Annotated in this window: 51 protein-coding genes, 2 tRNA genes and 3 pseudogenes (2 of these 56 cut by a window edge); 24 read left to right on the top strand and 32 right to left on the bottom strand. The window is 68.4% G+C overall.

From position 1 onward, the window contains the following. From IM25_RS14805 to IM25_RS14785, 5 genes are all read left to right on the top strand, one after another. A protein-coding gene (locus IM25_RS14805; RefSeq protein WP_033096478.1) for a RecQ family ATP-dependent DNA helicase crosses the window boundary here: on the top strand, nt 1–1,495 show its 3' portion. Its footprint begins 638 nt before the window's first position; only the last 1,495 of its 2,133 coding nucleotides appear in the window; its start codon lies off the left edge, out of view; it ends in the stop codon at nt 1,493–1,495. A gap of 216 nt (nt 1,496–1,711) precedes the next feature. Further along, nucleotides 1,712–2,218: a diaminobutyrate acetyltransferase gene (gene ectA, locus IM25_RS14800; RefSeq protein ID WP_033096477.1), complete on the top strand. Its 507-nt coding sequence runs from the start codon at nt 1,712–1,714 to the stop codon at nt 2,216–2,218. 61 nt (nt 2,219–2,279) lie between these two features. Next, the gene (ectB, locus tag IM25_RS14795; RefSeq protein ID WP_006551192.1) at nt 2,280–3,569 is read left to right on the top strand and encodes a diaminobutyrate--2-oxoglutarate transaminase; all 1,290 of its coding nucleotides are present in this window, start codon (nt 2,280–2,282) and stop codon (nt 3,567–3,569) included. 58 nt (nt 3,570–3,627) lie between these two features. After that, on the top strand, nt 3,628–4,026 hold the full coding sequence (locus tag IM25_RS14790; RefSeq protein WP_006551191.1) for an ectoine synthase: 399 nt from the start codon (nt 3,628–3,630) through the stop codon (nt 4,024–4,026). A gap of 49 nt (nt 4,027–4,075) precedes the next feature. Then, nucleotides 4,076–5,011 carry a D-isomer specific 2-hydroxyacid dehydrogenase family protein gene (locus IM25_RS14785; RefSeq protein ID WP_024100603.1) on the top strand — a complete coding sequence of 312 codons (936 nt, stop codon included), beginning with the start codon at nt 4,076–4,078 and terminating at the stop codon, nt 5,009–5,011. Between the two features lie 38 nt (nt 5,012–5,049). Here the strand turns inward: IM25_RS14785 and ligD are convergent, their stop codons facing one another. Beyond that, a complete protein-coding gene (ligD, locus tag IM25_RS14780; RefSeq protein ID WP_033096476.1) occupies nt 5,050–5,988 on the bottom strand; it encodes a non-homologous end-joining DNA ligase in 939 nt (312 codons plus the stop codon). Between the two features lie 134 nt (nt 5,989–6,122). On the opposite strand from ligD, the gene IM25_RS14775 reads away from it, so the two are divergent. Together IM25_RS14775 and IM25_RS14770 are read left to right on the top strand one after the other, a co-directional pair. Next, nucleotides 6,123–7,661: an ATP-dependent DNA ligase gene (locus IM25_RS14775; protein WP_033096701.1), complete on the top strand. Its 1,539-nt coding sequence runs from the start codon at nt 6,123–6,125 to the stop codon at nt 7,659–7,661. Nucleotides 7,662–7,666: 5 nt separating this feature from the next. Then, the gene (locus tag IM25_RS14770) at nt 7,667–8,512 is read left to right on the top strand and encodes an NAD-dependent protein deacetylase (protein ID WP_006551187.1); all 846 of its coding nucleotides are present in this window, start codon (nt 7,667–7,669) and stop codon (nt 8,510–8,512) included. 5 nt (nt 8,513–8,517) lie between these two features. Here the strand turns inward: IM25_RS14770 and proB are convergent, their stop codons facing one another. The 9 genes from proB to IM25_RS14725 form a co-directional block, all read right to left on the bottom strand. After that, nucleotides 8,518–9,621 (bottom strand): glutamate 5-kinase, encoded by a 1,104-nt coding sequence (gene proB, locus IM25_RS14765; RefSeq protein WP_006551186.1) that lies wholly within the window; start codon nt 9,619–9,621, stop codon nt 8,518–8,520. A gap of 51 nt (nt 9,622–9,672) precedes the next feature. Then, nucleotides 9,673–11,130, bottom strand: a complete 1,458-nt coding sequence (obgE, locus tag IM25_RS14760; RefSeq protein WP_019289071.1) for a GTPase ObgE — start codon at nt 11,128–11,130, stop codon at nt 9,673–9,675. A 140-nt stretch (nt 11,131–11,270) separates the two neighbouring features. After that, entirely contained in the window at nt 11,271–11,534 is a 264-nt protein-coding gene (gene rpmA / locus IM25_RS14755) for a 50S ribosomal protein L27 (RefSeq protein WP_006551184.1), read from the bottom strand. Nucleotides 11,535–11,570: 36 nt separating this feature from the next. Then, nucleotides 11,571–11,882: a 50S ribosomal protein L21 gene (rplU, locus tag IM25_RS14750; RefSeq protein WP_006551183.1), complete on the bottom strand. Its 312-nt coding sequence runs from the start codon at nt 11,880–11,882 to the stop codon at nt 11,571–11,573. Between the two features lie 147 nt (nt 11,883–12,029). Then, nucleotides 12,030–15,437 (bottom strand): translation initiation factor IF-2 N-terminal domain-containing protein, encoded by a 3,408-nt coding sequence (locus IM25_RS14745; protein ID WP_442971904.1) that lies wholly within the window; start codon nt 15,435–15,437, stop codon nt 12,030–12,032. 445 nt (nt 15,438–15,882) lie between these two features. Further along, nucleotides 15,883–16,302 carry a nucleoside-diphosphate kinase gene (ndk, locus tag IM25_RS14740; protein WP_006551181.1) on the bottom strand — a complete coding sequence of 140 codons (420 nt, stop codon included), beginning with the start codon at nt 16,300–16,302 and terminating at the stop codon, nt 15,883–15,885. 9 nt (nt 16,303–16,311) lie between these two features. Then, nucleotides 16,312–16,722 carry a DUF4233 domain-containing protein gene (locus IM25_RS14735; RefSeq protein WP_006551180.1) on the bottom strand — a complete coding sequence of 137 codons (411 nt, stop codon included), beginning with the start codon at nt 16,720–16,722 and terminating at the stop codon, nt 16,312–16,314. Then, the gene (folC, locus tag IM25_RS14730) at nt 16,719–18,140 is read right to left on the bottom strand and encodes a bifunctional tetrahydrofolate synthase/dihydrofolate synthase (protein WP_033096474.1); all 1,422 of its coding nucleotides are present in this window, start codon (nt 18,138–18,140) and stop codon (nt 16,719–16,721) included. The genes IM25_RS14735 and folC overlap by 4 nt, the downstream gene beginning before the upstream one ends. Further along, nucleotides 18,137–20,797, bottom strand: a complete 2,661-nt coding sequence (locus IM25_RS14725; RefSeq protein ID WP_065996144.1) for a valine--tRNA ligase — start codon at nt 20,795–20,797, stop codon at nt 18,137–18,139. The genes folC and IM25_RS14725 overlap by 4 nt, the downstream gene beginning before the upstream one ends. Before the next feature lie 182 nt (nt 20,798–20,979). Between IM25_RS14725 and IM25_RS14720 the strand changes: the two genes are divergently transcribed. After that, the gene (locus tag IM25_RS14720; RefSeq protein ID WP_033096699.1) at nt 20,980–21,345 is read left to right on the top strand and encodes a hypothetical protein; all 366 of its coding nucleotides are present in this window, start codon (nt 20,980–20,982) and stop codon (nt 21,343–21,345) included. Between the two features lie 32 nt (nt 21,346–21,377). Here the strand turns inward: IM25_RS14720 and IM25_RS14715 are convergent, their stop codons facing one another. After that, nucleotides 21,378–23,372, bottom strand: coding sequence for a S9 family peptidase (locus tag IM25_RS14715; RefSeq protein ID WP_065996532.1), 1,995 nt, complete (start codon nt 23,370–23,372; stop codon nt 21,378–21,380). Between the two features lie 125 nt (nt 23,373–23,497). Here IM25_RS14715 and thiD point away from each other — a divergent pair, with 125 nt between their 5' ends. Further along, complete coding sequence (gene thiD, locus IM25_RS14710; protein ID WP_006551175.1) at nt 23,498–24,289, top strand: bifunctional hydroxymethylpyrimidine kinase/phosphomethylpyrimidine kinase; 792 nt, start codon at nt 23,498–23,500, stop codon at nt 24,287–24,289. 22 nt (nt 24,290–24,311) lie between these two features. Here thiD and IM25_RS14705 read toward each other — a convergent pair whose 3' ends face one another. From IM25_RS14705 to IM25_RS14670, 8 genes are read right to left on the bottom strand one after another with little or no spacing between them, the layout of a single operon-like run. Beyond that, nucleotides 24,312–24,917 carry a GNAT family N-acetyltransferase gene (locus tag IM25_RS14705; RefSeq protein WP_033096472.1) on the bottom strand — a complete coding sequence of 202 codons (606 nt, stop codon included), beginning with the start codon at nt 24,915–24,917 and terminating at the stop codon, nt 24,312–24,314. A 9-nt stretch (nt 24,918–24,926) separates the two neighbouring features. Continuing rightward, complete coding sequence (locus tag IM25_RS14700) at nt 24,927–26,138, bottom strand: winged helix DNA-binding domain-containing protein (RefSeq protein ID WP_065996143.1); 1,212 nt, start codon at nt 26,136–26,138, stop codon at nt 24,927–24,929. Nucleotides 26,139–26,197: 59 nt separating this feature from the next. After that, on the bottom strand, nt 26,198–27,178 hold the full coding sequence (locus tag IM25_RS14695) for a heme-dependent oxidative N-demethylase family protein (RefSeq protein ID WP_033096470.1): 981 nt from the start codon (nt 27,176–27,178) through the stop codon (nt 26,198–26,200). A 24-nt stretch (nt 27,179–27,202) separates the two neighbouring features. Next, nucleotides 27,203–27,679: a dimethylamine monooxygenase subunit DmmA family protein gene (locus IM25_RS14690; RefSeq protein ID WP_033096469.1), complete on the bottom strand. Its 477-nt coding sequence runs from the start codon at nt 27,677–27,679 to the stop codon at nt 27,203–27,205. Continuing rightward, nucleotides 27,676–28,701, bottom strand: coding sequence for a heme-dependent oxidative N-demethylase family protein (locus tag IM25_RS14685; protein WP_084295019.1), 1,026 nt, complete (start codon nt 28,699–28,701; stop codon nt 27,676–27,678). The genes IM25_RS14690 and IM25_RS14685 overlap by 4 nt, the downstream gene beginning before the upstream one ends. Then, nucleotides 28,698–29,693: a PDR/VanB family oxidoreductase gene (locus IM25_RS14680; RefSeq protein WP_006551169.1), complete on the bottom strand. Its 996-nt coding sequence runs from the start codon at nt 29,691–29,693 to the stop codon at nt 28,698–28,700. The genes IM25_RS14685 and IM25_RS14680 overlap by 4 nt, the downstream gene beginning before the upstream one ends. Further along, nucleotides 29,693–30,205, bottom strand: a complete 513-nt coding sequence (locus IM25_RS14675) for a dimethylamine monooxygenase subunit DmmA family protein (RefSeq protein ID WP_230809554.1) — start codon at nt 30,203–30,205, stop codon at nt 29,693–29,695. The genes IM25_RS14680 and IM25_RS14675 overlap by 1 nt, the downstream gene beginning before the upstream one ends. Before the next feature lie 8 nt (nt 30,206–30,213). Then, nucleotides 30,214–30,591 (bottom strand): cupin domain-containing protein, encoded by a 378-nt coding sequence (locus IM25_RS14670; protein ID WP_006551167.1) that lies wholly within the window; start codon nt 30,589–30,591, stop codon nt 30,214–30,216. A gap of 410 nt (nt 30,592–31,001) precedes the next feature. On the opposite strand from IM25_RS14670, the pseudogene IM25_RS27630 reads away from it, so the two are divergent. The 10 genes and pseudogenes from IM25_RS27630 to IM25_RS14615 form a co-directional block, all read left to right on the top strand. Then, nucleotides 31,002–31,556: pseudogene (locus tag IM25_RS27630) on the top strand (amidase); the annotation flags it as partial. After that, nucleotides 31,468–31,869: pseudogene (locus IM25_RS26910) on the top strand (acyl-CoA dehydrogenase family protein); the annotation flags it as partial. The pseudogenes IM25_RS27630 and IM25_RS26910, both read left to right, overlap by 89 nt. Nucleotides 31,870–32,071: 202 nt before the next feature. After that, nucleotides 32,072–33,448, top strand: a complete 1,377-nt coding sequence (gene glnT / locus IM25_RS14650; protein WP_006551161.1) for a type III glutamate--ammonia ligase — start codon at nt 32,072–32,074, stop codon at nt 33,446–33,448. Between the two features lie 41 nt (nt 33,449–33,489). Then, nucleotides 33,490–34,377: a glutamine amidotransferase gene (locus tag IM25_RS14645; protein ID WP_033096465.1), complete on the top strand. Its 888-nt coding sequence runs from the start codon at nt 33,490–33,492 to the stop codon at nt 34,375–34,377. 53 nt (nt 34,378–34,430) lie between these two features. Next, entirely contained in the window at nt 34,431–35,129 is a 699-nt protein-coding gene (locus IM25_RS14640) for a protein glxC (protein ID WP_050993466.1), read from the top strand. 46 nt (nt 35,130–35,175) lie between these two features. Continuing rightward, complete coding sequence (locus tag IM25_RS14635) at nt 35,176–36,504, top strand: FMN-binding glutamate synthase family protein (RefSeq protein ID WP_065996140.1); 1,329 nt, start codon at nt 35,176–35,178, stop codon at nt 36,502–36,504. 46 nt (nt 36,505–36,550) lie between these two features. Beyond that, nucleotides 36,551–37,780 (top strand): allantoate amidohydrolase, encoded by a 1,230-nt coding sequence (locus tag IM25_RS14630; protein WP_006551157.1) that lies wholly within the window; start codon nt 36,551–36,553, stop codon nt 37,778–37,780. Then, entirely contained in the window at nt 37,781–38,341 is a 561-nt protein-coding gene (locus tag IM25_RS14625) for a HutD family protein (protein WP_065996139.1), read from the top strand. Nucleotides 38,342–38,398: 57 nt separating this feature from the next. Beyond that, the gene (locus IM25_RS14620) at nt 38,399–39,589 is read left to right on the top strand and encodes an NAD(P)/FAD-dependent oxidoreductase (RefSeq protein ID WP_006551155.1); all 1,191 of its coding nucleotides are present in this window, start codon (nt 38,399–38,401) and stop codon (nt 39,587–39,589) included. Nucleotides 39,590–39,717: 128 nt separating this feature from the next. Beyond that, on the top strand, nt 39,718–40,365 hold the full coding sequence (locus tag IM25_RS14615) for a helix-turn-helix domain-containing protein (RefSeq protein ID WP_024100581.1): 648 nt from the start codon (nt 39,718–39,720) through the stop codon (nt 40,363–40,365). Nucleotides 40,366–40,449: 84 nt separating this feature from the next. Here the strand turns inward: IM25_RS14615 and IM25_RS14610 are convergent, their stop codons facing one another. Then, entirely contained in the window at nt 40,450–41,787 is a 1,338-nt protein-coding gene (locus IM25_RS14610; protein WP_006551153.1) for an ammonium transporter, read from the bottom strand. A gap of 300 nt (nt 41,788–42,087) precedes the next feature. Between IM25_RS14610 and fdhD the strand changes: the two genes are divergently transcribed. Further along, entirely contained in the window at nt 42,088–42,918 is an 831-nt protein-coding gene (gene fdhD, locus IM25_RS14605) for a formate dehydrogenase accessory sulfurtransferase FdhD (RefSeq protein WP_033096463.1), read from the top strand. Between the two features lie 9 nt (nt 42,919–42,927). Here the strand turns inward: fdhD and IM25_RS14600 are convergent, their stop codons facing one another. From IM25_RS14600 to IM25_RS14570, 7 genes and pseudogenes are all read right to left on the bottom strand, one after another. Further along, complete coding sequence (locus IM25_RS14600) at nt 42,928–44,109, bottom strand: alpha/beta hydrolase family protein (protein ID WP_033096462.1); 1,182 nt, start codon at nt 44,107–44,109, stop codon at nt 42,928–42,930. A 36-nt stretch (nt 44,110–44,145) separates the two neighbouring features. Beyond that, nucleotides 44,146–44,563, bottom strand: a pseudogene (locus IM25_RS14595) (SDR family oxidoreductase). Nucleotides 44,564–44,604: 41 nt separating this feature from the next. Continuing rightward, a complete protein-coding gene (locus IM25_RS14590) occupies nt 44,605–45,261 on the bottom strand; it encodes a PaaI family thioesterase (RefSeq protein WP_065996138.1) in 657 nt (218 codons plus the stop codon). After that, nucleotides 45,258–46,127, bottom strand: coding sequence for a MaoC/PaaZ C-terminal domain-containing protein (locus tag IM25_RS14585; RefSeq protein ID WP_033096460.1), 870 nt, complete (start codon nt 46,125–46,127; stop codon nt 45,258–45,260). The genes IM25_RS14590 and IM25_RS14585 overlap by 4 nt, the downstream gene beginning before the upstream one ends. Nucleotides 46,128–46,133: 6 nt before the next feature. After that, complete coding sequence (locus IM25_RS14580) at nt 46,134–48,323, bottom strand: acyl-CoA dehydrogenase (protein WP_033096459.1); 2,190 nt, start codon at nt 48,321–48,323, stop codon at nt 46,134–46,136. A gap of 34 nt (nt 48,324–48,357) precedes the next feature. After that, nucleotides 48,358–49,521 (bottom strand): steroid 3-ketoacyl-CoA thiolase, encoded by a 1,164-nt coding sequence (locus tag IM25_RS14575; protein ID WP_033096458.1) that lies wholly within the window; start codon nt 49,519–49,521, stop codon nt 48,358–48,360. A 118-nt stretch (nt 49,522–49,639) separates the two neighbouring features. Next, entirely contained in the window at nt 49,640–50,257 is a 618-nt protein-coding gene (locus IM25_RS14570) for a TetR family transcriptional regulator (RefSeq protein WP_033096457.1), read from the bottom strand. Nucleotides 50,258–50,459: 202 nt separating this feature from the next. On the opposite strand from IM25_RS14570, the gene IM25_RS14565 reads away from it, so the two are divergent. Then, nucleotides 50,460–51,380 (top strand): 3-oxoacyl-ACP reductase, encoded by a 921-nt coding sequence (locus tag IM25_RS14565; RefSeq protein ID WP_033096456.1) that lies wholly within the window; start codon nt 50,460–50,462, stop codon nt 51,378–51,380. Nucleotides 51,381–51,413: 33 nt separating this feature from the next. Further along, nucleotides 51,414–52,157 carry an SDR family NAD(P)-dependent oxidoreductase gene (locus tag IM25_RS14560; protein WP_006551143.1) on the top strand — a complete coding sequence of 248 codons (744 nt, stop codon included), beginning with the start codon at nt 51,414–51,416 and terminating at the stop codon, nt 52,155–52,157. A gap of 93 nt (nt 52,158–52,250) precedes the next feature. On the opposite strand, the gene clpX is transcribed toward IM25_RS14560, so the two are convergent. The 5 genes from clpX to IM25_RS14535 all read right to left on the bottom strand — a co-directional run bounded on the left by clpX (nt 52,251) and on the right by IM25_RS14535 (nt 56,772). Next, nucleotides 52,251–53,528 (bottom strand): ATP-dependent Clp protease ATP-binding subunit ClpX, encoded by a 1,278-nt coding sequence (gene clpX / locus IM25_RS14555; RefSeq protein WP_006551142.1) that lies wholly within the window; start codon nt 53,526–53,528, stop codon nt 52,251–52,253. A gap of 230 nt (nt 53,529–53,758) precedes the next feature. After that, a complete protein-coding gene (locus IM25_RS14550) occupies nt 53,759–54,421 on the bottom strand; it encodes an ATP-dependent Clp protease proteolytic subunit (protein ID WP_016691867.1) in 663 nt (220 codons plus the stop codon). A gap of 46 nt (nt 54,422–54,467) precedes the next feature. After that, nucleotides 54,468–55,094, bottom strand: coding sequence for an ATP-dependent Clp protease proteolytic subunit (locus IM25_RS14545; protein WP_016691866.1), 627 nt, complete (start codon nt 55,092–55,094; stop codon nt 54,468–54,470). A 142-nt stretch (nt 55,095–55,236) separates the two neighbouring features. Next, complete coding sequence (gene tig, locus IM25_RS14540; protein ID WP_346772272.1) at nt 55,237–56,622, bottom strand: trigger factor; 1,386 nt, start codon at nt 56,620–56,622, stop codon at nt 55,237–55,239. Nucleotides 56,623–56,695: 73 nt separating this feature from the next. After that, nucleotides 56,696–56,772, bottom strand: a tRNA-Pro gene (locus IM25_RS14535). 139 nt (nt 56,773–56,911) lie between these two features. Here IM25_RS14535 and IM25_RS14530 point away from each other — a divergent pair. Together IM25_RS14530 and IM25_RS14525 are read left to right on the top strand one after the other, a co-directional pair. After that, nucleotides 56,912–56,985 (top strand) — tRNA-Gly (locus IM25_RS14530). 397 nt (nt 56,986–57,382) lie between these two features. After that, nucleotides 57,383–57,470, top strand: the 5' portion of a protein-coding gene (locus tag IM25_RS14525; protein WP_052039960.1) for a carboxylate-amine ligase. 1,016 nt of this gene lie beyond the right edge of the window; only the first 88 of its 1,104 coding nucleotides appear in the window; it begins with the start codon at nt 57,383–57,385; its stop codon lies off the right edge, out of view.

Here is a 57,470-nt window from a genome sequence, read left to right as displayed (position 1 = left end):
TAGAAGCAGCAATGCCGGCTCCGACGGCACGCTCGTGCTGCGCGGCGGCCTCGACCGTCCGTCGCTGCACCTGTCGGTGGTGCGGATCGACGAACCGGCACGACGCGCAGCATGGCTCGCGCAACATCTGAAGGATCTGCCGGGCTCGGGCATCGTGTACGCGCTGACGGTCTCCGCCGCCCGCGACCTCGCCGCGCTGCTCGCCGACCACGGTTACGCGGTGGCCGCGTACACCGGACAGACCGAACCGACCGAGCGCGAACAGCTCGAGGCCGATCTGCTCGACAACAAGGTCAAGGCGCTCGTCGCGACCTCGGCGCTCGGCATGGGCTTCGACAAACCCGACCTCGGCTTCGTGGTGCACCTCGGCGCTCCCTCGTCCCCGATCTCCTACTACCAGCAGGTCGGGCGTGCGGGTCGCTCCACCGAACGCGCCGAGGTGGTTCTGCTCCCCGGCCCGGAGGACCGCCGGATCTGGCAGTGGTTCGCCTCGGTCGCCTTCCCGGACGAGGCACTCGTACGCCGTGTGATCGCAGCGCTCGATACCGAACGGCCGGTATCGACACCCGCGCTCGAACCGCGGGTCGACCTCACGCGCTCCCGCCTGGAGATGGTCCTCAAGGTCCTCGACGTCGACGGAGCGGTGAAGAGGGTCAAGGGCGGCTGGATCGCCACCGGGCAGCCCTGGGTGTACGACGAGGAGCGCTACGGGCGCCTCGAGGAGGCCCGCGCCGCGGAACAGGAGGCGATGCTCGAATACGAGCGCACCACCGAGTGCCGCATGGTCTTCCTCCGCCGGCAGCTCGACGACCCCGATCTCGACGCTGCAGGCACCGGCTGCGGCCGGTGCGACAACTGCATCGGGTCCCGGTGGGAGACGTCCGTCGGCGACGACGAGGTCGCCCGGACCCGCGCCCGCCTCGAACGCCCCGGCGTCGATCTGCCGCCGCGCCGGCAGTGGCCCACGGGGATGTCGACCCTCGGGATCGCGCTGTCGGGCCGGATCACGGACGGTCCGCGCCCGGGGCGCGTACTGGGCCGGTTGTCGGATCTGGGATGGGGACCGCGACTGCGCGAACTGCTCGACGGGCCGGACCGCGAGGTGCCGAAGGCGGTGGTCGACGCGTCGATCGCGGTGCTCGCCGCGTGGGACTGGGAGGAGCGGCCCACCGCCGTCATGGCCATGGACTCCCCCACACATCCCCTGCTCGTCGAGTCACTCGCGTTCCGATTGGCACAAATCGGACGATTACGAGATCTAGGTGTATTGCGACGCCGAAGCGGGAATACGGAGCCGACGGCAGCGAACTCGGCATATCGGGTCGCCGCACTGATCGATGCGTGGGAGCGACCCGACAACCTCGGGTCGAGTGGTCCGATCCTTCTCGTCGATGCGGTGACCGACACCGGCTGGACGTTCACGATGGCGGCGAGAACTCTCGTCGCCGCGGGAGCCGACGCGGTGTTGCCGTACGCACTCGCGAGCCCGAAGTAATCGCCACGAGGAGGACCGACGTAACATGTTTGTGACCGGCATCACAACATGCGCTCGACCTGCACGGACCACAGGGTTCCGATCCCGATTCCGGACACGGGCGTGATCTCGACACCGGAAGTTGTTAGGTTGAAAGGACATATGAGGCCCGTCAAGGAAAGAAGTACCCCGACCCCCGACTCGGCTGAATCGAATACCGCGACCACCTCTTCGGAGGTGGCCGCCACCGAGTCCGGTAGTGAGCCGGCTGCAATCGAATTCCGGCGTCCGCGTATCGCCGACGGTAGACGACTCTGGCAGATCGCGCGTGATTCGCAGGTTCTCGACGTCAATTCCGGTTACGCATATGTGTTGTGGTGTCGCGATTTCACCGACACATCGGTCGTCGCAACGGACGACACCGATCACCCCGTGGGATTCGTGACCGGCTACCGCCGTCCCGACTCCCCGAACACCCTGTTCGTCTGGCAGGTGGCAGTCGACGCAGACCAGCGTGGACGTGGAGTGGCCGGCCGTATGCTCGACGCTCTGCTCGACCGACTCGAGCCGCTCGGCGTGACCCGTCTGGAAACGACGGTGAGTCCCGACAACGAAGCGTCGATCGCAATGTTCACCGCTCTCGCGCGTCGCCGCGGAACGCATATCACTCGCACCGAGTTGTTCGCGCCCGACGATTTCCCCGATTCACATCTGGCCGAGGATCTCTACACCATCGGCGAATGATCGCAGCGCGTGTGCGCACGACATCTTCATAATTTTCGAATAATCACAGGAGGACCACGACATGACCATCCTGGAAAACAAGCCCGAGACCACCAGTAAGCCCGATACTGCGATTTTCTCGCACCTCGAATCCGAGGTCCGGAGTTACAGCCGCGGCTGGCCCGCCGTTTTCGACAAGGCATCGGGATCCTGGCTGCGCAGCGAGGACGGCAAGGACTACCTCGACTTCTTCGCGGGCGCCGGAGCCCTGAACTACGGCCACAACAATCCGGTTCTCAAGTCGGCCCTGGTCGACTACATCATGAGCGACGGCGTCACCCACGGCCTCGACATGTACACCGTCGCCAAGCGCAAGCTGCTCGAGACCTTCGAGTCGCACGTGCTCGCGCCGCGCGGCCTGGACTACAAGGTCCAGTTCCCCGGCCCGACCGGCACGAACGCCGTCGAGGCGGCGCTCAAGCTCGCCCGCAAGGTGACCGGTCGCGAGTCGATCATCAACTTCACCAACGCTTTCCACGGCATGACCCTGGGTGCGCTGTCGGTGACCGGTAACTCGATGAAGCGCGCCGGCGCGGGTATCCCCCTCGTCCACGCCACGCCGATGCCGTTCGACAACTACTTCAACGGCGTCACCGAGGACTTCCAGTGGTTCTCGCGCGTCCTCGACGACGCGGGCAGCGGCCTGAACCGTCCGGCCGCGGTCATCGTCGAGACCGTGCAGGGTGAAGGCGGCGTGAATGTTGCTCGCCCCGAGTGGCTTCGCGCTCTGGCCGACCTGTGCAAGGAACGCGACATCCTGCTGATCGTCGACGACGTGCAGATGGGCTGCGGCCGCACCGGCCCGTTCTTCTCGTTCGAGATCGCCGGCATCACGCCCGACATCGTGACCCTGTCGAAGTCGATCGGCGGATACGGAATGCCGCTGGCGCTCACCCTGTTCAAGCGTGAGCTCGACGTGTGGGGCCCGGGCGAGCACAACGGCACCTTCCGCGGCAACAACCCGGCTTTCGTGACGGCGGCTGCCGCCCTCGAGCACTACTGGGCCGACGACAAGCTCGAGCGCGACACCCTGCGCAAGGGCGAGCGCATCCGTCAGACCTTCATGAACCTGTCGGACATGTTCGACGGCGTCTCGACCCGCGGCCGCGGCCTGGTCCAGGGCCTGGTCTTCGACAAGCCGGAGGACGCCGACAAGGTTTGCGCCCTGGCCTTCGAAGAGGGTCTGCTCGCCGAGACCTCCGGTCCGTCGGACGAGGTCGTCAAGCTGCTGCCGCCGCTGACCATCACCGACGACGAACTCGAGTTCGGGCTGAACATCCTGGCGGAAGCGACCGCCAAGGTCCGTTCCTGAGCGGTCCCCCGCTCCGCCCGTTCCGAACCGACTTGCAGAAGAAGGACTTTCGACACCCATGATCGTTCGTACGACAGAAGAGATCACCGGCACCGAGCGCGACGTCGTCTCGGAGGACGGCCAGTGGCGCAGCAAGCGCATCGTCCTCGCCGGCGACAAGGTGGGCTTCTCGTTCCACGAGACCACCATCGAACCCGGCACCGTCAACGAGTTCCACTACGCCAACCACGTCGAGGCCGTGTGGCTCGTCGAGGGCACCGGCAAGCTCCAGGACCTCGACAACGACGTGGAGTACGACCTCGCTCCGGGCACGATGTACCTGCTCAACGGACACGAGCGTCACCGCGTGCTCCCCGAAACGCGCATGCGCATGCTGTGCGTCTTCAATCCCCCGGTCACCGGCCGTGAGGTGCACGACGAGAACGGTGTGTACCCGTTGATCGTCGAACCCGCCTGAGCGCGGTAACCACGTGACCGATGCGGGGCGGACGCTTAGAGTCGAGACCATGACTCCCGAGCGTGCGCCCCGCATCGCTGTCGGCCCCGAGCGCGACCCCCGTTTCGAACGGGCGGTCACGGGCGGGGGCGGCGTGCCCTGCGGACTCGAGGAGACCCCCGACGCGCTCGTCTGGACGGCCGGGCCGCAGGACTTCCCCGAGGTCCTCCCCGCCTCCGTCCGCTGGGTGCAGCTACCGTCCGCCGGTGTCGAGTACTGGCTGTCGCAGGGCGTCGTCAAGGCCCATCCTCGCGTCACCTGGACGTCGGCGGCCGCGGCCTACTCCACGACCGTCGCCGAGCACGCGCTCCTGCTCCTGCTCGCCGGGGTCCGGGCCCTGCCCGCGCACCTGGCGGCCACCTCGTGGACACCCGAGAGTCTCGCGCCGGTCGTCGGCACCCTCCGCGGCGCGACGGTCGGGATCATCGGCGCCGGGGGTGTCGGCCGGGCGCTGATCCCGATGCTGGCCGCGCTGGGGGCGCGCGCGCTCGCCGTCACCCGCAGCGGTCGTCCCGTGCCGGGAGCCATCGAGACGTTCCCCGTCGAACGTATCGACGAGATATGGCCTCTGGCAGATCATTTCGTCATCTCCGCGACGGCCACTCTCGACGTCGAGCAGCTCGTCGGCGCAACCGAGCTCGCAGCGATGAAGTCCACGGCGTGGGTCGTCAACGTCGCCCGGGGCGATCTCGTCGACACCGACGCCCTCGTCGCCGCTCTCCGATCCGGCGCGATCGGTGGTGCAGGGCTCGACGTCACCGATCCCGAACCGCTCCCCGAGGATCATCCGTTGTGGACGCTCCCCAACGCCGTGATCACTCCCCACGACGCCAATCCACCCCCGCTGCGCATCCCGGCCTATCTCGAGCACGTGATCGAGAACGTCACACGCTTCGCATCCGGCCTCGTGCCGATCGGGGTCGTCGATCCCAGCGCCGGCTACTAGGCCACGTCTACCGGGCCACCGTTACCGGGCCATAGGGCTCACTCCGACGGCTTCTCGTCGCGTTCCGCCCATTCCAGGAGCGGATCGAGGGAGAAGACCGCGTCGTCGATACCCGAGTGCAGGTCGCCGAGTTCCTCGAACCGCTTCGGCACGGTCCGGATCGTGAAGTCCCGCGGTTCGAGGTCGTCGATCTCCTCCCACCGCACCGGAGTGGAGATCGTCGCCTCCGACACACCGCGGACCGAATAGGCACTGGCGATCGTGTGGTCGCGCGAGTTCTGGTTGTAGTCGACGAAGACCGCCGACGGGTCGCGTTCCTTGCGCCACCATGCCGTCGTCACGTCGCCGGGCGCGCGTCGTTCCACCTCCCGCGCGAAAGCCCATGCGGCCCTTCGGACGTCGTCGAACTCCCATTCCGGCGCGATCCGGACGTAGACGTGCAGGCCGTCGCCGCCCGAGGTCTTCGGCCAGCCCACGGCACCGAGTTCGTCGAGCACCTCGTGCGCCACCTTCGCGACACGCCGGACCCGGTCGAAATCGCAGTCGGGCATCGGATCGAGGTCGATCCTCCACTCGTCGGGTCGCTCCACGTCGCTGCGCCGCGAGTTCCACGGATGGAACTCCACGGCGGACATCTGCACGGCCCACACGACGTCGGCGAGATGGGTCACGCACAGTTCGTCGGCATCGCGGTCGTAGCGCGGGAAGTGCACCCGCACGGTCTCGACCCAGTCCGGAGCCCCGCGCGGCAAACGCTTCTGGTGTACCTTCCGCCCTTCGAGCCCGTCGGGGAACCGGTGCAGCATGCAGGGCCGTTCGCGGAGTGCCCGGACGATCCCCTCCCCCACGCTCAGGTAGTAGTTCGCGAGGTCGAGCTTGGTCGCCCCGATCTCGGGGAAGTACACGCGCTCGGGGTGCGAGATGCGCACCGTGCGACCGTCCACGTCGAGTTCGACTGCATCGGCGTCCTTGCTCATCCGCGTCTCCCGTCCCTCCCTGCGTGGAGGCGTCCTGTGCACCATCCTGGCCTCTCGATTCCCACCCCGTGCGGAAATACACCCCGGCGCACGATTTCCTCCGCGTGGCACGTCCGGGCGCTAACGTCGAAGCGATGTTGCTGCACTCGGTTGTCGACACCTCCGTCGCCGTCGCCGCCACACGGTCACGACGCACCAAGATCGATCTGCTGCGGGAATTACTCGGGCGCGCCGAACCTCACGAGGTCGAAGCGGTGGTCTCATGGTTGTCCGGAGAGATGACCCAGGGTCGCCTGGGTGTCGGTTTCCGCACCCTCGCCGGCCTCTCCGCACCGGTCGCCGACGATCCCGTGCTCGACGTCGACGAGGTGTCCGGCTTCCTCGACCGCCTCGCCGGCATCTCCGGTTCCGGATCCACCGCCGCGCGGCAGCAACTGCTCCTGGATCTGTTCGGACGGGCCACCGAGGCCGAGCAGCGTTTCCTCGTCGTGCTCCTCGGCGGTGAGCTGCGGCAGGGCGCGCTCGAAGGGGTGATGACCGATGCGGTCGCAGCGGCAGCCGGTCTCCCCGTCGAACCGGTCCGTCGGGCGGTGATGTTGTCGGGCCGACTCGCGCAGGCCGCAGCGGCGGCCTTCGAGGGTGGTGTCGACGCGCTGGCGGAGTTCGGCCTGGAGCTCGGCCGACCGGTCCGGCCGATGCTAGCCTCCCCCGCCGAGTCGCTCGAGGCGGCACTCATCGAGTTCGACGGGGCGGTGAGCGTGGAGTACAAACTCGACGGTGCACGCATCCAGGTGCACCGCCACGAGGACGCGGTGTGGATCTTCACCCGCACGCTGCGCGACATCACCGCATCGGTCCCCGAACTGGTCGAACTCGTCCGGGCGCTGCCGTGCCGCAGTGTCGTGCTCGACGGCGAGACACTCGCGCTCACCGATGCCGGCCGTCCCCGACCGTTCCAGGAGACCATGAGCCGGTTCGGTGCCCGCTCCGAACGCGAACTGCTTCTCCACCCGTACTTCTTCGACTGCCTGCACCTCGACGGCGCCGACCTGCTCGACGAGCCGCTGTCGGTGCGTCGCGACCATCTCGCCCGCGTCGCGGGTGAGCACCGCATCCCCGCGCTCGTCGCTCCGGACGCCGACAGCGCCGAGGCGCACCTCGGTGACTCGCTCGGCAACGGCCACGAGGGCGTCATGGTGAAGTCGCTCACATCGACCTACACCGCCGGCCGCCGGGGCCGAGCCTGGCAGAAGGTCAAACCCGAGCACACCCTGGATCTCGTGGTGCTCGCCGCCGAATGGGGTTACGGGCGCCGCACCGGCTTCCTGTCCAACCTGCACCTCGGTGCCCGCGACCCCGACGGTGGTCCGCCGATCATGGTCGGGAAGACGTTCAAGGGACTCAGCGACGCGCTGCTGCAGTGGCAGACAGAGGAATTCCCACGCCACGAGACACACCGCGACGAGCACACCGTCCACCTGCGACCCGCGATCGTCGTCGAGATCGAACTCGACGGAGTGCAGACGAGCAGCCGCTATCCGGGCGGGGTGGCGCTGCGCTTCGCACGGGTGCTGCGGTACCGGCCCGACAAGTCGGCCGCCGACGCCGACACCATCGATGCGGTCCGCGCGCTGCTGCCCGCGGCACCGGTTCCCGGAAGCCGCCTACCGTAGAAGGAGTGATCGACGTTCCACTCCGTTCCGACGACCTGCCCACTCTCCTGCACGGCCGTCGGATCGCTGTTCTCACCGGCGCCGGGCTGTCGACGGACTCCGGTATCCCCGACTATCGCGGACCGGACTCGCCGCCCCGCAACCCGATGACCTACCAGCAGTTCGTCGGCGACGCGGAGTTCCGGCAACGCTACTGGGCCCGCAACCACGTCGGCTGGAAGCACATGGACGCCGCCCGCCCGAATCCCGGGCACCGGGCGCTCGCGGCCCTCGAACGCGCCGGTTCCGTCGTCGGCGTGATCACCCAGAACGTCGACCTGCTGCACACGAAGGCCGGCAGCCGGCAGGTCATCGACCTGCACGGCACCTACGCGCAGGTCCGATGCCTGTCGTGCGAACACCGCATCTCGCGGTTCACGCTGCACGAACGGCTGTGCGCGGCCAATCCGGGATTCGACGATCGGATGCGCGCGACGACCGGTCTCGAGGTCGCCCCCGATGCGGACGCGGTGGTCACCGACACCGAGGACTTCGTCGTCGTCGACTGCGAGCGCTGCGACGGGATGCTCAAACCCGACATCGTGTACTTCGGGGAGACGGTGCCGCGCCCGCGCGTCGATCTCGCCTTCTCGGTGGTGGACGGTGCCGACGCCCTGCTGGTCGCCGGGAGTTCACTGACGGTGCAGTCGGGTTTGCGGTTCGTACGTCGCGCCGTGCAGCGGAACATCCCGGTGGTGGTGATCAATCGTGGCCCCACCCGCGGGGATGCGCTGGCGACCCTCAAGCTCGAGGCGGGTACCTCGGAGACCCTCGCCTTCCTGGCCGACGCGGTGACCGCACCGACTTCGTGAGGTTCTCAGACCACCCGGACGAGGTCGTCGGCGTGCACGACGGGTCGCTGGAGATCCGGCGGCAGCTGACCGGTCGAGAAGCCGATCATGAAATCGAGTTCGGACGCGTCGTAGGCCACCACCCCGCGCGCGACCGTGCGGCCGTCGGGCGCGACGATGCCGACGACATCGCCGGCGTGGAAACCGCCACTGGTGCCGGTGATTCCGGCGGCGAGCAACGAGCGTCGCCGCTCCATCACGGCCCGCACGGCACCCTCGTCGAGATACAGCGAACCGTGGACGTCGGCGGCGTGCCGCACCCAGAAACGCCGCGCCGACAGACGCTGTGGGCGGGCCGCGAAGGCCGTGCCGACGTCGGCGGCGCCCAGCGCACGATCGGCCTGGGATGCCGCGGCGAGCAGCACCGGCACGCCGGAGTCCGCCGCGAGACGGGCCGCGGACAGTTTCGACGCCATGCCACCGGTGCCCAGCGCGCCGCCCGACCCGGCGACCACACCGTCGAGATCCTCGGGGGTGCGGACCTCGGGGATGAGGTTCGCGGAGCCCTTGCGGGGATCCCCGTCGTACAAGCCGTCGACGTCGGACAGCAGGATCAGCGCGTCGGCGCCGATGAGATGCGCGACGAGTGCAGCGAGCCGGTCGTTGTCGCCGAAGCGCAGTTCGACGGTCGCGACGGTGTCGTTCTCGTTGACCACCGGCACCGCCCCGAGCGAACGCAGCCGGTCGAGGGTGCGTTGCGCGTTGCGGTGCTGAGTGCGCCGGCCGATGTCGTCGGCGGTGAGGAGCACCTGGCCCACCGTGCGGTCGTAGCGGGCGAAGGAGGTGCCCCAGGCGTGGGCGAGGGTGAGCTGCCCGACGCTGGCCGCGGCCTGCTTCGTCGCGAGATCACGCGGCCGACTCGTGAGACCGAGCGGTGCAAGCCCGGCACCGACCGCACCCGAGGAGACCACGATGACACTCGAACCCGTGCGGATGCGGGCCTCGATGGCATCGACGAGACGATCGAGCCGGCCACGGTCGAGTCCACCCACCAGGCTCGTGATCGCCGACGAGCCGATCTTGACCACTACGCTGCGGGCGTGGGAGACGACCTCCCGGGTGTCGCTCATGTTCTCCTCGGTACGCTTCGGGTTTCCTGAACGGTGGGGGCGCGCGGACGGTTACTCGAACTCGTCGTCGGTGGCCAGGCCGCGGCGCACCTTCTTCGCGTGGCGACGCTCGGCAGCGCCGACGCGGTCGACCTGGTCGAGACGGGCATCGGTGCCGCGACCGGTGGGCACGACGTCCACGCCGGCCTGCGTCTGCGGTTCCCACTCGAAGCCGACCTCGCCGATGGTGACCCAGCATCCGGGTTCCGCGCCGAGCTTGACGAGCTTGTCCTCGACGCCGAGACGGGCGAGTCGGTCGGCGAGGTAACCCACGGCCTCGTCGTTGTCGAAGGCCGTCTGGCGCACCCACCGCTCGGGACGGGTGCCCCGCACGATGAATCCGCCGGGCACCTCGGGATCGCGGACCACGGTGAAGGCCTCCTCGTCGCGGGCGACGGGACGGATCACCGGGCGGGTGGGCGCGGCCGGCGGATGCGCCGCCCGGTACTCGTCGACCATCCTCGCGAGGGCGAACGTCAGCGGACGCAGGCCGTCGCGGCTCACGGCCGAGATCGTGAAGACCGGCCAGCCACGGGCCTCGAGTTCGGGGGTGACGAACTCGGCGAGTTCTTTCGCGTCGGGCACATCGGCCTTGTTGAGGATGACGATGCGGGGGCGCTCGGCGAGGTCGCCGAGTCCGCTGTCGCCCGACAGCGCAGGCTGGTAGGCGGCGAGTTCGGCCTCGAGCGCGTCGATGTCGGAGATCGGGTCGCGGCCGGGTTCGAGGGTCGCGCAGTCGACAACGTGCGCGAGCACGGCGCAGCGCTCGAGATGACGGAGGAAGTCGAGGCCGAGGCCGCGACCCTCACTGGCGCCGGGGATCAGGCCGGGCACGTCGGCGACGGTGAAGGTCGTGTCGCCCGACTGCACCACACCGAGATTCGGCACGAGGGTGGTGAACGGGTAGTCGGCGATCTTCGGCTTGGCGGCCGACAGCACCGACACGAGCGACGACTTGCCGGCCGAGGGGAAGCCCACGAGGCCGACGTCGGCGACGGACTTCAGTTCGAGGACGAGGTCGAGTTCCTCGCCTTCCTCACCGAGGAGCGCGAAGCCGGGGGCCTTGCGTGCCTTAGACGCGAGTGCGGCATTGCCGAGACCACCGCGACCGCCGTGCGCGGCGACGAAACGCGTGCCGGTGCCCACGAGGTCGGCGAGGATGCGGCCGTCGCGGTCGAGTACGACGGTGCCGTCGGGAACCTTCAGGACGAGGTCGCCGCCGTTGGCACCGTTGCGGTGGCCGCCGGCGCCCTGGGCACCGTTGGTCGCCTTGGCGTGCTGGTGGAAGTGGAAGTCGAGCAGGGTGTGGACGTTCCGGTCGACTTCGAGGACGACATCGCCGCCGTTTCCTCCGTTACCGCCGTCGGGGCCGCCGAGCGGCTTGAACTTCTCGCGGTGGACGGAGGCGCAGCCGTTGCCGCCCTTGCCGGCGCTGACGTGCAGCACCACCCGGTCGATGAAGCGGGACATGGGTGGACCTTCTCTCGTCCTAAAAAACAAACCTGGTGATCAACGCAACAAGGGCGGGTCAGGGTGTGCGACCCTGCCCCGCCCCTATTGGGAGTATGTCGCGGGAGCTGGTCCCGCGGTGTCCGTTACCGGACGGCAGATCAGGCGTCTGCCGCAGCCGGAACGATGTTGACGGTCTTGCGACCGCGCTTGGTACCGAACTCGACGGCACCGGCCGCGAGGGCGAACAGCGTGTCGTCGCCGCCGCGTCCCACGTTCACGCCGGGGTGGAAGTGGGTGCCGCGCTGGCGCACGATGATCTCGCCGGCGTTGACGGCCTGGCCACCGAAGCGCTTGACGCCGAGTCGCTGTGCGTTCGAATCGCGACCGTTACGGGAGCTGGATGCGCCCTTCTTGTGTGCCATGACGAACCCTCCTGGGGTTGAAGCTCGAAGCTCGGTTTACTTGATGCCGGTGACCTTGACGACCGTCAGCTTCTGACGGTGGCCCTGGCGCTTGTGGTACCCGGTCTTGTTCTTGAACTTGTGGATGCGGATCTTCGGGCCCTTGGTGTGCTCGACGATCTCGCCGGTGACCGAGACCTTGGCCAGCTTGTCGGCGTCGGTGGTCAGTTCGGATCCGTCGACGACGAGGACCGGGGCAAGCGAGACAGCAGCGCCGGGCTCACCCTCGATCTTCTCGACCTTGACGAGGTCGCCTTCAGCGACCTTGTACTGCTTACCGCCGGTCTTGACGATCGCGTACGTTGCCATCGGACGGCTACCCCTTGCTTCTTCGAACGTGCTCGCGCCACAGTGCTGCGGACGCGACTGGTCTGGTGTGGTTGCTGACTCGGGTCCCGCCGGCATCCTGAATCCGGACGCGGCTGGGCACTATCGCCGAGTAGCGACTGAACAAGATTACGGGAAGGTGACTCCCAGGGTCAAACCGGGTGGCACGGTAGTGCCCGCTTCCGGGCCGGTCGTGACCGGCCCGGAAGCGGAGGGGCACGCTTCGGCGTCCACCGGAGGTCCGGCGGGGCGCCCTGCGGCACGCCGCGAACGCGGCCGCCGCACGATCTCCACCGGCGTCTCGACCGGTGTGCTCGGCCGGGAGTCCGACTCGGCCCCCGTGGACGGCCCGGTCGTCGCGGGGACGACGAACACCTTGGCTGTAGGCCCGCCGTCCCCGGCGGGCGCTGCGGCCGCCCGGGCGACCCTGCGTGCCCGACGGCGACGCGGAGCCGGTCCTGCGGCCTCGACGGAAGCCGCTCCGTCGGTGCTCTCCCCTGCGCCGGAGACGGCCGTCTCGGACACGGCAGCCTCGGGAACAGCGGTCTCCGCGACCGCGGCTTCGGCTGCTGCGACCTCTGCCTCGATCTCGGCGGGCTCGTCGGAGGCGGTCGTCACCGTGGTGGCGTCCTCCCCTGCGACGGGCTCCTTCGTCGGTGCGGCGACCTTCTCGGGCTCGACGGCCCGCAGCGGCTCGGTGACCTTGACCGGGTCGACGTCGGCCGCAGGTGCGGACGCCGCCTCGGATGCGGTCTCGGTCGCTGCCGGCTCTGCGGCCGGAGCGTCCGCGGCCGGTGTCGAGTTGTGCGCGGCCATCGCGAGCGCGACGGGGTGCGCGGCACGCTTGACGACCTCTTCGGGCGACGGCGTCGTGTGCGTCTCGGCGGCGGGCTCCTGCGAACTCTTGTCGCGTCCACGCTTACGCCGCGAACCACCGCCGGACGAACGACCGGAGTCGTCCGAGGACTTCGACTCGATCGGCTCCGAGTGCACGATGAGGCCGCGGCCGCTGCAGTGCTCACAGGTGGTGGAGAACGCCTCGACGAGACCGGTCCCGAGCCGCTTGCGCGTCATCTGGACCAGGCCGAGCGAGGTGACCTCCGAGACCTGGTGGCGGGGGCGGTCCCGGCCGAGGGCCTCGGTCAGGCGACGCAGTACGAGGTCGCGGTTCGACTCGAGGACCATGTCGATGAAGTCGACGACGATCATGCCGCCGATGTCGCGCAGGCGCATCTGGCGGACGATCTCCTCGGCCGCCTCGAGGTTGTTACGGGTGACCGTCTCCTCGAGGTTGCCGCCGGAACCGGTGAACTTGCCGGTGTTGACATCGATGACGGTCATCGCCTCGGTGCGGTCGATGACGAGCGTGCCGCCGGACGGCAGCCACACCTTGCGGTCGAGAGCCTTCGCGAGCTGCTCGTCGATGCGGTGCGCACCGAAGACGTCCACCGAGTTCTCCGAACGGTAGCGCTCGACGCGCGGCAGCAGGTCGGGTGCGACCGTCCGGATGTAGCTCTCGACGGTGTTCCACGCCGAGTCGCCCTCGATGACGAGCTTGGAGAAGTCCTCGTTGAACAGGTCTCGCACGACCTTCACGAGCAGATCCGGCTCCTCGTAGAGCGTCTTCGGCTGGCCCGAGGCGTCGGCCTGCAGCTTCTCGGACTGCTCGCGGATCGACTCCCACTGCGTCTGCAGGCGGGGGACGTCGCGCGAGAGGTCCTCCTCGCTCACGCCCTCGGCGGCGGTACGGATGATCACGCCCGCCTCGGAGGGGACGATCTCGCGGAGGATGTCCTTCAGACGCTTGCGCTCGGTGTCGGGGAGCTTGCGGCTGATGCCCGTGGACGAACCTCCCGGCACGTAGACCAGGAAGCGTCCGGCGAGGCTGATCTGGGTGGTCAGACGCGCGCCCTTGTGACCGACCGGGTCCTTGCTGACCTGCACGACCACCTGGTCGCCGGGCTTGAGGGCCTGCTCGATCTTGCGGGAGTTGCCTCCGAGGCCGGCGGCCTCCCAGTTCACCTCACCCGCGTAGAGCACGCCGTTGCGGCCACGGCCGATGTCGATGAACGCCGCCTCCATGGACGGGAGGACGTTCTGCACGCGACCGAGGTAGATGTTGCCGACCATCGACGCCGAACCGGAGGTCGTGACGAAGTGCTCGACGAGGATGCCGTCCTCGAGCACCGCGACCTGCGTCATGCCCGCGTGGGAACCGCCCGTGCGTTCGCGCACGACCATGACCCGGTCGACAGCCTCGCGGCGGGCGAGGAACTCGGATTCGGTGAGGATCGGGGGCCGGCGGCGACCGGCCTCGCGACCGTCGCGACGACGCTGACGCTTCGCCTCGAGGCGCGTCGAACCGCTGATGCCCTGGACCTCGTCCTTGGCGCGGCTCTTCGGACGCGGCTCCCGCTCGTGGACGACCGTGGGAACCGAGTCGTCGTCGGTGCTCGCGGTGTCGGTGTCGGAACCGCGACGGCGACGGCGACGGCGGCGACGACGGGACGTCCCCCCGCCCTGCTCGTCGTCGGTGTCGTGCTCGTCGCTGCCCTGCTCGTCGCCCGAGGCGGACTCGTCGGAGGTGCTCTCCTCGGTGCCGGCGGTCTCCTCGGCGGGAGTCTCCGCTGCGGTGGACTCCGCTTCGGCGGACTTCTCCGTCTCCGCGGCCGCGGACTTCTCCGTCTCCGCGGCGGCGGACTCGGAGTCCTCGCCGGTCGCGGTCGTCTCGTCCTGCTGGTCGGTGTCGGTGCCGTCCCCGCGTCCACGTCCACGACCGCGACGTCCGCGTCGGCGGCGACGCGGCTGGTCGTCCTGGTCTTCGTCCGCCTGGTGCGACGGCGCTTCCTCGGTGGACTCGGCGGCCGGCTCGGCGGTCTGCTGCTCGTCCTCGGCCGGTGCCTGCTCGGTGTCCTTTCCGCGGCGTGCGCGCCGGCGACGCGGGCGGGTCTCCTCCTCTCCCTCGGCAGGCGAGGGTACCTCGGGCTGGAGGAACAGCGGTGCAGCGACGATCGGCTCGGCCGTGGTGGACGGCTCGGGCATCTCGAACAGCGGCGTGCTCTGCTCCACCGACGTGAACAACCCGGTGGGTCCTCCGACGGAGGGGATCTCGACGGCCTGCGGTGCGGTCTCGTCCGCGGTCTTCTCGGCGGGTCGCAGCTCGTCGCTCTCGACCGGCTCGGCCTCGGCGGTCTCCGCAGCCTCGGCCGCAGGCTCGGGAGTCGTCTCCGCGGCAGGCTCGGGGGCGGTCTCGGCCTCGGGAGCCGTCTCGGCTTCCTGCACGGCGGGCTCGGCCGTGCCCGTGTCGTCGCTCAACGCAGCGTGCAGGTCCTCCGCGACGTCGCGTGGGAGGGTCGAGTGCGCACTGCGCAGCTCGGTGCCGCGCTCGGCGGCTTTCGCGATCACCTGCTTACTGGTCAGCCCCAGCAGCTTGGCGAGGGCATGGACGCGGATCTTGGCAGGCAGACCGAGGAGGTTCCGTCCCCCTGCGTCCGACGCTTCGATCGAGTTGTTCTCCGGCGGCTCTTGATCGGCCACGTAGGTCTCCTAAGGACCCCGGGCGCGTCCACCACCGACAACAGCGATGTGAGCGGCCACGCGGGGGCGCAGCTTGTGTACTCGCGCCGGGTGGGCGCGAGTCCTTCCGGTCTCGCATCGCGCGGTCGTCCGGTGCCCGTTTTCACTGCACGGCCGAGCAATGCCTGGCTTGATCGCGGGTCGAGCGCCGGAACATCCAGCGTGCCGCCGAGCGAGGTGTCTCCTTCGTCCTCGGCCACAGCGATGTCGGGCATCGATCCGTGATGTCGTTCGGCCGCTCCGCACGCGGTGTGTGCGGAGCAACCTCTGCCAGTATCCCACACGGAGATGTACGGATACGCCAACGGCGCCCCGGAGGGCGCCGTCGGCGGTGTCGGGAGGCGCGAAGCGCGACGCCCCGAGAGGTTTCGTGAGCGACACGCCAGGCGCCGCTCGTGCGGGGCTGTTACTTCGCAGCCAGGGCGGGGAACCAGAGAGCGATCTCGCGCTCGGCGGACTCCACCGAGTCGGAGCCGTGGACCAGGTTCTCGCCCGGGTCCAGGCCGAGGTCGCCGCGGATCGAGCCGGGCACGGCCTTCTCGACCGGATCGGTGCCACCGGCGAGTTGACGGAACGCCGCGATCGCGCGCGGGCCTTCGAGGACCGCGGCCACGAGGGGGCCGCCGGTAATGAACTCGATCAGCGAGGGATAGAAGGGTTTGCCCTCGTGCTCGGCGTAGTGCGCTCCGGCGACCTCCTCCGTCGCAGTGCGCAGCTCGAGAGCCACGATGTCCAGCCCCTTGCGCTCGATGCGCGAGAGGATCTCTCCGACGTGACGGCGTGCGACGCCGTCGGGCTTGATCAGTACCAGGGTCCGCTCAGTCACGCGACAAGCCTAGAGGTCGTCCCGCTGGCCCGGCAGCAGACCCCTGGATTCGCGATCCCTGATGTCCTTGCGCAGGTAGAAGATGTACGCCCACACCGCGGCGAAGAGCACACCCACCGCACCGAACGCGAGGTCGACGAAGAAGCCGAGCACGGCGAGCACCTGCAGCGTGATGTTGAACGGGATCGCCCACGACTTCTTCTGCACCCCGGCTCCGAGGAACATGAGAACGGCGAGGCCCACGACGTAGGTCGTCGACCACGCGCTCAGTCCCCCGCCGACGGTCGCGATCACCGGCAGCACCAGCAGCACCACGATCGCCTCGAGCACGAGGGTTCCCGCCATCACGCCGCGGAAGCCCTTCCAGGGGTCCGTCGTCGGCGGCCGGAACTTCTGTTCCTCCGGCTTGTCGTTGCTCACGCGGGATCCTTTCCGAACAGACTGCGGGCCGCACCTGCGGTCACCACCGAACCGGTGACCACGACCCCGGCGCCCGACACCGCTTCACCGGGCTCGCCGACCTCCTCCGCGATCGCGATCGCGGTTTCGATCGCATCCGGGAGCGTCGCCGCGGTGACGACCCGTTCGTCGCCGAATCGGGCGACGGCGATGTTCGCGAGATCGTCGACGTCCATCGCTCGCGGCGACCCGTTGTGGGTGACGACGATCTCGTCGAAGACCGGTTCGAGCGCCTCGATCAGACCTGCGACGTCCTTGTCGGCCATCACGCTCACGACGCCCACGAGCTTGCGGAAGTCGAATTCCTGGGCGAGCGCGGCCGCGAGGGCCTTCGCGCCGTGCGGATTGTGCGCGGCGTCGAGGAAGACGGTGGGCGCATTGCGCACCCGCTCGAGCCGGCCCGGCATGGTCACCGACGCGAACGCGTCGCGCACCGCCTCGACATCGAGCTGCTTGCCGGGGCCCGCCCCGAAGAGCGCCTCGACCGCGGCCAGCGCGACCGACGCGTTGTGCGCCTGGTGCTCGCCGTGGAGCGGCAGGAAGATGTCGGTGTAGAGACCCCCGAGACCCTGCAGGTCGATCTGCTGTCCGCCGACGGCGACCGCACGCCGCACCACCGCGAACTCCGATCCCTGACGGGCCACGGCCGCGTCGGCCTCGACGGCCTGCCGCAGCAGCACGTCCATCGCCTCCGGTTCCTGCTGCGCGATGATCGCCACGGTGTCGCGGGGCACGAGACCGTCGTCGGGTGCCTTCTTGATGATCCCGGCCTTCTCCCCCGCGATCTCCGTGAGGGTGTCGCCGAGATAGCCGGTGTGGTCGATGCCGACGGGCGTGATCACCGCGACCTGCCCGGTGACGACGTTCGTGGCGTCCCACCGTCCGCCGAGACCGACCTCGACGACCGCCACGTCGACGGGTGCATCGGCGAACGCCGCGAACGCCATGGCCGTGGTGACCTCGAATTTGCTCATCTTCGGGCCACCGGCCGCCTCGGACTGCTCGTCGATCATCCGGACGTACGGTTCGATGTCGCGGTAGGTGTCGACGTAGGTCCGCGGCGAGACCGGCGCGCCGTCGATGCTGATCCGCTCGGTGGCGAGCTGCAGGTGCGGGCTCGTCGTCCGGCCGACCCGGTGGTGCATGCGGGTGAGCAGCGCGTCGATCATCCGGGTTGTCGACGTCTTGCCGTTCGTGCCGGCCACGTGGATCGACGGGTAGCTGTTCTGCGGCGAGCCGAGGATGTCCATGAGCGCGGCGATCCGCGCCAGGGACGGCTCGATCTTCGTTTCCGGCCAGCGCTTGTCGAGCTCGGCTTCGACGAGCGTCAGTTCGGCCAGGTCCACCGGGGACGGCGCCCCCGGGGTGTCGGTGCTCACGCCGCGCCCAGCTCCTTCAGTCGTGCGGTGATCCGTGCGATCTCCTCTTCCGCGATCTGCTTGCGACCGCGGATCTTCTCGACCACCTGATCGGGTGCCTTCGCGAGGAAGGCCTCGTTCGACAGCTTCGCGGAGGTGCCCGTCAGTTCCTTCTCCGCGGCGGCGAGATCCTTGCGCAGGCGCGCGATCTCGGCGCCGACGTCGATGCTGCCGGAGGTGTCGAGCTCGACGGTGACCGTCGCGCGGCTCAGCCGGACCTCGATCGACGCGGTGGCCGAGAACGAGTCCTCCGGCGCGGTCAGGCGCGCGAGCGACTGCACGGCCGGCACCTGCGCGACGAGATCGGCGTCCTCGACACCGACGAGCCGGGCCGCGACCTTCTGCGACGGCTTGAGACCCTGGTCGCTGCGAAACCGGCGGATCTCGGTGACGAGCCTCTGCAGGTCGGCGACCCGCTGCGCCGCGGTCTCGTCGGTGGCGATGCCGGACGTCTCGGGCCAGGACGCGATGACGACGGACTCGCCGCCGGTGAGCACCTTCCACAGGGTCTCGGTGACGAACGGGATGACCGGGTGCAGCAGGCGCAGCAGCTGGTCGAGGACGGTGCCGAGCACAACCTTGGTGCCGTCGGCGTGGGCGCTGCCCTCGGCGAGCTGGACCTTGGCGAGCTCGAGATACCAGTCGCAGACCTCGTCCCACGCGAAGTGGTAGAGCGCCTCGCACGCCTTCGAGAACTCGTAATGATCGAAGGCCGCGTCGACCTCGGTCCGCACCTGCTCGAGGCGGTCGAGGATCCACCGGTCGGCGTCGGTGAGCTGCTGGCGGGCCGGGAGCTCGCCGATCACCGCGCCGTTCATCAATGCGAACTTGGTCGCGTTGAACAGCTTGTTCGCGAAGTTGCGCGACGACTGGGCGTGGTCCTCACCGACGGCGAGATCGCCACCCGGGTTCGCGCCGCGCGCCAGCGTGAAGCGCAGGGCGTCGGCGCCGAAACGCTCGACCCAGTCGAGCGGGTCGATGCCGTTGCCGCGCGACTTCGACATCTTCTTGCCGAACTGGTCGCGGACGAGGCCGTGCAGGAACAGATCCCGGAAGGGCACCTGCGCCTGGTGCACCGCGTCGTCACCCGACACGTAGGTGCCGAACATCATCATGCGGGCGACCCAGAAGAACAGGATGTCGTAGCCGGTGACGAGAACGCTGGTGGGATAGAACTTGTCGAGCTCGGGGGTCTTCTCCGGCCAGCCCATCGTGGAGAACGGCCACAGGCCGGACGAGAACCACGTGTCGAGCACGTCCGGGTCCTGCTCCCAGCCCTCGGGGGCGATCTCGTCGGGGCCGAAGCACTCGACCTCGCCGTTCGGGCCGTACCAGATCGGGATGCGGTGACCCCACCACAGCTGACGCGAGATGCACCAGTCGTGCATGTTGTCGACCCAGTCGAACCAGCGCGGTTCCTGGCTCGCCGGGTGGATGACGGTGTGACCGTTGCGCACCGCGTCGCCGGCAGCCTTGGCGAGCTTGTCTACCTTGACCCACCACTGCATCGACAGCCGCGGCTCGATGGTCTCGCCGGACCGCTCGGAGTGGCCGACGCTGTGCAGGTAGGGGCGCTTCTCGGCGACGACGCGGCCCTGCGCGGCGAGTTCCTCGCGGATCGCGATGCGCGCCTCGAAACGGTCCATGCCGTCGAAGCGGGTGCCGGAGTCGGCGATACGACCGGCCTTGTCCATGATCGTGGGCATCGGCAGGGCGTGCCGCAGGCCCATCTCGAAGTCGTTGGGGTCGTGCGCAGGCGTGATCTTCACTGCGCCCGTACCGAATTCGGGGTCGACGTATTCGTCGGCGATGATCGGGATCTGCCGGCCGGTGATCGGGTGCTCGAGCGTCATGCCGATGATGTCCTTGTAGCGCTCGTCTTCGGGGTGCACCGCGACGGCGGTGTCGCCGAGCATCGTCTCCACACGAGTGGTAGCGACGACGACGTGCGGCTCGTCGTCGTTCAGGGAGCCGTAGCGCAGGGAGACGAGTTCGCCCTCGACCTCCTCGAACTTCACCTCGATGTCGGAGATCGCGGTCTGCAGCACGGGCGACCAGTTGACCAGGCGCTCGGCCCGGTAGATCAGCCCCTCGTCGTAGAGGCGCTTGAACATCGTCTGTACCGCGCGGGACAGCCCCTCGTCCATGGTGAAGCGGTCGCGCGACCAGTCCACACCGTCGCCGATGCGACGCATCTGGTCCTGGATCATGCCGCCGGACTCGGCTTTCCACTGCCAGACCTTCTCGATGAAGGCCTCGCGACCGAGGTCCTCCTTCTTCTTGCCGTCGGCGGCGAGCTGCTTCTCGACGACGGTCTGGGTGGCGATGCCGGCGTGGTCCATGCCGGGCAGCCACAGCACCTCGTAGCCCTGCATGCGCTTACGGCGGGAGAGCACGTCCATGAGGGTGTGGTCGAGGGCGTGACCCATGTGCAGGCTGCCGGTGACGTTCGGCGGCGGCAGGACGATCGAGTACCCGGGCTTGTCGCTCGTGGGGTCGGCCTCGAAGTAGCCGGCGTCGACCCACTGCTGGTAGAGCTCCGCTTCGACGGCGCTGGGGTCCCAGCTCTTGGGAAGGGCGTCGGCGGGGTTCTGCGAGTTCTCTGGCGCACTGGTCACCCGTCAATCGTAAGCGTCGCGGCGAACCTCCTGGACACGGGCCACGACAGAGATGGACAAGGGTCGCGACAGAGCCGGACAGGGGTCGCGACAGAAGAGTGTGGCCCGCTCCCCGACCGGGTATCGCAGTGCCGGGCGGCCGAATGCGCGGACGCCGAACGGACAGGACGGAGGACACCGTCATGATGCGGGCATTGATCTTCGCTGCAGGTGCGGCCGCGGGATTCGTCGCGGGGACCCGGGCGGGACGCGAGACCTACGACAAGATGCGGGGGCGTTCGAACGAGCTGTGGCACAACCCGGCGGTGCAGGAAAAGGTCATTCCTGCGGTACAGGACAAGGTGACGGAAGCGGCCGGCGTCGTGAAGGAGAAGGCACCGCACCTCCAGGAGACGGTCGGTGGTCTCGCCGAGAAGGTCACCCATCGCGGCGGATCGGGTCAGCACTCGGCCGGTTCCGGTTCCGCGACGAGCGAGTCGACACCGGCCACCGACGAGCCCCCGCGTCCGCCGGTCTCGCCGGGCGACCGGCCGCGCCCGCCCGAATAGCGAGGCAGTAGACCCCGAGCGGACGTCCTCGGTCAGCCCAGCTCGTCCGGCAGGTCGAGCGGGCGGCCGAGCACGTGCTCGGACAGGAACGCCTCGACGGTCCGGTACCAGATCTTCGAGTGCTGAGGCTTCAGCACCCAGTGGTTCTCGGACGGGAAGTACAGGAAGCGGTGGACGGTGGTGCCGTCGTCCTCGGCGGGTCGACCCGATTCGTTGAGCAGCTCGTACCACAGGCGCAGGGCTTCGCCGATCGGGACGCGATAGTCCTTGTCGCCGTGGATCACGAGCATGGGCGTGACGATGTCGGCGACGAACAGGTGCGGTGAGTTCTCGACCGCCATCTCCGGGGTCATCTCCCGCTGCCAGTACCAGGCAACGTCGGTGGTCGGGGTGAACTGGTCCAGCGCCCACAGACCCGCGTGGGTGACGACCGCGCGGAACCGGTCGGTGTGCCCGGCGATCCAATTGGCGAGATATCCACCGAACGATCCGCCCATCACCGCGGTCCGCTCCTCGTCGATATCCTCACGCGCGACCGCGGCATCCGTGACGGCCATCAGATCGGTGTACGGTTCGTTCCCCCACCGACCCCAGCCACGCCGCACGAAGTCGTCGCCGTAGCCGGTGGACAGTGCGGGATCGGGCAGCAGCACCGCATAGCCGCGGGCGACGAGGAGCCACGGGTTCCAGCGCCACGACCAGGTGTTCCAGCTGCTCAGCGGACCGCCGTGCACCCACAGAAGCATCGGCGCGGGGTCGTCGGCGGACGCCGTGTGCGGAAGCGCGAACCACGCCCGCAGCGGCGTGCCGTCGGCGGCCTCGGTGGTCAGTTCCTCGAGACGTCCCGGCAGTTCCGGGAGCGCAGCGGGAGCACGTAGCGGCGTGACGGTGCCGGCGTCCGGTCCGGTGAGGTCGATGCGCACGGGGTGCGGCGGCGCTTCGTAGGAGGCGCGCAGCGCGTACGCCCTGCTGCCGTCGGGTGCGAGACAGACGTCCGTGTAGGCGGCGTCGTCCGCGGTCAGGCGGTCGGGCTGCGCGGATCCGAGTCTCTGCACGAAGACCGGCGCACGGCCGTGATCGTCGGCGGTGAGCACGAGACCGGAACCGTCGGGCAGCCAGGTGACGGAAGTGGGACGCCTGTCCCATTCAGGGGCCTCGATGGTCGTGGTTCCGCTCGCGATGTCCAGGACGCGGACGGTGATCTGCGGCGGGGTCTCCGCGTCGCCCATCGATTCGTGCAGGTAGGCGAGCTTCGTCCCGTCGCGCGAGATCGACGGGTGCGTCGCGTCGCCGGTCTCGACGTCGACGAGCGGGGTGCGCAGGCCGGTGCCGAGATCGACCCGCACGAGCGTGACCCGGCGCGAGGCGAGCGGACCGGGGACCACCCAGGTCGCGGCGGCGAACGAACCGTCGGCAGCGATGTCGACGGAGCCATCACGCAGCGACCCTCGGATCCCGGGCGTGAGGTCGGTGAACCCGTGGCCGCAGTTGTCCGGGACGAGCAGGTGCGGCTGGTCGGGTCCGAGATCGTGGTCCCAGTAGCGCACCGGATAGCCCGTGTGCAGCACCGCGGTGACGACCTTGTCCTTACGGGCGTCCCGGATCCGTTCGTCGTCGGACTCGCTGTGGCCGAGGACGGACGCGACGAGGACGATCCGGTCGGCCTCGGATGCCGCGTGCACCGATGCGAATCCACCCTTGCGGGATCCGACCTGCTCGGCCTCGCCGCCCGCTGCGGGCAGTCGCCACAGCGACACCGGCGGATCGTCCTTGCCCCGGGCGGCGGTGAACAGCAGGTCGCCGGACGCGGTGAAGGTCGGGTTCGATTCACCCGTCGTGCCGTGAGTGAGGCGTCGCGCCGGGGCGTTGCCTTCGGGATCCACCTCCCACAAAGCCTCGGTGTACGAGGTGGCCTTGTCGTCGAGCGTCGACTGCGTGATCACCAGGCGATTCCCGTCCGGGGACATCGTGAGGGAGGTGACGCGAGGAAGCGCCAGGTAGTCGTCGAGCTCGTGGAAGGCCGTCATGCCTGGACGATATCGGGAGCGGCGGTGGGCGGTCCGCAAGGTGGCACCGAGTTCGTCTGTAACCTGGTCGTTCGGCGGGTACATCCCGTGGCAACGCCGTCACCCAGTCCGAACGGAGCACTCACATGGTCGACCTCGCATACGTCATCGCCGGCTCGGAAGCGACCGGTGGCGCCGGTCTGCAGGTCGACCTCAAGACGTTCCAGCAGCTCGGTGTGTACGGGGTGGGCACCACGACGTGCATCGTCTCGTTCGACCCGAAGAACAACTGGGGCCACCGCTTCTTCCCCGTCCCGGCCGACGTGATCGCCGAGCAGATCGAGGCCGCCACCGCCGCCCACAATCTCGACGTGGTGAAGATCGGCATGCTGGGCACGCCCGCGACGATCGACGTCGTAGCCGAGGGACTCGAGAAGCAGGACTGGCGGCACGTCGTGCTCGACCCGGTCCTGATCTGCAAGGGCCAGGAGGCCGGCGCGGCCCTCGACACCGACAACGCCCTGCGCGCGCAGGTGCTCCCCCACGCCACGGTCGTCACCCCGAACCTGTTCGAGGCACGGACGCTGTCCGGGATGGACGAGATCACCTCGGTCGACCAGCTCATCGAGGCGGCGCGTCGCATCCACGACCTCGGCCCGAAGTACGTCGTCGCGAAGGGCGGCGTCGAACTCGACGGCGAGGACGCCGTGGACGTGCTGTTCGACGGCTCCGAGGTCACCCTCCTGACGGCACCGAAGGTCGGCAACGAGCGTGTCTCCGGCGCCGGCTGCACCCTCGCCGCCGCGATCACCGCCGAACTCGCGAAGGGCGCGTCGGTCGCCGACGCCGCGGCCCGCGCGAAGGATTTCGTCACGACCGGGATCAAGGGCCGCGTGTCCGCCAACACCCCGTTCGACACCGTCTGGCAGGGCGCCTGATCCGAAGGCGGGAAGCATCCCGTCAGCGCGGCTGCCGCCACATCCCCCACAGGGTCGGCCCACCACCGGGGATGACGATGGCGCGGGTGACCTCGAACCCGAACCGCTCGTAGTAGGGAACGTTCGATTCCTTGCTCGACTCGAGGTAGGCGGGGGCGTGTTCGGCGTCGGCGCGGTCGAGGCCGGCCTTCATCAGGGCTTTGCCGAGGCCGGTCCCCCGCGCATCAGGTGAGGTGCCGATCGTCGACAGGTACCAGTGCGGTTCGTCCGGATGCGCCGCGTCGAGGGTGACGTTGACCTGCCCTCCCCGCTTCATGTAGCGGCCGAGCGCGGCGTAGAAGCCGGGCAGGAGGCGGAGGGAGGTCCACGCATCGGTGCGCCATCGTCCGGGCGGCGCCCACATCGCCGCGCCTCCGACGGTCCCATCGGACTCGGCGATGTCGGTGGCTCCCAACGGCACCATGTGGTGGCGGGCGTCGGCGGCGAAGAAAAGGGTCATGCGGCGGATACGGTGCTCCTCGTCCGGGAACATCCACGCGAAGACCGGATCGTCGAAGAACGCCTCGGCGATCACCCGAGCGAAGACCGGAATGTCGCGGCGCGTGGCGGTTCTCGGTTCGACGGCCATGTCGGCAGCCTACGACGAAGACGTGCCCGACGACCTGCCTTCCGTCGCCAGTTCCTTCGCGAGGGGCGTGGGGAACCGCGGCATCACCCGCACCCCACCCAGCCAGTCGTCGAGGCGGGCGGCTTCCTCGCGTAGCACCGCGGTGCCCTCGGCGCCGATGTCCTCGAGCAGATGCAGGCTCACCGCTCCCGTGTCGGTCTGCCACCACGTGCCGACGATCCGTCCGTCCCACCAGGCGGTGGGACCGGCGTTGCCGTTGGAGTCGAACAGCGCCTCCTTGTACGGCCCGAGATACCACTCGCGTTCGGTCCACCCCATGACCGTGGGGTCCAGACCGGGCAGCAGTGCACCCCACGGTTCGACGGGAGCGGGCTCGTCCACGTCGTCGGCCAGGAGGTAGCCGGGACGGCCGTCGAGATCGACCTCCACCACGTCGAGTTCGGCGAGGGCCGCGCGGACGGCAGTGAGGGTGGAGCCGAGCCACCATTTCAGATCCCCCTCGGTGCCGGGACCGAATGCGCGCAGCCACATCCGCACGAGTTCGCGCACACCCGTCGCCTCGTCGACGGGGTCGACGGCCGAGCCCAGCCACGACTCGGTGGTCGTCCAGGTGGGGCGCGAAACCCGCCACGACCCCTTGTTCGACGCCCGGACCACTTTCCCCTCGGCGGAGAGCACCGTGAGCACGCGAGGCGCGAAGGTGACCGGCCCACCCCAGGATTTGCCGGCACCGAACTCCAGCGCGCCGTCGAGGAGCGGGATCTCGGCTTTGAGCTCGCTCGATGTCGCCTCCCGCCCGTCGGCCAGGGCGGCGAGGATGTGGCGGCTCCCCTCGTCGAGCCAGCTCTCGCCGTCGTCGTGCAATCCGGCCTTCACGACGTCCTTGACGACCGTGCGCCGTTGTGCGGCGGCAACCCGGGCGCTCGCCCCGGCCTGCACCACCGGGAGGGTGCCGAGCGGGACGACGAAGACGGTGCGCCGCATGGCCATGTGTTTGACCATGGTGCGGTCGTCGTAGAGCGCCCTGTCGAGGTCGGCCACGGTGAACCCGTCCACACGTGCCCACGCCGACAGGTAGACGGTCGCCGGGTCGGTGCCGTGCAGGCACACCAGGGACGTCGCCGCGTCGACGGCGTCGGGGGCGCGGTGGGCGGGATGCAACCGGTGCCGGACGGCCAGTCGTGCCCGGCGTTCGTCCACGTCGATCCTGGGTGCGGCCATGGCCGTCATCGTAGGACCGGCCACCGACCTCGGGCGCGCGGTGAAGGGGCCCCGCGGCCTCAGGCTGCTCGTTCGCGCAGCCAGGCCATCGCCTCCATCCGGTACTCGTCGATGCCCTTGTACTGCGCGATCTCGCGCGGCAGCTCCTCGACGATGTCGGCGAGCTGGTACGCCCACTGCGGGTAGGCGGCGATCTCGGCGAGGGGTGCCATGTAGGTGCGGATGTTGAACACGATCGCACCGGTCGTCGGCAGCCGGATGAGGTGCTCGAGTTCGATGCGCAGCTGGATCCTCCCCCAGTCCTTCTCGGCCATCAGGCGGGGGATGTCGTCCATCCACTCGGGCATCGTCTCGAGGCTCGTGTCGCGGCGCCGCGAGCCGACGGCCGAGAAGGTCCAGTTCACCCGTCGGTAGGGCTGGTCGGCGGTGAGCCGGCGCAGGAACTGCTCGGCCCGGTCGGTGACCCCGTCGCGCGTGAGACCGGGTACGGGACGGTGGATCTCGTGCATGCTCATGCCGATGTCGAACTTCACCGACCAGTCGGCGGAGGAGGTCACCACGGCGGCGTCGAAGTAGAGGTGGCCGTCGCGTTCGGTGACGAGCAGGACGTCGTCGGGGATCTGGCAGGCGACGAACACCAGCGGGTGTTCGGGCAGCGTCTCCGGATCACCCGGGACGAAGGTGCAGTCGATTCCGAGAGGTTGGTTGCGCCAACGGTATCCGGATCCGAGTCGGTCGAGGGTCATGAGGTCGGGATACGACGCGGCCATCTCGCGGAAGTAGAACATCAGCAGGTCCCACGAGGCCGGGGTCATGTGCGGGAGGTAGCGGACCCGGTGCGGGTCCCGCTCGAGGATCCCCTGTCGCAGGGCCATCATCTCGACGTAGTCAGGTCCGAGGTCGACGATGTGTTCGCCCCAGCCGCCGGCGAACGTGTCGACGCGGCGGCGGGCGGGTTCGACGTTGACCCCGTAGCGGAATCTGTTCTCACCTTCGAGAAAAGGCCACGGGAGATAGGACAGGTCGCTAATAACGGTCACATTCGGTCCTTCCGGTCGGTTCTGTCAGGCGACGGCTCCGAGATAGGTGCCGTGGTGACTCGACAGGTGCGGGCGGATCTCGAGGGAGATCCCGCACCCGGCGCACGAGATCCTGTCGCCGGGTCGCGCGTCGGCCCGCTGTGTCGTCTCGCAGTGGGGGCAGAAAACCGTCAGCGTCACCGTCGACGTGACGTAGGTGATGAGTTCGCAGGGCAGGGCGCCGGCCTGCCGGGCGGCGGCGGTGTAGGCCATGGCCTCGGCGGCCGGACCGGCGACGAGGATGCGTGATCCCGCCCTCAGCGCGGCGACCGCTTCGGCGGCGCGACCGGGTGTCGGGTCGTAGAGGGAGGCGGCGTCGCGTCCAAGTTCGGAGGCGTCGGCCATCCAGTGCCGCACCGCCTTTCGCGCGAGTTCGCAGTCGCTCGCGGCGAGGACGAGGAAGGCGCGACCGGCACGGTCGAGTGCGGGTGGGTCGCCGTGGACGAATCCGGAGGCCTTCACGTCCGCACACCCCCGTAGGTGCGGAGCCAGCGCACCCCCGGTTCGCGGGTGCGGGTGATGCCCTTGTAGTCGGCCATATCCTCGGGCAGCTCCTCGAGGACACGGCACAACCGCTCGGCCCATTCCGGTACGCGGGCGATGTCCTCGAAGGGCAGCAGGTAGGTGCGGATGAGGAACATGATCGCGCCGGAGACACCGAGGCGCACGAGGTGCTGGACCTCGACGCGCAGGTTCAGCCGGCGCCCCACGTCCTCGAGCGGCCCCTCGGCGAGCAGCCGCCGGTCGCGTCCCCACACGGGATAGGTCTCGGTGGACTGGTCGAGGAGGCGGTCGACGCTGAGCGACCAGTTGGTGCGGCGGTACTGCCGGCCGGGCTGCAGGCCCATGAGGAACTGCTGGGCGCGCGGGATGACCCCTTCGGTGTGCACGCGCGGGACGGGCCCGTGGATCTGCAGGAAGCTCATGCCGACGTCGAAGCGCAGCGACCAGTCGGCGGCGAAGGTCACCAGTCCGGCGTCGCCCCAGAGGGCACCCTCACGCTGGTCGAGCAGCACGACGTCCTCCTGGAGGTGCCTGCCGACGAACAGCAGGGGTGGTTCGGGCAGGGTGGACGGATCACCGAACACGAAGGACTGTTCGACGCCGAGTGCCTGGTTGGTGAATCGCCGGGCCGCACCGTCCCCGTCGAGCGAGAACTTCTCGGGGTGGGCGTCGGTGAGCATCCGCATGAGGGTGAGCATCGCGTCCCACTGGGCGATCTCCATGTGCGGCAGAGCCTGGAACCGGGTGGGGTCCTCGGCGAGGATGCGGGTGCGTTCGGCGAGATCCTCCCGGTACCGCCCGTCGACGTCGACGGGGTGGGTCCCCCATCCCCCGACGGGTGTCTCCACGACACTGCCGGCGGGTTCGACGTTGGTGCTGTAGCGGTAGGTGTCGCGGGGGAAGGGGAACGGGAAGCGGGCGATGCGGTCGGGGATCGCCGCGCTGTCGCCGAGGGCCTCGAGGTCGATCGTGGTACTCACAGATCCAGCTCCAATCGGGGTCCGTTCGCGCGGGAGACGCACGGCATGAGGCAGTCTCCGGCCTCCTTCTCGGCGGCGCCGAGATACAGGTCGCGGTGTTCGATGTCGCCGCTCACCACGGGCAGCCGGCACTCCCCGCACACGCCCTGACGGCAGAGGCTGGGGACCGCGATGCCGCGGGATCCGAGCGCTTCGAGGAGGCTGACACCCGAGGCGACGTCCACGTCGACGCCGCTGCGGGTGAGGTGTGCGGTGAACGGTTCGCCGGGGTCGAGGTCGCCGACCCCGAAGTGCTCGTAGTGCACGCGGGCGCCGGGCCAGCCGGCGCGACCGGCACGGTCGGTGAGTTCGTCGATGAGCGCAGCCGGGCCGCACGCGTAGAGGTGGGTGCCGATCGGCTGGTCCAGCAGCGCGGGTCCCATATGCTCCCAGAAGCCGTCGCGGCCGGTGTGGAGGTGGAGGCGGTCGCCGCACAGCTGCTCCAGGTCGTCGAGGTGGGCGGCGTCGCCCTCCCGGTGGACGTAGTGCACCTCGAACGAGCGGCCCCACTGCACGGCGGCGCGGACGTGGGACAGGATCGGGGTGACGCCGATTCCGCCGGCGACGAGCAGGTGGTGCCGCGCGGTGAGGACCGGGGCGAAGGCGCTGCGCGGGGTGCTCACCTGCACCCTGTCCCCCGCTCGCAGGGAGTGGATCCAGCGGGAGCCACCGCGGCCGTCCTCCTCGAGCCGTACGGAGATGCCGTAGTGGTCGGGCTCGAAACCGGGTCCGGTGAGGGAGTAGGAGTTCCGGCGGGATTGCCCCTCCGGCCCGGTTCCGCAGGTCACGACGATGTGACTGCCCGGGGTGAAGGAGGGCAGGAGTGCGCCGTCGGACGCGACCAGCCGCATGTGCCGCACGGTCGGGGTCAGTGCGGTGACCTCGTCGACCGCCAGCACCAGGCCGGCGTCGGACGGCACGTTCGTTGCGGGGCTGTCGGACATCAGGGTCATCAGCGTTCCTCCGCGTCGATCATGTAGCCGAGGTAGGCCGCGTGGTGACGCGAGACATGGTGGTAGACCACGAGTTCCGCGCGGCAGTTCGGGCAGGTGGTGCACCGGCCGACCTCGACGTCGGCGAGATGGGTGGTGTGACAGTGTGCGCAGTAGACCGCGCGGTCGGCGGTGTCGATCGGGACGGGCATGATCTCCTCGTCGACGAGCCCGCCGGCCACCGCCACGGCCCTTGCGGCGAGGACGGCGGCCTCGGATCCGACGAGGACGAGTCGGCAGCCGACCCGGGAGGCGTCGAGCTGCCGTCGGAGGACGCGGGCAGCTGTGTCGCCCCACTCGGCGGGCAGACGCATCCAGTCCACCCGCCGACCGTCGAAGGACAGCAAGAGATTCCGCGCCTGCTCGGCGGCCTCGTCGCCGAAGGACAGGATCGTGAAGGTCCGTCCCCCGCCGGCGATGCTCCGTTCCTCGTCCCACCTCGGCACACTGGTGGTGTCCATACAGACGTTCACGGCATCTCCTAGGGCGCGAAGGAGCGGAGGCCGACGTAGAAGGCGAGCGCGCCTTCGGGGGTGGTGAAGCGGATGCGGGATCCCTTGGGGAAGAAGATCGCGTCGTACGCACGGGCGATCTCGACCTGGCCGGTGTCGAGGTTCTCGAGGCGGAACTCGCCGTCGAGGACGACCTTCATCTCGTCGTATTCGTAGGTGTAGTCGAGGGGCGCCTCGGTGGGTTCGAGACGGAAGTAGCCGGAGGCCATGGGGCAGCCTTCGGGATTCGGGTGGACGTCGTCGATGTAGCCCTTCGTTCCCGGGAACTCGTCGACCGACATCTGCGGGAGGTTCTTCCAGAAACCGGAGGTCACTCGGAATGCGGGCACGGTGGTGGTCTCGGACATGGCAACTCCTCAAAGGGAAGGAATGCGCGAACGCGCGGTGTGCAACGAGAACGTCGATCGCTGACGTGAAACAGACGATAATGGGAAGAAACGCAGCGATGGTTGCAGTTCTGTTAACGCGCGTAACCGATTCCTCTCGAGGGCAAGGGAATCCGGACCCTCGAGGAGGTTCCCCGGAACCTGGACGGAACATCCGTCAGCGGCCGGGATCGAAGAGGGCGCGATGCCAGATACGCGTGACGATCTCGGCGGCCCGTTCGAGCGGTATGGGCGTCTCCTGCAGGGCGTCCTGCGCGTACCAGACGTAGTCCGACCCAGCGCGGGCGGATCGCCCGGTCCGACTCCGGTGCCGTCGCCCGGCTGCGCGCCGCGGGCTCGTCGGGTTCAAGCCGACCACCGGATCGTGCGCGGACGAACGGGGGTTCCGCGCGATGACTGATTTCGTCACCGCCGGCCCGCCGGCCTGGACGGTGGACGAAACCCGCATCATGACGGAGATCCTCGCCGAGACGACCTTCGAACGCACCGCGGTGCGGCACCGGCGGATCGCCTTCTTCCGGCGCCCGGACGGACGTCCGGTCGATCCCGCGGTCGCCCGCACCGTCGAGACCGTCGCCGGAATCCTGTCGGATCTCGGGCACGAGGTCGTCGAGACCGACATCCCGATCCAGGGGTGGAACGAGATCTTCGGGCCGCTCGTGCTCGACGACGGGCTGCGCGAACGCGCCCATCTGCTCGACGATCCGGAGCTGCTGACCCCGCTACGAGCGGGCGAGTCCGGGAGCCGCGATGCAGCTGACCAGCGCCGAGGTCGCCGGTGCCCGCGGGCACTGGACGGATTCCGCCTCCGCATGGACGATTTCCAGCACCGTTGCCGTCAAGGGCATCGACACCCTGAACGGTACCGAGGTCGACGACCCCTACTTCTCCGACTGCGAGTTGCCCGCCGACTCGGTGGTCGGTGAGGTCGGCCAGGACTGGTCCCAGCTCATGCCCGGGCCGGCGACCGAGCGGCTGATCCTCGCCGCCCAGATGCTCGGCGTCGCCGAACGTGCCTTCGACGACCTCTAGGGTCTGGCGCGGGCGTCGTCGATGGCCAAACTCGAGGCGACGGAGGTCGCCAAGAACACAGCCCTCGAGTGCATGCAGATGATGGGCGGCTACTCCACTGAGTTCGACATGGTGCGGCACGTGCGCGCGGCCCTCGGCGCGACGATCTACGGCGGAACCAACGAGATCCAGCGCGACATCATCGGGAACTCGTTCGGTCTCCGATAGAACCCTCGCTCACACGAACATCGCAGCGGCGGGACGGTCCTTCGACCGTCCCGCCGCTGTTTGTCGTTCGCATACAGGGCGGTTTCCACGCCAAGCGTCACCGCAATCTCACGGTTGCGTAACACGCCCGTCATGGATACCGTGTTTCCTTCTATTCGACAGCGATTCCTACAGTGAAACTTCGTCGAACCGAGGAGCCCCCATGACGCTGGAAGCCACCGACACATCCGTGCTGCGCCTCCCGTCCACGAACGGCCGGTCCCCCGAGACCTCCGGCACCGCCGGTCTGGCCGAGCTCGCACACGCGACCGGCACCCGCTTCATCCTCGCCGTCTTCACCACCCTGTCCGGAAAGCCCTGCGCCAAGCTGGTTCCCGTCGAATCCGTCGACGAGCTCGCCACCGACGGTGTCGGTTTCGCCGGCTACGCCGCGGGCTCGATGGGCCAGGTCCCCAAGGACCCCGACCTGGTCGCCATCCCCGACGTCTCGTCCTTCACCCCCATCCCCTTCGTCCGCGAGGGCCTGGCGCTGGTCCACTGCGACCCCTACGTCGAGGGCAAGCCCTGGCCGTACGCCCCGCGGGTGATCCTCAAGACCGCGCTCGCGCAGGCCGCCGCCAAGGGCCTGAGCGTCAAGGTGGGCACCGAGATCGAGTACTTCCTCGTCCAGCGCGACGAGAACGGAACCCTGCGCACCGCCGACGCCCTCGACACCTCCCGCCAGCCCTGCTACGACGCCCGCGACGTCACCCGCATGTACGAGCACCTGACGTCGATCTCCTCGGCGATGAACACCCTCGGATGGGGCAACTACGCCAACGACCACGAGGACGGCAACGGGCAGTTCGAGCAGAACTTCCAGTACGCCGACGCCCTGACCACCGCCGACCGCGTCATCACCCTGCGTTACCTCATCTCCGTGCTCGCCGAGCAGCGCGGCATGACCGCGACCTTCATGCCCAAGCCGTTCGCCGATCGCACCGGCTCCGGGATGCACATGCACCTGTCGCTGTGGCAGGGCGACACCCCCGTCTTCCCCGACGCGAACGATTCCTGCGGACTCGGACTGTCCAAGACCGCCTACTCGTTCGTCGCCGGCATCCTCGAGCACGCCTGCGCCCTGCAGGGTGTCATCGCACCGACGGTCAACTCCTACAAGCGCACCGGCGCCACCAGCACCGCCTCCGGCGCCACCTGGTCGCCGCGCTACGCGACCTACGGCGGCAACGACCGCACCCACTACCTGCGCGTCCCCGACGCCAACCGCGTCGAACTGCGCGGCGGGGACGGCTCGGCCAACCCCTATCTCGCCACCGCCGCGACCGTCGCCGCCGGCCTCGACGGCATCGAACGCGACCTCGATCCCGGCGAGCCGGGCACCGGCGGCACCGCGACGCTGCCGATGACGCTGCTGCACGCCATGGACGCCCTCGAGGCCGATCCGGTGGTCTCCGGCGCACTCGACGCAGCCGGGGCGGGCGTTGCCGACTACTTCGCCTCCCTCAAGCGCGAGGAGTTCTTCCACTGGCACAACACCGTGACCCCGTGGGAGATCGACAGCTATCTGACCGCTTTCTGACCACCGACTGCTTCCAGACCCATCGAACAGGAGAGACGACCATGTGCGGAATCGTCGGACTTCATCTGCGAGACGCCTCGCTCGAGCCCCGGTTGGGCAGCCTGCTGACCGGGATGCTCGGGCAGATGGTGGACCGTGGACCGGATTCGGCGGGCGTCGCCGTCTACGGCAACCCGGTCTTCTCCCCCGCCGGGGAGTCGTCGGTCTCGGTGCTCGACGCACCCTCGGACCTCGCCACCGCCGTCGGCGATGCACTGGGTGTGACCGTCGGGGCGCTCGATCTCGCCCCCACCACCGTGCTGCACGCCCCCGTCCCCGCGACCCTGCTCGCCGACACCGTCCGCACGCTGGCCCCCACCGCGACCGTCATCGGTTTCGGCGACGACGTGACCGTCCTCAAGGGCACCGGCGATCCCCGCGATCTCGCCGAGACCTTCGGCCTGCCCGCCGCCTCCGGCCGGCAGGGTGTCGGCCACACCCGCATGGCCACCGAATCCGCCGTCACCGCAGCAGGATCGCACCCCTTCGCCGTCGGCCCCGACCAGTGCCTCGCGCACAACGGCTCGTTCTCCAACCACCTGTCGATCAAGCGCGAACTCGAGGACGAGGGCGTGGTGTTCGACAGCGAGAACGACACCGAGGTCGGCGCACGCTTCGTCGCCAAACACCTCGCCGAGGGCGCCGACCTGGAGAAGGCACTGCGTCTGCTCGGTGAACGCTTCGACGGCTTCTACACCCTGCTGGTGTCCACCTCCGATTCGTTCGCCGTGGTCCGCGATCCGATCGCCTGCAAGCCCGCGATCGTCGCCGAGTGCGACGCCTACGTCGCGATGGCCTCGGAATTCCGCGCCCTGGCAGGACTTCCCGGCATCGCCGACGCCCGCATCTTCGAACCCGAGCCGGACCGGGTCTACGTGTGGCGACGCTGACCGGCCGCGCGAATCCCGACTCCGCCGTCCCGATCTCATCCCCGGAGGCAATCATGACCACCGATACCCTGCTCCCGACCGCCACCTACGACCTGGCGACGACCACTACCCGCGAACTCAATGCGGCACTGCACGCGATGGAGGCCCCGGCCTCGATCGAGGTGGTGAACCCGCAAGGCGCCCACGCACTCGCCTGCGGCCTGAACCGGCCGATCGACGTCCGCATCGACGGCCACGTCGGCTACTACGCAGCCGGGATGAACCAGCACGCCCACGTGACCATCGATGGCAACGCCGGCGTCGGGGTCGCGGAGAACATGATGTCGGGCAGTGTGCGCGTCACCGGCGACGCCTCGCAGTCCGCCGGTGCGACCGCCCACGGCGGGCTGCTGGTCATCGAAGGCAATGCCGCCGCACGCTGCGGCATCTCGATGAAGGGCGTCGACATCGTCGTCGGCGGTGATATCGGTCACATGAGCGCCTTCATGGGACAGGCCGGCCGACTCGTCGTCCTCGGCGATGCCGGTGAGGCCCTGGGCGATTCACTGTACGAGGTGCGGATCTACGTGCGGGGCAGCGTCGCCTCGCTCGGTGCGGACTGCGTCAAGAAGGAGATGCTCCCCGAGCACATCGCCGAGCTGCAGGAACTGCTCGACACGGCCGGTTTCGACGCCGACCCGGCCGAGTTCACCCGCTACGGCTCGGCCCGGCAGCTCTACCACTTCCACGTCGACAACGCTTCGGCCTACTGAGAGCCCCCGACGTTCTTCCGCCCGCTCGACCCCCGAGGAGACTTCCATGACCTTCCAGCCCGGACTGCGTGAGTCGGCCACCTTCGACCGCAACGTCATCCACGAGATCCAGCGCGCCGCCGCGACCGGCATCTACGACATCCGCGGCTGGGGTGCCAAGCGCAAGGTTCCCCACTTCGACGACCTGCTCTTCCTCGGCGCGTCCATGTCGCGTTACCCACTCGAGGGCTACCGCGAGAAGTGTGAGACCGACGTCGTCCTCGGCGACCGCAACGCGAAGTACCCGCTGCACCTCGACATCCCGGTCACGATCGCCGGAATGAGCTTCGGTGCGCTGTCCGGTCGCGCGAAGGAGGCCCTCGGGCGTGGCGCCAGCGAGGTCGGCACGTCCACCACCACCGGCGACGGCGGCATGACCCCGGAAGAACGTGGGCAGTCCAAGCACCTCGTCTACCAGTACCTTCCGTCGCGATACGGCATGAACCCCGACGACCTCCGCAAGGCCGACGCCATCGAGGTCGTGCTCGGCCAGGGCGCCAAGCCCGGTGGCGGCGGCATGCTCCTCGGGCAGAAGATCACCGAGCGGGTCGCGGGGATGCGTACCCTGCCGGTGGGCATCGACCAGCGCAGCGCGTGCCGGCACCCCGACTGGACCGGCCCCGACGACCTCGCCATCAAAATCCTCGAACTGCGCGAGATCACCGGCTGGGAGAAGCCGATCTACGTCAAGGTCGGCGCGACCCGCACCTACTACGACGTCAAGCTCGCCGTGAAGTCCGGCGCCGACGTCGTGGTGGTCGACGGGATGCAGGGTGGCACCGCTGCCACCCAGGACGTCTTCATCGAGCACGTCGGCATCCCGACCCTGGCCGCGCTCCCCCAGGCGGTGCAGGCCTTGCAGGAGATGGGTGTGCACCGCACCCCGGGCGGCGTGCAGCTGATCGTCTCCGGCGGTATCCGCTCCGGCGCCGACGTTGCCAAGGCGATGGCCCTCGGCGCGGACGCCGTCGCCCTCGGCACGGCCGCGCTGATCGCCCTCGGCGACAACGATCCGAAGTACCAGGCCGAATACGAGAAGCTGGGCTCCGCAGCCGGTTTCTACGACGACTTCCAGGACGGCAAGGCCCCCGCCGGCATCACCACGCAGGATCCCGACCTGCAGGCCCGCTTCGATCCGGTAGAGGGTGGCCGCCGCCTCGCGAACTACCTGCGGGTGCTCACCATGGAGGCCCAGACCATCGCCCGGGCGTGCGGCAAGTCGCACCTGCGCAATCTCGAACCGCAGGACCTCGTCGCGGTCACGATGGAGGCCGCCGCGATGGCTCGGGTGCCCCTGGCCGGCACCGACTGGATCCCCGGCCGCAGCGCCTTCTGACCGTGGCGACAGGCCTGCCACCGCACTTCCCGAGAGGACACAAGATATGACCGCCTTCGACACGCTCTGGGCATCGATCCTGGATGTCGGTAAGCATCCGACGACCGGAGGCTATCGTCGATTCGCTTGGAGCGAAGCAGATCTCACTCTCCGCGAGTGGTTCCGCGGCTGCGCCGCCGAGCGCGGCATGGACGTCGAAGAGGACCGGAACGGGAACCTGTGGGCGTGGTGGCTCCCCGTCGGCTGGGAAGGCGATCCCACCGACGCCTTCGTCACCGGTTCGCACCTGGACTCGGTGCCCGACGGCGGCGCGTTCGACGGACCACTGGGCGTGGTCTCGGCGTTCGCCGCGGTCGATCTGGTCCGTGAGCGCGGCATCGTCCCGACCGTGCCGATCGCGATCACCGCGTTCTCCGACGAGGAGGGTGCCCGCTTCGGTGTGGCTTGCGTGGGCAGTCAGCTCACCACCGGGGCGCTCGCTCCGCAGCGTGCGCTCGGCCTGCGTGATCGTGACGGAATAACGTTGGCCGAGGCCATGACCCGCGCCGGTCGTGTGCCCGAACACATCGGCACCGACCCCACCCTCGTCGACCGGGTCGGGGTGTACGTCGAACTTCACGTCGAACAGGGCCGGGCCCTCGACCTCGTCGATGCACCGGTCGCGGTCGCGTCGTCGATCTGGCCGCACGGCCGATGGCAGTTCACCTTCACCGGTGAGGCCAACCACGCCGGAGCCACGCGCCTGGTGGACCGCCGCGACCCGATGCTCGCCTACGCCTCGTCGGTGCACAGCGCCCGCTCGTGTGCCGCGGCGGCCGGTGCGGTCGCCACCTTCGGCAAACTCGAGGTGCTGCCCAACGGGGCCAACGCGATCCCCTCCGAGATCAAGGCCTGGCTCGACGCTCGCGCCGCGGACGAGGAGACCCTGACGACGCTGGTCGCCGAGATCGAGGCCGAGGCCCGCAAGCACTGCCTGCCGGACGAGATCGGACTCGATGTCTTCGCCGAATCGATCACCCCGATCGTCGAGTTCCCGGCCGGACCGCGCGAACGGTTGCGCCGCGCGCTGTCGCATCTCGGGGACATCCCGGTACTGCCCACCCAGGCGGGACACGACGCGGGCATCCTCTCGGAGAAGGTTCCCACCGCAATGTTGTTCGTGCGCAACCCCACCGGTGTCTCGCATTCACCGCACGAGTTCGCCGAGGCCGACGATTGCAACATCGGAGCGCAGGCGCTGGCCGACATCATGGCGGACTGGACGACGGGCAGTTAGGTGGCCGCGCAGGTGATCCGGTCCGGCGAGCGGCGGCGGGTGCCCTGGCGCAACGGCGCCGGGATCACGGAGGAGGTCGCGACCGGACCCGACGGCCCCTCCGGCCGTCCACTGTGGCGGATCAGCGTGGCCGAGCTGGGCTCCGAGCCCAGCGAGTTCTCGGCCTTTCCCGGCACGGAACGGATCTTCACCGTCATCGGTGAGCACGGCGCCGACCTCGACTCGGGCCACGGACCCCGTTCGCTGGATCCGTGGCGTCCACACTCGTTCGCCGGTGAGGACGCGCCCCACTGCGTCCCCCCAGGCGCCACCCGTGCATTCAATGTCATGACCGAGCGCGGGGGCGCCACTGCGGCCGTCGGGTACTTCGCGCTCGACACGGTGTGCGACACCGCCGCAGATGGTGTCACGGCCCTCTACGTGCGATCGGGCTCGGTGCAGGCCGGTACCGAACGAGCTGCGCCCGGGGACTGCGTCCTGATCCGCGGCGAGGCCGTCACCCTACGAGGCTCGTCGGCCACCGGACTACTGGTCCGCATCGAACCCACTTCCTCCCTCTGACATCGACTCCCCCACCGACCTCCTGATTCGGAGGCCGACCGAACAAAGGATCCTCAGGTGACGGACACGACCAAGTTTCTGATCGTCGGCGGCGGCCTCGAAGGCCTGGCCATCGCCTACTCCCTCGCCGACCGCGGCGAAACCGACGTCCTCGTCCTCGAGCGCGACACCCTCTGCTCGGGCATGACCGGTAAATCGAGCGGCGTCGTGCGGTGCCACTACGGCACCCCTTCGCTGGCCGCGATGTCCTGGTACGGCGTCGATATTTTCACCAGGGCGACCGAAATCTTCGGCGACGACATGGCATTCCGCCGGTGCGGTTACGTCGTCGGTGTCGCGGAGAACAACGTCAAGCCGCTCGAGGCGAACATCGAGATGATGCAGGGCCTGGGCATCGCCACCGAACTCATCTCCCACGACAAGATGGCCGAACTGTGGCCGGGCCTGAACCTCGACGATTTCGCCCTGTTCGCCTACGAACCGCTCGGCGGTCGCGGCGAGGCCTACATGGCGGGAATGGCGTTCGGTGCAACGGCACGTCGGATGGGCGTGAAGATCCGACAGAGCACCCCGGTGGTGTCGTTGCTGCAGAACGCCGCGGGCCGGGTCTACGGCGTCACTCTCGCCGACGGGTCCGAGGTGCACGCCGAGCAGGTCGTCGTCGCGGCGGGACCGTGGACGCCGGCACTCGTCGCCGGTGTCGGCGTCGACATCGACGTCCGGGCGCAGCGCGCGCAGTTGGTTCTCGTCGACCAGGGTGTCCCGACCCCGGAGGTGCCCGTGCTGTCCGATCTGGCGGGTCTGCAGTACATCTGCCGTGAGCCGAACGGTGAACTCCTGGTGGGCAATTCCGATCATCAAACGCCGCAGTACATCGATCCCGACAAGTACGTGAACCGCGCCGACGACTCGACGATCGAGAAGAACATCATGAAGCTCGGCAACCGCCTTCCCGACATGCCGGACCCGCGGATCACCAGTTCGTACGTCGGTGCCTACGACGTCACCGAGGACTACAACCCCGTCATCGGTCCGGCACCGGTCGAGGGTCTGTTCCTGGCGACGGGATTCTCCGGGCACGGATTCAAGATCTCCCCCGCGGTGGGCAAGCTGGTCGCCGACCTGCTGATCGACGGGAAGACCGACCTTCCGAACGTGAACCCGGACGACTTCCGTTTCTCCCGCTTCGAGGAGGGTGATCTGCTCCTGAGTCTCAACCCCTACGAAGGCGCCGGCGAGATGCGCTGATCCCCACCTACTCAGCACTCGTGCCCTCCACGGACCCGGCCGGATCCCTGTCGTCCGGATCTGTGGAGGGCACCGCCATGTCTGCATTGCGGCGTTCACCACCGGTGGACACACGCTACGCTGACGAGATGGCCAGCCCAGATCGTCCCGTCTTGTACGACGATTCCGGACGCGAAGTTCCGCGCGGCACCCCGACGGGTGTGGATCTCGAGCGCGCGATCGCCCACCAGGTGCGGTCGTTGCGGCTGGCCAGCGGCCTGTCCGTCGGCGACATGGCCGCGAAGGTGGGGATCTCCAAGGCGATGCTCTCGAAGATCGAGAACGCCCAGACCTCGTGCAGTCTGTCGACGCTCGCCCGGCTCGCCGTCGGCCTCGACGTCCCCGTCACCTCGCTCTTCCGGGGCGCGGACGCGCACCGCGACGCGGTGTTCACCAAGAACGGGCACGGCGCCGAGATCGTCGGTCGCGGTACGCGGGTGGGCCATCACTACGAACTGCTCGGCGCGCTGCGGGGACAGCACAAGAGACTCGAACCGGTGCTGGTGACCCTCACCGATGCGAGCGACGTCTTCCCGCTCTTCCAGCATCCCGGCACGGAATTGCTGTACATGCTCGAGGGCGAGATGCTCTACGGCCACGGCGATTCCGAGTACCACCTGCAACCGGGCGACGCCCTGCTCCTCGACGGCGAAGGGTTGCACGGACCGAACGAGCTGCTGAAGCTGCCCATCCGGTTCCTCGCCGTCACGGCGTATCCCGACAATCACCAGCCGTGAACGACCGGCAACCGTGAACACGACGGAGCCCTCACCGCCCGGTGCGGTGAGGGCTCCTGCCGTTCGATCGGTGAAGCTCGCCGGTCAGGACTTGGGCACGATCACGTCGCGATCCTCGGCGAACGCCTCGGGACGCAGCGTCGACGGACCGGTGGGTGAGAACGAGTCCATCACGTAGGCCGTCTCCCCATGGACCGGGACGTCGATGCCCCGCATCTCCGTCTCGGTGTCGACCCGGATGCCCATGATCTTGTCGAGCGCCTTCGCGATCAGGAAGGTCACCGCGAACGAGTAGGCGAACACCGCGGCCATCGCGACGATCTGGCGTCCGAGGAAGTCGATCCCGCCGCCGAAGAACAGACCGTCGACACCGGCCGGCGCGGCGGCCGTCGCGACGAAGGCGATGAGGGTGGTGCCTACGACGCCGCCCATGAGGTGGATGGCAACGACGTCGAGTGAGTCGTCGTAGCCCATGCGGAACTTCCAGCTCACGGCGAAGCAGCCGACGGCACCGGAGACCACGCCGATCAGCAGGGCACCGAGCGGGGACACGAGGCTCGCTGCGGGCGTGATGCCCACGAGTGCGGCGATCACGCCCGAGATGGCACCGAGCGTCGTCGCGTGCTTCTCCTTGATGCGTTCGACGATCAGCCAGCCGAGCAGGCCGGCCATCGCGGCGACGAGCGTGTTGAGGACGACGACACCGGCCGTGTGGTTGGCGCCGCCCGCCGAACCGCCGTTGAAGCCGAACCAGCCGAACAGCAGGATTCCGCCACCGAGCACGACGAGGGGCAGGTTGTGGGGACGTGCCACGTGCGGGAATCCACGGCGGCGACCGAGTGCGATGGCGAGTGCCAGCGCCGCGACACCCGAGTTCATGTGCACGGCGGTGCCGCCGGCGAAGTCGTGGGCGGCGAGCGTGTTGGCGATCCATCCGCCCTTCGTGCCCGCTTCCTCGTCGTCGAAGGCGAAGACCCAGTGCGCGACCGGGAAGTAGACGAGGACGACCCAGATGCCCGAGAACACCAGCCACGCCGAGAACTTCATCCGGTCCGCGACACCACCGGCGATGATCGCCACCGTGATGCCTGCGAAGAGGAGGTGGAAGGCCGCGGTCAGTGCGGCGGGCATCCCTCCGTCCGGGTCCTCCTCGAGCAGCGAGCCCAGACCGATGTCGGTGAAGGGATCGCCGATGAGGCCGAGGCCCCCGACGCTGTCACCGAGCACGGCGGCCGGACCGAACAGCACCCACAGGACGGCTGTGACGGCGAATCCACCGAACACCATCATGATCATGTTGAGCGCGCTCTTGACTCCGAGCATGCCGCTGTAGAACAGCGCCAGGCCCGGAACCATCAGTACGACTGCTGTGAACGCCGCCAAAACCCAGGCGGTATCGGCGGCCGCGAGTGCCTGTTCCATATAAGTCCACCCTGTTCGATCCCGGGGTTCACGACCCCTACGTCAGTCGGTGACCCACATTCATCACCGTCCCCTGAGAGTGGACCCACTCTGTAATGTCCCTGCGAGGCGCGGGTGAACTTCGTGTAACGCCACCGCAGTTCACCGGACGGGGATGCCGTTGCGTCCGGGCAGGCAGTATGGAGGACGAGACGCCACATCCCGCGGTGTGCACAACCTGTGCCACCCGGGTATCCCTGCCCTGCCCGGGTTCCGCGGGAACGACGGCTCGAACCGCTGCACGCATCTGGGAGGTAGACGATGGGACGGGTCACGACACGTCGACCGGTACTGCGCATCACTGCGGACAGGGCGACGCGACGTCCCGACACCCTCGCCGTCGAGGAACCGCTCGAGATCAGGGTCGGCGGTGAGTCGCTCACCATCACGATGCGCACCCCCGGTCACGACGTCGATCTCGTCCACGGATTCCTGCTGGCCGAAGGGATGATCGGCAGTCGCGAGGACATCGCCGCCGTTCGCTACTGCGACGGGGTGGACGAGAGCGGCGCCAACACCTACAACGTTCTCGACGTCGCCCTCGCGCCCGGCGTCACCGTCCCCGAAGGGACGGGGCGACGCGCATTCACGACGACCTCCGCGTGCGGGGTGTGCGGGAAGAACTCGCTCGACGAGGTGCGCACGCGCACGCGATATCCACTGAAGGATGCCGGCACCACCTCTATCGGAAGGCACACCCTCACCGAACTGCCCGACACGCTGCGTCGGCACCAGCAGGTCTTCGAGTCGACCGGCGGTCTGCACGCGGCCGCACTGTTCACCCCCGACGGGGCGCTGCTGGCCCTGCGCGAGGACGTCGGCCGGCACAACGCCGTCGACAAGGTGATCGGCTGGGCCCTGACCGACAACCGGGTGCCGCTCTCGCACAGCGTGCTCATGGTGAGCGGACGCGCCTCGTTCGAACTCGTGCAGAAGGCGGTCATGGCCGGGATCCCCGTGCTCGCGGCGGTCTCGGCGCCGTCGTCGCTGGCCGTCGATCTCGCCGCGGAGTCCGACCTCACCCTCGTGGGCTTCCTCCGCGGCGACACGATGAACGTCTACACCGTCCCCGAACGCATCAAGACCGACTGATCGGCGGCATCAACCGCACGTGCCGTCCTGCGCCTCGCCCGCGCGTACTCCGTCGACGAACGCCCGCACGTCGTCGACGGACTCCTCGAGTACCGCTCGGTGATCGGCTCCGTCGTATACCCGATAGCTCAGGTCGGCTCCGTTGCCGCACAGCGCCGCGGTCACCTGATCGGTGACCGGACGCAGTACCAGCGCGTCGTCGCTTCCCTGCACGACGAGCGTCGGCACCCTCAGGGTGAGCGGTTCGACCTCCTGACCGGCGTAGTACTCACGGAGCGGTTCGAGGTCCGCATCCGGAGCGAACACCTGATCCACCGGTACCGTGCTCGCCACCTCGCGGATGTCGTCCATGCACCCGGTGCGCGCGGCGTCGAGCAAGGGGCGCGAGGCGTCGGTGAGCATCGCGTCGGCGTCGATGCTCGGGTCCGCCGCCTGCGCTCCGAGCAGCAGCACCGGCAGGAACCCGAGCGCCGGACCGATCGCGGGTCCGGCGCTCGCGTAGTACTCGGCCGTCTCACTCGTGCGACTGCCCGGGGCGAAGGCGACCGCGCCCTGCAGTTCGAGTTCAGGGGCGCGTTCCGTGCCACGAGCCGCCGCATACAGCGCGGCGTGCCCGCCCTGACTGTGTCCCATCGCGATCCATCGGGTGCCGATAGCCGGATCGAGTTGACGAGCGGCACGCACGATGTCGACGACACTGTCGGCTGCGCTGTCTCCGTTCATGTAGGGATGTCCGCCCGGTGTGCCGAGGCCTTCGTAGTCGGTCTGGACCACGGCGTAGCCGTCTGCGACCCACCGGTCGAGCATGGCAGTCGTCCTGCTGATGTAGGAGTGGGCGGGACCACCGGGGGTGTCGGCGGACGGCGCACAGGCGTCACCGACCCCGGTGGTGCCGTGCGCCCAGCTGATCACGGGCCAGCCTCCGGCGGGCGCTTCTCCCTCGGGGATCGCGACCGTGCCCGAAACGAGGGTGGGGCGCCGATCGGCACCATCGGACAGGTAGGTGATCAGATGCGTTCGCGACGCGCTGGGAAGCGCCGCCGTACCGGTGAGGGTGCGTTCGGTGACGAGGGAGCCGGGTCCCCCGGCAGTCTCCTCGGCGTCGTCGCCGAAGTCGGAGCAGGACGTGATGCCGAGCATCGACGCTGCGGCGAGTACTGCCATCACACGCCGGGAAGTACGAGAGAGCATGAATCCTCCGTTGGGATGTCAGTCCACGTTCGGCGCTCACTGCACGCCGTTGACGTGGCTACCGCCGTCGACGAACAGCGTGTTGCCTGTGGGATAGCGGGAGTCGTCGCTCGCGAGAAAGGCTGCGACCGTGCCGATGTCGTCGAGAGGGTCGCCGATGCGGCCCATCGGGTTCGCCGCGACCTGCGTGGCGGCCATCTGCGGGTCGGCCGCCGCCACCCGTCTGTATGCCGCGCTCGGCACGCCGGGGCAGATCACGTTGCAGCACACCAGTTTCGATGCCCATTCCCGAGCCGCAGTACGGTCGTGCTGCGCAGTGCCGAATTCGCGCACCGCGGCATCCACCATGGCGTGCACCTGTGCGCGGTCGGTGACGTCGGTCGGGACGAAATCCGCGGCCGATCCCCATCCCGGCGCCGGTGACGATCGCCACCCGCCCGTCCAACTTCCCGATGCCGTTCCTTTCCGATACGACGGCGTGTGCGGCGCAGGCCGTCAGCGAGGACGGGGAACCGTCCTGTCGATGAACAGCGCTTCCACGGACACGCACACCGTGCCGTCCGCGGTCCTGATCTCGCCGACCGTGTTGATCTTGCGGCCGTCCTGCTCGACCAGACGACCGGTGATCGTCAGCGGCTCGAACAGTGGGGGCGGCCGGTGGTACCGCACGTTGAGCTGTGCGGTGGCGCCGCTGCGCCCGGCCCAGGCGTTCGCCACACCCAGCGTGTGATCGAGCAGGAGGGCGGAGACTCCGCCGTGCACGTGCCCGGGCGGGCCCTGGTACGGGAAGGTCAGTTCGACGACGCCTTCCACCGATCCGTCTTCGCGACCGGCCAACACCAGCGGCGGAGCGAGCGCGTTCTCCGGACCGGTGACCGGATCGTGCCGGGTGACGCCCTCCCCGTGCCACATGTCGATCAGTCGCTCCCGCACTTCGGGAGCGTGCTCCTCGAGGTGCTCGGCGATATTGTCGAGCTCTTCGGCGACCCGCTCGAGATTCGCGTTGCCACGGTCGGTGCGCAGCAACGCGTCCACCACGCGCCGCGCGGCGGCGGTGGCGCGGTCGACGGCGGTGTCCTGCGGTGCCGAGGTCAGAACCGTACCGTCGGGCGCGTGTTCGACGACGGGGTGGGTGTCCGGGTCGACTCTCATCGACTCTCCATCGTGGCGTGGGTGAGCACCGGTTGCCCGTCGCGCTCGGGACATGTGGCGAGCAGGGTGAGGGTGTCGTCGTCTCGCCAGACCTCCGTCTCGATCGTCTCCCCGGGGTACAGCGTGCCGGCGAAGCGGACCGAGAACGACCGGACCCGGGTCGGGTCTCCACCGAGCACACCGTCGACGACGGCCTTGCACACGACACCGTACGAGGCGAGTCCGTGCAGGATCGGCCGATCGAAACCGGCTGTCTTCGCGAATTCGGGATCCGCGTGCAGCGGGTTCATGTCGGCACTGAGCCGGTACACCAGTGCCTGTTGCGTGCTCGTAGGTGACACCAGGGTCTTGTCGGCGTCCCGTTCCGGCACTGCGTTCGACACATGGGGCCCGGCGTCTCCGCCGAAGCCGCCCTCACCGCGCGCCCAGATCTGCATCGCACTGGTCCACAACGGGTTTCCGTCGGCATCCACTGCGGACTGTTCGAGCACGATCACGGCGGCCTTGCCCTTGTCCCACACATCGGAGATGCGAGACGAGACGGTCGCCGAACCCGAGATCGGGATCGGGGCGTGCACGGTGACAGACTGGCCACCGTGCAGGATCCTGCGCAGGTCGATGTCGATTCCCGGCAGGCTCAGTCCGGCCTGTGTCACCGCACCGGCAGAGACACCCTGACCGGCGACCATCGCGAAGGTCGGCAGGACCCGCAGGTCCTTCTCGTACACCCACCGCAGTTCGGCGGGATCGAGCGAGTCGACACCCGCACCCAGACCGAGGTGGTAGAGGATCACATCGCGTTCGGTCCACGAGGCATCGCGGACGGTGGGCGCAGCGGAGAGCGCGACATCGGTATCGATGGGCATGGGGCGTCACTTTCCGGGCTCGGGATCGCGGGGCAGGCCGAGAAGCCTCTCACCGATGATGTTCAGCTGGACGTTGGTCGTCCCACCGGCGATGGACATGCACTGCACGTTGAGGAACATGTGGGTCGCCGAAGTTCGGTCCTGGTCGTCGAGCAACGACGCAGTACCGGCCCAGTCCATCGCGGTCTCCCAGACCTGCTGGAGGTGCTCGACGCCGAGGAGCTTGGCGACGGAGGATTCGGCACCCGGCTGTGCACCGGCCAGGGAGCGGAGAGCGGTGCGCAGACCCATGAGGCCACCGGACGCGGCATCGCCGAGAACCTTGCCGAGGACGGTGAGTTGTTCGTCGTCCGGCCCACCGGGCATACCGTTCGCGAGCGCCATGAGGGTCTCGCAGCCGGCACCGAAAGTCGAATCGTGCGAGAGGGAGACGCGTTCGTTCGCGAGGGTGGTACGGGCGAGCTTCCATCCGTCCCCGGGCTCGCCGACGAGGCACTCGTCGGGCACGAACACGCCGTCGAGGAACACCTCGTTGAACAAGGCTTCGCCGGTGATCTCCCGCAGCGGCCGGATGTCGAGCCCCTCGGTGTTCCTGATGTCGATCAGGAAGTAGGACAGGCCTTTGTGCTTGGGCGCTTCCGCGTCGGTGCGGGCGAGGCAGATGCCCCAGTCCGCGACCCGCGCCATCGACGTCCACACCTTCTGGCCATCGAGCCTCCATCCGCCGTCCACCTTGACGGCCTTGGTGGACAGGCCCGCAAGGTCGGACCCGGCGCCGGGCTCGGAGAAGAGCTGACACCACACGAGATCCCCGCGCAGCGACTGCGGGACGAATCGCTCGATCTGCTCGGTACTGCCGTGCGCGATCAGGGTCGGCACCACCCAGTTGCCGATGATCATGTCGTGCGGTTCGAGTTCGGCGGCGCGCAGTTCCTCGGCGACGACGAGTTGCGTGACGGCGTCGGCGGCCTTGCCCCACGGTTCCGGCAGATGGGGAGCGGTGTAGCCCTTCTCCGCCAGATACGCCTTCCGCGCTGCGTTCTCCAACGACTTCGCCGGCTCGAGTTCGGCACGGACGTCGGCGCGGATCCGTTCCGCCTCGGGCGGAAGATCGACGCTCAGCACGCGGCGGGCACCGTCGAGCGTGAGGTGGGCGACCCGGCGCCGCCACGACGCCGTGGAGCCGAGCAGGATCCGGAGCGACTGAGCGCGCCGCATGTACAGGTGGGCGTCGTGCTCCCAGGTGTAGCCGATACCGCCGAGCACCTGGATGCAGTTCTTGGTGACCTGGAAGGCGGCCTCCGGGGCGATGGACGCGGCAACTGCGACGGCGAGCGACGCCTCGTCGTCCGACACGTCCTCGGCATGCGCACGGGCAGCATCCCAGGCCACGACCCGGGCCTGTTCGGTATGGCAGAGCATCCGGGCGACGGTGTGCTTGACACCCTGGAACTGTCCGATGACACGGCCGAACTGCTTGCGGACCCGCGCATAGTCCGCGGCGGTGGTGGTCGCCCAGTCCGCGAGACCGGCGGCCTCGGCGGCGAACAAGGTCGCGGCGATATCGACGATCCGATGCGGGTCCGATCTCAGCACGTCCCCGTCGGACAACCTCAGGGCGCTCACGGTGATCTCGGCGTTGCGGCGGATCACGTCGTAGCTGGGCAGGTTCGTGACCTCGACCCGGTCACGGGTCACGACGACGAAGACCCGCTCACCACCGTCGTCGGCCGCGAGCAGGAACACATCCGCGACCTGGCCGCCGAGGGCGACACCGGAGGTTCCCGAGAGCGTGACGGAATCGCCGTCGCGCTCCACGCGCAGGTCCCCCGGCTGCAGGGCGACCGCACCGAACAGCGAACCGTCCGCGAGCCCGTCGAGTTCGCTGCGACGGCCGGCCTCGTCGAGGACCGCGGACACGATCGCGGTCGGAAGGAACGGGCCCGGCACCATGGCCCGTCCGAGTTCTTCTGCGACGATCGCCGTTTCGAGTAGTCCGAAACCGGCGCCTCCGACCTCTTCGGGCAGGTGCAATCCCAGCATGCCGAGTTCGGCGAACGAGCTCCAGTACGTCGGGCGGGCTTCCGTCTTCGCTTCGACGGCCGTGCGGATCACGTCGGGTGTGGCGTGTCGTGCCGCCCAGCCGCGTACGGAATCACGGAGCTCGCGGTCCTCGTCGCTCAATCCCAGAGTCATGATCGGGTCCCTTCGGATAGCAGAATGTCCGGCGTCAGATGCGCTCGATGATGGTGGCGGAGGCCATCGCGCCACCCGCACACATCGTGACCAGCGCAGTCGAACGGCCCGAGCGCTCGAGTTCGTGCAGGGCACTGGTGATCAGTCGCGAGCCGGTGGAACCGACGGGGTGGCCGAGCGCGATGGCGCCGCCGTTGACGTTGACCTTGCTCATGTCGGCCCCGTGGACCTGCGCCCAGGACAACACGACCGAAGCGAAGGCTTCGTTGATCTCGACGATGTCGATGTCGGACAAGGACATTCCGGTGCGCTCGAGTACCGCGCGCGTCGCGTCGATAGGGCCGTCGAGGTGGTAGTACGGGTCCGAACCGACGAGCGTCGACGCGAGGATACGGGCACGTGGCCGCAGACCCGACTCGCGCGCCTTGTCCTCACTCATCAGCAGTACGGCGGCCGCGCCGTCGCTGACCTGGGAGGAGTTTCCGGCGGTGTGGATTCCGTTCTCGATGACCGGCCGGAGACCGGCGAGTCCTTCCGCGGTGGTTTCGCGAAGACCTCCGTCACGCGTCACGGTCGCGATCTCACCGGTGGGCTCGCCCTCCTTGGTCACGACCGGCGCCTGCACCGGGACGATCTCGCGGTCGAAGCGCCCCTCGGCCCACGCGGCTGCGGCGCGACGCTGCGACTCGAATCCGAGAGCATCGACATCGTCACGTTTGATGCCGCGCTTGTGGGCGATCCGTTCGGCGGAGGTGAACTGGTCGCCCATGTCGATCGACCAGTCGTCCGGATAGGGGTTGCCGGTGCCCGGGGCGTTTGCCTGGCCGAGGAACACGCGGCTCATGACCTCGACGCCGCATCCGATTCCGGCGTCGATCTGCCCGGACGCGATCAGGCCCGCCACCATGTGGACCGCCTGCTGCGACGAACTGCACGCGCAGTCGATGGTCGTCGCCGCGGTCGTGTACGGGAGACCTGCGTGGAGCCAGGCCTGCCGGGTCACGTTGTTCGACTGTTCCCCCGCCTGGGTGACGGCGCCTCCGACGAGCTGACCGATCTGGTCGGCGGGGAGGCCGGTGCGGTCGAGAACGGCCTTCTGGGCGGCACCGAGCAACACCGCGGGGTGGACCCCGGCCAGCTGTCCGCGGCGACGACCGATCGGTGTCCGCGCGGCCTCCACGATGACGACCTTGCTCATGCCTACTCCCAGCTCTCGAAGATATTGAAATTTATTCTAGTGACGGTGACCGCAGTTTCCTGCGCAGTCCCAACGAGCGGGACGGACCTTGCGGAATGCGGTCTTCGAGAATTGCCCGTCAACGCGTACCGGCGGGCAGATCGCCCAGCAGAAGGTCGCACGCGACGCGCAGATCGGACTCCACCTCGGGGATCGATATCCGCCCGTTGAGCGCGGACTGGACGAGACCGAACCACAGCGCCACGACCAACCGCACGACGGTCGCGTCCCGCACCGTGGGTTCCGCGATACCCGCGGCGGCCAGGAGCAGTCCGTCGAAGTGCTGGTCGATCTTCGCCACGTCGGGAATGGTGGCGGCGTTCGACGACGCGGCGGATCGGATCATCGCGTTCGCCAGTAACGGAGTGCGCACGAGCGCCCGGGTGGCCTGCAGCAACGCGTCGTATACGACGTCGACAGGCGACGAGGACGACTGCGAGCGCCTGGAGAGGTGGATTCCCATCCGATCGATCCGATCCACCATGACCGCGACGAACAGATGGGTCTTGGACGGAAAGTAGCGGTAGAGGGTCCCGATGGCGACGCCGGCGAGTTCGGCGACCTCCTGCATCCGAACGCGTTCGAGTTCCTTCACCGCCCCCAACTGTGCGGCAGCGTCGATGATCCGGCCGTATCGCGCATGCTGTTCCGCCGAACTCGGTTCTGCGGCGTCCCGGGCCTCCGCAAGTCTGGGCATGCTCGGTTCCTCCCCTTCACGACCGGTGGCGCATCGACCACTGCGGCGACGAACGTTCCAGGTGGGCACGTCTCGTATCCCGCCTGATCCCGGCCAGTGGGACCTGTCCAGTGGGTGGACCAACCACCACCCGAGACTAGAATGAATACTAATTCCGGCGCGGTGCACTGACGAACCGCCGCCATCGAACAGGAGACGTTTCATGGGTGAATCCGTAAGTCTGGCCGGGCGCGCGGCGGTCGTGACCGGCGCCGGGGCCGGCCTGGGCCGCGCCGAAGCCCTCGCCCTCGCCGAGGCAGGCGTCGCAGTCGTCGTCAACGACGTGGGCGACGCAGCGCACGAGGTGGCAGAGGAAATCGTCGCGTCGGGAGGCCAGGCCATCGCCGTCACCGGCGACGTGTCCGACTGGGCTCTCGGCGGTCGCCTCGTCGAGGAATCGGTCAAGGCATTCGGGTCCTTCGACATCCTCGTCAACAACGCGGGCATCATCCGCGACAAGATGATCTTCAACCTCACCGAGTCCGACTGGGACGACGTGATCCGAGTGCACCTCAAGGGCCATGCCGCCACCTCACATGCGGCGGCGGTGTACTGGCGTCAGGCGAGCAAGGCTGCGGGTGGACCGGTCTACGGCCGCGTCGTCAACACCTCGTCGGAGGCCTTCCTCTTCGGTTCCGCCGGACAGCCGAACTATTCCGCTGCGAAGGCAGGCATCACGGCACTGACACTGTCCACGGCGCAGGGGCTGGCGCGCTACGGCGTCACCGCGAATGCGATCTGCCCCCGCGCACGCACCGCGATGACCGCGGAGGCCTTCGGCGAGGCCGGCGCCACGACCGGACTCGATCCCCTGGCGCCGGAGCGCGTGGCCACCCTCGTGCGTTACCTCGCCTCGCCGGCCTCCTCGGAGATCACCGGACAGGTGTTCGTGGTGTACGGAAAAATGGTCGCGCTCATGGCAGCGCCGACCGTCGAGAACCGCTTCGACGCAGCCGGTTCGGCATTCACGGTCGAGGAACTCGACGAGCAGCTCTCGTCGTACTTCATCGGCCGCGGCCCGTACGAGACCTACGCCGCCTACAGCATCGCGGAACTCGAGAAGGTCGCACTGGCCGTCGACTGATCGCTTGACACCGCACCCACGAAGGGAGCAAACATGAGACTTGCAGACAAGGTCGCGATCGTCACCGGTGGTGCCGGAGGGATCGGACGCGGCATCGTCAGAGCATTCATGGGCGAGGGTGCCCGCGTCCTGTTCGTCGACATCGACCGGCCCGCGGGTGAAGCCCTCGAAGCCGAGGTCGGCGAAGCCGGGAAATTCCTGTACGCGGACATCTCCGACGAGTCGAGCGCCGAGACGATCGTCGCGGCGGCCGTCGAACGGTTCGGAAAGCTCGACGTGCTCGTCAACAATGCGCACGCATCCCGACAGGCGCCACTGCTCGAGACCACACAGGAGATGCTCGACCTGTCGTTCGGCACGGGCTTCTATCCGACCTTCCGATTGATGAAGGCAGCGCACGCCCAGCTCGCCGCGAACAAGGGGTCGGTGATCAACTTCGCGTCGGGAGCCGGGATCGAAGGGAGCGCCACGCAGAGTTCGTACGCCGCTGCGAAGGAAGCGATCCGGGCGATCAGCCGGGTCGCGGCGAACGAATGGGCCGCGGAGGACATCAATGTCAACGTCATCTCGCCTCTGGCACTGACCGAGGGCGTCGAGGCGTACATCGCGGCCAACCCCGGCGTCGAGGAGGCGCTACTGGCGAAGACCCCGATGCACCGCTTCGGTGACCCGCAGGCCGATATCGGCCGTGTCGCGGTCTTTCTGGCCAGTGAGGATGCGTCCTACATGACGGGCCAGACACTCATGGTCGACGGCGGGACCATCACACTGCGCTGATCCACCGACGGACCGGATTCGACCGCCAAAGACGACGAGCGCCTCGGCACTTTCGTGCCGAGGCGCTCGTGCAGTTCCGAAGGGTCTTCGGAATCAGGCGGTCTTGTCGCGCCGTTCCCGATCGGTCTTGCGCGGCACGATCGTCGGAAGGACGTTGTCGTTGACGGTCTCGGCGGTGACCACGACCTTGGCGACGTCGTCGCGGCTGGGGATGTCGTACATCACGGGCAGGAGCACCTCCTCCATGATGGCGCGGAGCCCGCGGGCGCCGGTGCCACGGAGGATCGCCTGGTCGGCGATCGCTTCGAGTCCGTCCTGGGAGAACTCGAGTTCGACGCCGTCCATCTCGAACAGGCGCACGTACTGCTTGACCAGAGCGTTCTTCGGCTCCGACAGGATCTGGACGAGTGATTCCTTGTCGAGATTGGTCACCGACGCGAGGATCGGCAGACGACCGATGAACTCCGGGATCAGGCCGAACTTGATGAGGTCCTCGGGCATGACGTCGGCGAAGTGGTCGGTGGTGTCGATTTCGGCCTTCGACCGAACCTCGGCGCCGAAGCCGATGCCGCGCTTGCCGACGCGGTCGGAGACGATCTTCTCGAGACCCGCGAATGCACCCGCCACGATGAACAGCACGTTCGTGGTGTCGATCTGGATGAACTCCTGGTGCGGATGCTTGCGACCACCCTGCGGCGGGACGGATGCCTGGGTGCCTTCGAGGATCTTCAGCAGCGCCTGCTGCACGCCCTCGCCCGACACGTCGCGAGTGATCGACGGGTTCTCGCTCTTGCGGGCGATCTTGTCGACCTCGTCGATGTAGATGATGCCGGTCTCGGCGCGCTTGACGTCGTAGTCGGCGGCCTGGATGAGCTTGAGGAGGATGTTCTCGACGTCCTCACCGACGTAGCCGGCCTCCGTCAGTGCGGTGGCGTCGGCGATGGCGAAGGGCACGTTGAGCATCTTCGCGAGCGTCTGCGCGAGGTAGGTCTTGCCACAACCGGTGGGGCCGAGAAGCAGGATGTTGGACTTCGCGAGTTCGACCGTCTCACCGCGGGAGTCGCGGCCCTTGTCGCCGGCCTGGATGCGCTTGTAGTGGTTGTAGACCGCCACGGCCAGCGTGCGCTTGGCGTCGTCCTGGCCGATCACGTAGTTGTCGAGGAAGTCGCGGATCTCGGCCGGCTTGGGCAGCTCGTCGAGCTTGACCTCGCTGGTCTCGGCCAGCTCCTCCTCGATGATCTCGTTGCAGAGATCGATGCACTCGTCGCAGATGTAGACACCGGGGCCCGCAATGAGCTTCTTGACCTGCTTCTGGCTCTTTCCGCAGAAGGAGCACTTGAGCAGATCTCCGCCGTCACCGATACGTGCCATCAGTCAGGTCCCTACTTCCTCGTGTGCGTGCAACCGGTCCCGCAACCACCACACGGGGCGGTCCCGGGGAGCGGGCCCTTTGATCGACCGTACCCGGATGTCGGCGCGCAGGTCGACCGGTTCTGCGCGTTTCCGGTCATATTTGTACACCACAACATGTGTCGGCGATCACAGTCCCGGCGTCGGTGGTTCCGGAAGGCACCGTGCCTTCCGGAACCGCCTGCGACGTTCTACTTCTGGGCCGAGAGCTTGCGGTACTCGAGGACCCGGTCGATCAGACCGTATTCGACGGCCTGCTCCGCCGTGAGGATCTTGTCCCGATCGGTGTCCTTGCGGATCTGCTCGGGATCCTTACCGGTGTGCTTCGAGAGCGTGTTCTCCATGAGGGTACGCATGCGCTCGATCTCGGCGGCCTGGATCTCGAGGTCGGAGACCTGTCCCTGGATGCCACCCGTCGCGGGCTGGTGGATGAGCACGCGAGCGTTGGGCAGCGCCAGACGCTTGCCGGGAGTGCCGGCGGCGAGCAGGACGGCCGCGGCGGATGCCGCCTGCCCGAGGCACACCGTGGTGATGTCGGCGCGGACGTACTGCATGGTGTCGTAGATCGCCATGAGCGAGGTGAACGAACCACCCGGCGAGTTGATGTACATGGTGATGTCGCGATCGGGATCGAGCGACTCGAGCACCAGCAGCTGGGCCATCACGTCGTTGGCGGACGCGTCGTCGACCTGGACGCCGAGGAAGATGATGCGCTCTTCGAACAGCTTGTTGTACGGGTTGGATTCCTTGACGCCGTAGCTCGAGTGCTCGATGAACGACGGGAGGATGTAGCGGCTCGCAGGCGAGGCAGGAGCGGCGCCGCCGAGCTGGCGCGGATCGAACATGTTGGTCATCGCTTCTCCAAGAATTCGGTGGTGTGAGGGCAGATCGGGCCGGGACCTAGTTGGCGGTGCCGCCGGCCTGCTGCGCCCGGGAGACGACGTGGTCGACGAAGCCGTACTCGAGCGCCTGCTGCGCCGTGAACCAGCGGTCGCGGTCGGAGTCCTTGGTGATCTGCTCCACCGACTGGCCCGTGTGCTCCGCGATGAGCTCGGCCATCTCGCGCTTGGTGTGTGCGAACTGCTCCGCCATGATCGCGATGTCGCTCGCCGTACCACCGATGCCTGCGGACGGCTGGTGCATCATGATCCGCGCGTGCGGGAGTGCGTAACGCTTGCCCTTGGTACCGGCGGAGAGCAGGAACTGACCCATCGAGGCGGCGAGACCCATCGCGAAGGTCGCGACATCGCACTCGACGAACTTCATCGTGTCGTAGATCGCCATACCGGCGGTGACCGAACCGCCTGGTGAGTTGATGTACAGGGAGATGTCGCGGGTGGGGTCCTCGGCCGACAGCAGAAGGATCTGCGCGCACAGTTTGTTCGCGATGTCGTCGTCGACCTGGGTGCCCAGGAAGATGATGCGCTCGCGGAGCAGGCGTTCGTACACCGAGTCGCTGAGGTTCAGCCCAGCAGTGGCCGAGGTCATCGCGGGACCGATGGATGTCGCCGGATTCTGAGGAGTCACGGGTACCTGCCTTCTCGTCGATCGTGGGTTGCTGACACTGACACTAACGAAACGGGGCGGCACCGGATGCCCGGTGCCGCCCCTCTTCGCTGAAAGCGGAAATTCGTGACCCTGGGGTTTCGGATCTCCGCGGGTCGCCCGACTACTCGGAGGCCGAGTCCTCGGTGGTCTCCGCCTCGGCGTTCTCGCCCTCGGCGTCATCGTCCTTCTTGGTGCCGAACAGCTCGGCGGTGTCGACGGTCGCACCCGTGGTGTCGGTCACGTTGGCGCGATCGACGACGGTGCCGAGCGCCTTGCCGCGGCGGACGTCGGCGAAGACGGCACCGAGCTGGTTGGCCTGGCTGATCTGCTGGATGAACTGCTCCGGCGGGATGCCGTAGCGCTGCGCCTGGAAGAAGATGCGCTCGGTCAGCTCCTGCTGCTCGACCGTGGTGTTCTCCGCCTCGGCGATCGCGTCGAGGAGCAGCTGGGTCTTCACCGAACGCTCGGCGGACTCGCGTGCTTCCTTGTCGAACTCCTCGCGGCTCGAACCCTGGGCCTCGAGCAGCTCGTTCAGCTTGGTCTCGTCGTGATCGAGCTCGTGGATGGCGTCGTGCAGCGCGCTGTCGACCTCGGCCTGGACGGCAGCCTCGGGAACCGGGATGTCGACGGTCTCGAGGAGAACCTCGAGGACCTTGTCGCGGATCTGGCCGGCCTGCTCGACCTGCTTGACGCGCTGGACGCGCTCGCGGAGGTCGGCCTCGAGCTCGCCGATGGTGTCGAACTCGCTCGCGAGCTGCGCGAACTCGTCGTCGGCCTCGGGCAGCTCGCGCTGCTTGACGGTGTTGACCTTGACGGTGACGACGGCTTCCTTACCGGCGTACTCGCCGGCGACCAGCGTGGAGGTGAACTCCTTCGACTCGCCGGCGGACAGGCCGATGATCGCCTCGTCGAGTCCGTCGATGAGCTGGCCGGAGCCGACCTCGTGCGACAGGCCCTCGGTGGCGGCCTCTGGAACCTCGTTGCCGTCGACCGTCGCGGACAGGTCGATGGAGACGAAGTCGCCGTCCTGCACCGGACGCTCGACACCCGTCAGGGTGCCGAAGCGCTGACGCAGCGACAGAAGCTGCTCGGCGATGTCCTCGTCGGTGATCTCGACGGGATCGACGGTGACGGCGATCTCGGAGAAATCGGGGAGGGTGATCTCGGGACGCACGTCGACCTCGGCGGTGAACGCCAGCTCGACGTTGTCCTCGAGCTTGGTGACGTCGATCTCGGGCTGGCTGATGACCTTGACGTCGTTCGCGGTCACGGCTTCGCTGTAGCGGCTCTGGATGGCCTCGTTGATGACCTGGTCCAGGACGGCTCCGCGGCCGACGCGGGCCTCGAGGATCTTGCGAGGTGCCTTACCGGGGCGGAAGCCCGGGATGCGGACCTGGCCGGCGAGGGCCTTGAAAGCGCGGTCGAAATCAGGCTGGAGCTCCTCGAAGGGCACCTCAACATTGATACGGACTCGCGTCGGGCTCAGCTGCTCGACGGTGCTCTTCACGGACATGCTCCTTCTGTCGTGCTCTCTTGTCGGTCGTTCGTGTCACTACTGAGCGCGCTGACGCTGTTCGATCTGGTCGGGATGACAGGATTCGAACCTGCGACCCTCCGCTCCCAAAGCGGATGCGCTACCAAGCTGCGCCACATCCCGGTCGTGAAGGCACCGCATCCGACCGCGGGACCCATCGCAGAATCCTACGGCCCCCCGATTATGAAATCCAAAGCGAGGTCCGGTACAGTCTCATCTCGCAAGCCGCAGCACCGGTCGACACCGGCACTGCAGGCGCAACGGGGATGTAGCTCAATGGTAGAGCCCCAGTCTTCCAAACTGGCTACGCGGGTTCGATTCCCGTCATCCCCTCCACGGAGGAAGCCCGCCGGGTGCACACAGCACCGGCGGGCTTCGTCGTTCCGGACCGTCCCGTCCGGCCCAGCCCATCCGCATTCCGACGACCGCACGAACCACCGCGTCGTGATTCCTCGTCGCGTCCCTCCAGCGGACGCGACCGCGAACGGGTGGGGCGTCGTCGGATGACACCGTAGGGGGTGTGGAGGGACCGACCCCCGCCCCACCTCCGGTCGGTCCCTCCACACCATCGAATGCCGTTCTCCGGTGTGAAATCCGAGTATCGTCGTCTCACCCCCGTAGGTCAGCGGTCGGTCGAGAAGGCGCCGGCGTCAACGACGGCGCCGGCTGTACCGACGGCGCCTCGCTATGCAGGGAAGCAACGATGCCTCGGCGCCACAGACCGACTCCGGACATGCCCCCGACCCCCGCTCCGACCGTCGGCGTCGAGGAGGAGTTCTTCCTCGTCGACCCGACCTCCGAACGGCTGACCGCGAGCAACG

Source organism: Rhodococcus sp. p52 (assembly GCF_000763325.2).
Taxonomy (GTDB): Bacteria; Actinomycetota; Actinomycetes; order Mycobacteriales; family Mycobacteriaceae; genus Rhodococcus; species Rhodococcus pyridinivorans.
Note: the sequence above shows the minus strand (reverse complement) of the source record. Positions and strands in the feature narration are given on the sequence as shown.

Bases quoted from the DNA above. Each gene is read 5' to 3' on its own strand.
- ectB (WP_006551192.1), top strand. From the start codon at position 2,280: ATGACCATCCTGGAAAACAAGCCCGAGACCACCAGTAAGCCCGATACT.
- IM25_RS14790 (WP_006551191.1), top strand. From the start codon at position 3,628: ATGATCGTTCGTACGACAGAAGAGATCACCGGCACCGAGCGCGACGTC.
- IM25_RS14785 (WP_024100603.1), top strand. From the start codon at position 4,076: ATGACTCCCGAGCGTGCGCCCCGCATCGCTGTCGGCCCCGAGCGCGAC.
- ligD (WP_033096476.1), bottom strand. From the start codon at position 5,988: ATGAGCAAGGACGCCGATGCAGTCGAACTCGACGTGGACGGTCGCACG.
- IM25_RS14775 (WP_033096701.1), top strand. From the start codon at position 6,123: ATGTTGCTGCACTCGGTTGTCGACACCTCCGTCGCCGTCGCCGCCACA.
- proB (WP_006551186.1), bottom strand. From the start codon at position 9,621: ATGAGCGACACCCGGGAGGTCGTCTCCCACGCCCGCAGCGTAGTGGTC.
- obgE (WP_019289071.1), bottom strand. From the start codon at position 11,130: ATGTCCCGCTTCATCGACCGGGTGGTGCTGCACGTCAGCGCCGGCAAG.
- rpmA (WP_006551184.1), bottom strand. From the start codon at position 11,534: ATGGCACACAAGAAGGGCGCATCCAGCTCCCGTAACGGTCGCGATTCG.
- rplU (WP_006551183.1), bottom strand. From the start codon at position 11,882: ATGGCAACGTACGCGATCGTCAAGACCGGCGGTAAGCAGTACAAGGTC.
- IM25_RS14720 (WP_033096699.1), top strand. From the start codon at position 20,980: ATGATGCGGGCATTGATCTTCGCTGCAGGTGCGGCCGCGGGATTCGTC.
- IM25_RS14715 (WP_065996532.1), bottom strand. From the start codon at position 23,372: ATGACGGCCTTCCACGAGCTCGACGACTACCTGGCGCTTCCTCGCGTC.
- thiD (WP_006551175.1), top strand. From the start codon at position 23,498: ATGGTCGACCTCGCATACGTCATCGCCGGCTCGGAAGCGACCGGTGGC.
- IM25_RS14705 (WP_033096472.1), bottom strand. From the start codon at position 24,917: ATGGCCGTCGAACCGAGAACCGCCACGCGCCGCGACATTCCGGTCTTC.
- IM25_RS14700 (WP_065996143.1), bottom strand. From the start codon at position 26,138: ATGGCCGCACCCAGGATCGACGTGGACGAACGCCGGGCACGACTGGCC.
- IM25_RS14680 (WP_006551169.1), bottom strand. From the start codon at position 29,693: ATGACCCTGATGTCCGACAGCCCCGCAACGAACGTGCCGTCCGACGCC.
- IM25_RS14670 (WP_006551167.1), bottom strand. From the start codon at position 30,591: ATGTCCGAGACCACCACCGTGCCCGCATTCCGAGTGACCTCCGGTTTC.
- glnT (WP_006551161.1), top strand. From the start codon at position 32,072: ATGACGCTGGAAGCCACCGACACATCCGTGCTGCGCCTCCCGTCCACG.
- IM25_RS14645 (WP_033096465.1), top strand. From the start codon at position 33,490: ATGTGCGGAATCGTCGGACTTCATCTGCGAGACGCCTCGCTCGAGCCC.
- IM25_RS14640 (WP_050993466.1), top strand. From the start codon at position 34,431: ATGACCACCGATACCCTGCTCCCGACCGCCACCTACGACCTGGCGACG.
- IM25_RS14635 (WP_065996140.1), top strand. From the start codon at position 35,176: ATGACCTTCCAGCCCGGACTGCGTGAGTCGGCCACCTTCGACCGCAAC.
- IM25_RS14630 (WP_006551157.1), top strand. From the start codon at position 36,551: ATGACCGCCTTCGACACGCTCTGGGCATCGATCCTGGATGTCGGTAAG.
- IM25_RS14615 (WP_024100581.1), top strand. From the start codon at position 39,718: ATGGCCAGCCCAGATCGTCCCGTCTTGTACGACGATTCCGGACGCGAA.
- IM25_RS14610 (WP_006551153.1), bottom strand. From the start codon at position 41,787: ATGGAACAGGCACTCGCGGCCGCCGATACCGCCTGGGTTTTGGCGGCG.
- fdhD (WP_033096463.1), top strand. From the start codon at position 42,088: ATGGGACGGGTCACGACACGTCGACCGGTACTGCGCATCACTGCGGAC.
- IM25_RS14600 (WP_033096462.1), bottom strand. From the start codon at position 44,109: ATGCTCTCTCGTACTTCCCGGCGTGTGATGGCAGTACTCGCCGCAGCG.
- IM25_RS14590 (WP_065996138.1), bottom strand. From the start codon at position 45,261: ATGAGAGTCGACCCGGACACCCACCCCGTCGTCGAACACGCGCCCGAC.
- IM25_RS14585 (WP_033096460.1), bottom strand. From the start codon at position 46,127: ATGCCCATCGATACCGATGTCGCGCTCTCCGCTGCGCCCACCGTCCGC.
- IM25_RS14580 (WP_033096459.1), bottom strand. From the start codon at position 48,323: ATGACTCTGGGATTGAGCGACGAGGACCGCGAGCTCCGTGATTCCGTA.
- IM25_RS14575 (WP_033096458.1), bottom strand. From the start codon at position 49,521: ATGAGCAAGGTCGTCATCGTGGAGGCCGCGCGGACACCGATCGGTCGT.
- IM25_RS14570 (WP_033096457.1), bottom strand. From the start codon at position 50,257: ATGCCCAGACTTGCGGAGGCCCGGGACGCCGCAGAACCGAGTTCGGCG.
- IM25_RS14565 (WP_033096456.1), top strand. From the start codon at position 50,460: ATGGGTGAATCCGTAAGTCTGGCCGGGCGCGCGGCGGTCGTGACCGGC.
- IM25_RS14560 (WP_006551143.1), top strand. From the start codon at position 51,414: ATGAGACTTGCAGACAAGGTCGCGATCGTCACCGGTGGTGCCGGAGGG.
- clpX (WP_006551142.1), bottom strand. From the start codon at position 53,528: ATGGCACGTATCGGTGACGGCGGAGATCTGCTCAAGTGCTCCTTCTGC.
- IM25_RS14550 (WP_016691867.1), bottom strand. From the start codon at position 54,421: ATGACCAACATGTTCGATCCGCGCCAGCTCGGCGGCGCCGCTCCTGCC.